At 72.4% G+C, this 55,843-nt stretch carries 50 protein-coding genes, 5 pseudogenes and 1 riboswitch (1 of these 56 cut by a window edge); of the genes and pseudogenes, 18 read left to right on the top strand and 37 right to left on the bottom strand.

The genetic code is table 11. The features are described 5' to 3' along the window. Positions 1 to 120: 120 nt before the first annotated feature. Positions 121 to 831 carry a TVP38/TMEM64 family protein gene (locus tag E6P78_RS22705; RefSeq protein ID WP_136205483.1) on the bottom strand — a complete coding sequence of 237 codons (711 nt, stop codon included), beginning with the start codon at positions 829 to 831 and terminating at the stop codon, positions 121 to 123. 388 nt (positions 832 to 1,219) lie between these two features. Between E6P78_RS22705 and tuf the strand changes: the two genes are divergently transcribed. After that, positions 1,220 to 2,401: an elongation factor Tu gene (gene tuf / locus E6P78_RS22710; protein ID WP_136205484.1), complete on the top strand. Its 1,182-nt coding sequence runs from the start codon at positions 1,220 to 1,222 to the stop codon at positions 2,399 to 2,401. A 96-nt stretch (positions 2,402 to 2,497) separates the two neighbouring features. Then, a complete protein-coding gene (locus E6P78_RS22715; protein ID WP_136205485.1) occupies positions 2,498 to 3,343 on the top strand; it encodes a fused MFS/spermidine synthase in 846 nt (281 codons plus the stop codon). Here E6P78_RS22715 and E6P78_RS22720 read toward each other — a convergent pair. Together E6P78_RS22720 and E6P78_RS22725 are read right to left on the bottom strand one after the other, a co-directional pair. Beyond that, positions 3,305 to 4,618: an MFS transporter gene (locus tag E6P78_RS22720; RefSeq protein ID WP_136205486.1), complete on the bottom strand. Its 1,314-nt coding sequence runs from the start codon at positions 4,616 to 4,618 to the stop codon at positions 3,305 to 3,307. The two genes, E6P78_RS22715 and E6P78_RS22720, sit on opposite strands and share 39 nt — an antisense overlap. 51 nt (positions 4,619 to 4,669) lie before the next feature. Continuing rightward, positions 4,670 to 5,743 carry a hypothetical protein gene (locus E6P78_RS22725; RefSeq protein ID WP_136205487.1) on the bottom strand — a complete coding sequence of 358 codons (1,074 nt, stop codon included), beginning with the start codon at positions 5,741 to 5,743 and terminating at the stop codon, positions 4,670 to 4,672. 156 nt (positions 5,744 to 5,899) lie between these two features. Between E6P78_RS22725 and E6P78_RS22730 the strand changes: the two genes are divergently transcribed. Next, complete coding sequence (locus tag E6P78_RS22730; protein ID WP_136205553.1) at positions 5,900 to 6,337, top strand: DUF4442 domain-containing protein; 438 nt, start codon at positions 5,900 to 5,902, stop codon at positions 6,335 to 6,337. 150 nt (positions 6,338 to 6,487) lie between these two features. Next, a complete protein-coding gene (locus E6P78_RS22735) occupies positions 6,488 to 7,150 on the top strand; it encodes a DedA family protein (protein WP_136205488.1) in 663 nt (220 codons plus the stop codon). A gap of 15 nt (positions 7,151 to 7,165) precedes the next feature. Here E6P78_RS22735 and E6P78_RS22740 read toward each other — a convergent pair whose 3' ends face one another. Then, the gene (locus E6P78_RS22740; protein ID WP_136205489.1) at positions 7,166 to 7,705 is read right to left on the bottom strand and encodes a gamma carbonic anhydrase family protein; all 540 of its coding nucleotides are present in this window, start codon (positions 7,703 to 7,705) and stop codon (positions 7,166 to 7,168) included. Between the two features lie 167 nt (positions 7,706 to 7,872). On the opposite strand from E6P78_RS22740, the gene E6P78_RS22745 reads away from it, so the two are divergent. After that, complete coding sequence (locus E6P78_RS22745; RefSeq protein ID WP_136205490.1) at positions 7,873 to 8,610, top strand: acyltransferase; 738 nt, start codon at positions 7,873 to 7,875, stop codon at positions 8,608 to 8,610. A 15-nt stretch (positions 8,611 to 8,625) separates the two neighbouring features. Here the strand turns inward: E6P78_RS22745 and E6P78_RS22750 are convergent, their stop codons facing one another. Then, on the bottom strand, positions 8,626 to 9,489 hold the full coding sequence (locus E6P78_RS22750) for a DMT family transporter (RefSeq protein WP_136205491.1): 864 nt from the start codon (positions 9,487 to 9,489) through the stop codon (positions 8,626 to 8,628). Between the two features lie 93 nt (positions 9,490 to 9,582). Here E6P78_RS22750 and E6P78_RS22755 point away from each other — a divergent pair, with 93 nt between their 5' ends. Further along, a complete protein-coding gene (locus tag E6P78_RS22755; RefSeq protein ID WP_136205492.1) occupies positions 9,583 to 10,155 on the top strand; it encodes an XRE family transcriptional regulator in 573 nt (190 codons plus the stop codon). A 43-nt stretch (positions 10,156 to 10,198) separates the two neighbouring features. Then, positions 10,199 to 10,759, top strand: a complete 561-nt coding sequence (locus tag E6P78_RS22760; protein WP_136205493.1) for a YbaK/EbsC family protein — start codon at positions 10,199 to 10,201, stop codon at positions 10,757 to 10,759. A 6-nt stretch (positions 10,760 to 10,765) separates the two neighbouring features. Here E6P78_RS22760 and E6P78_RS22765 read toward each other — a convergent pair whose 3' ends face one another. Further along, positions 10,766 to 11,176, bottom strand: a complete 411-nt coding sequence (locus E6P78_RS22765) for a CoA-binding protein (protein WP_136205494.1) — start codon at positions 11,174 to 11,176, stop codon at positions 10,766 to 10,768. Between the two features lie 59 nt (positions 11,177 to 11,235). Between E6P78_RS22765 and E6P78_RS22770 the strand changes: the two genes are divergently transcribed. The 3 genes from E6P78_RS22770 (at position 11,236) to E6P78_RS22780 (ending at position 16,174) form a co-directional block, all read left to right on the top strand. Further along, positions 11,236 to 11,862, top strand: coding sequence for a YigZ family protein (locus E6P78_RS22770; RefSeq protein ID WP_136205495.1), 627 nt, complete (start codon positions 11,236 to 11,238; stop codon positions 11,860 to 11,862). Positions 11,863 to 11,960: 98 nt separating this feature from the next. Next, positions 11,961 to 13,127 (top strand): exonuclease SbcCD subunit D, encoded by a 1,167-nt coding sequence (locus E6P78_RS22775; RefSeq protein WP_136205496.1) that lies wholly within the window; start codon positions 11,961 to 11,963, stop codon positions 13,125 to 13,127. Continuing rightward, positions 13,124 to 16,174, top strand: coding sequence for an SMC family ATPase (locus tag E6P78_RS22780; protein ID WP_136205497.1), 3,051 nt, complete (start codon positions 13,124 to 13,126; stop codon positions 16,172 to 16,174). The genes E6P78_RS22775 and E6P78_RS22780 overlap by 4 nt, the downstream gene beginning before the upstream one ends. Here the strand turns inward: E6P78_RS22780 and E6P78_RS22785 are convergent. Beyond that, positions 16,164 to 16,610, bottom strand: coding sequence for an Lrp/AsnC family transcriptional regulator (locus tag E6P78_RS22785; RefSeq protein WP_136205498.1), 447 nt, complete (start codon positions 16,608 to 16,610; stop codon positions 16,164 to 16,166). The two genes, E6P78_RS22780 and E6P78_RS22785, sit on opposite strands and share 11 nt — an antisense overlap. A gap of 93 nt (positions 16,611 to 16,703) precedes the next feature. Between E6P78_RS22785 and E6P78_RS22790 the strand changes: the two genes are divergently transcribed. Further along, entirely contained in the window at positions 16,704 to 17,204 is a 501-nt protein-coding gene (locus E6P78_RS22790) for a rhodanese-like domain-containing protein (protein ID WP_136205499.1), read from the top strand. 45 nt (positions 17,205 to 17,249) lie between these two features. Here E6P78_RS22790 and E6P78_RS22795 read toward each other — a convergent pair whose 3' ends face one another. Both E6P78_RS22795 and E6P78_RS22800 read right to left on the bottom strand, forming a co-directional pair. Next, complete coding sequence (locus tag E6P78_RS22795; RefSeq protein ID WP_136205500.1) at positions 17,250 to 18,935, bottom strand: DUF885 domain-containing protein; 1,686 nt, start codon at positions 18,933 to 18,935, stop codon at positions 17,250 to 17,252. 38 nt (positions 18,936 to 18,973) lie between these two features. Beyond that, on the bottom strand, positions 18,974 to 19,468 hold the full coding sequence (locus E6P78_RS22800; protein WP_136205501.1) for an Lrp/AsnC family transcriptional regulator: 495 nt from the start codon (positions 19,466 to 19,468) through the stop codon (positions 18,974 to 18,976). 59 nt (positions 19,469 to 19,527) lie between these two features. On the opposite strand from E6P78_RS22800, the gene E6P78_RS22805 reads away from it, so the two are divergent. Beyond that, entirely contained in the window at positions 19,528 to 20,766 is a 1,239-nt protein-coding gene (locus E6P78_RS22805) for a PLP-dependent transferase (RefSeq protein WP_136205502.1), read from the top strand. Here E6P78_RS22805 and E6P78_RS22810 read toward each other — a convergent pair. From E6P78_RS22810 to E6P78_RS22825, 4 genes and pseudogenes are all read right to left on the bottom strand, one after another. Continuing rightward, positions 20,702 to 22,120 (bottom strand): GNAT family N-acetyltransferase, encoded by a 1,419-nt coding sequence (locus E6P78_RS22810; protein WP_206307887.1) that lies wholly within the window; start codon positions 22,118 to 22,120, stop codon positions 20,702 to 20,704. The two genes, E6P78_RS22805 and E6P78_RS22810, sit on opposite strands and share 65 nt — an antisense overlap. A 213-nt stretch (positions 22,121 to 22,333) precedes the next feature. After that, positions 22,334 to 22,623, bottom strand: a pseudogene (locus tag E6P78_RS22815) (hypothetical protein); the annotation flags it as partial. Beyond that, positions 22,624 to 22,908 (bottom strand): annotated as a pseudogene (locus tag E6P78_RS22820) (SWIM zinc finger family protein); the annotation flags it as partial. Between the two features lie 46 nt (positions 22,909 to 22,954). Beyond that, complete coding sequence (locus E6P78_RS22825) at positions 22,955 to 24,412, bottom strand: PLP-dependent aminotransferase family protein (RefSeq protein WP_240799329.1); 1,458 nt, start codon at positions 24,410 to 24,412, stop codon at positions 22,955 to 22,957. A 47-nt stretch (positions 24,413 to 24,459) separates the two neighbouring features. Between E6P78_RS22825 and E6P78_RS22830 the strand changes: the two are divergent. Further along, positions 24,460 to 25,308 (top strand): annotated as a pseudogene (locus E6P78_RS22830) (DMT family transporter); the annotation flags it as partial. A gap of 57 nt (positions 25,309 to 25,365) precedes the next feature. Here the strand turns inward: E6P78_RS22830 and E6P78_RS22835 are convergent. After that, a pseudogene (locus tag E6P78_RS22835) lies at positions 25,366 to 26,195 on the bottom strand (alpha/beta fold hydrolase). A gap of 503 nt (positions 26,196 to 26,698) precedes the next feature. Here E6P78_RS22835 and E6P78_RS22840 point away from each other — a divergent pair. Beyond that, positions 26,699 to 27,466 carry a GntR family transcriptional regulator gene (locus E6P78_RS22840; RefSeq protein ID WP_136205503.1) on the top strand — a complete coding sequence of 256 codons (768 nt, stop codon included), beginning with the start codon at positions 26,699 to 26,701 and terminating at the stop codon, positions 27,464 to 27,466. A 133-nt stretch (positions 27,467 to 27,599) separates the two neighbouring features. Here E6P78_RS22840 and E6P78_RS22845 read toward each other — a convergent pair whose 3' ends face one another. Together E6P78_RS22845 and E6P78_RS22850 are read right to left on the bottom strand one after the other, a co-directional pair. Further along, on the bottom strand, positions 27,600 to 28,757 hold the full coding sequence (locus tag E6P78_RS22845) for an ROK family protein (protein ID WP_136205504.1): 1,158 nt from the start codon (positions 28,755 to 28,757) through the stop codon (positions 27,600 to 27,602). 98 nt (positions 28,758 to 28,855) lie between these two features. After that, a pseudogene (locus E6P78_RS22850) lies at positions 28,856 to 29,143 on the bottom strand (LuxR C-terminal-related transcriptional regulator); the annotation flags it as partial. 789 nt (positions 29,144 to 29,932) lie between these two features. On the opposite strand from E6P78_RS22850, the gene E6P78_RS22860 reads away from it, so the two are divergent. After that, complete coding sequence (locus E6P78_RS22860; protein WP_136205505.1) at positions 29,933 to 30,373, top strand: hypothetical protein; 441 nt, start codon at positions 29,933 to 29,935, stop codon at positions 30,371 to 30,373. A gap of 9 nt (positions 30,374 to 30,382) precedes the next feature. Here the strand turns inward: E6P78_RS22860 and mug are convergent, their stop codons facing one another. The 10 genes from mug to bioB all read right to left on the bottom strand — a co-directional run bounded on the left by mug (position 30,383) and on the right by bioB (position 41,142). Next, a complete protein-coding gene (mug, locus tag E6P78_RS22865; RefSeq protein WP_136205506.1) occupies positions 30,383 to 30,931 on the bottom strand; it encodes a G/U mismatch-specific DNA glycosylase in 549 nt (182 codons plus the stop codon). 25 nt (positions 30,932 to 30,956) lie between these two features. Beyond that, positions 30,957 to 32,399: an adenylosuccinate lyase gene (gene purB / locus E6P78_RS22870; protein WP_206307885.1), complete on the bottom strand. Its 1,443-nt coding sequence runs from the start codon at positions 32,397 to 32,399 to the stop codon at positions 30,957 to 30,959. Between the two features lie 59 nt (positions 32,400 to 32,458). Continuing rightward, positions 32,459 to 33,328, bottom strand: a complete 870-nt coding sequence (locus E6P78_RS22875; protein WP_136205507.1) for an SGNH/GDSL hydrolase family protein — start codon at positions 33,326 to 33,328, stop codon at positions 32,459 to 32,461. An 83-nt stretch (positions 33,329 to 33,411) separates the two neighbouring features. Beyond that, a complete protein-coding gene (locus tag E6P78_RS22880) occupies positions 33,412 to 34,431 on the bottom strand; it encodes a hemolysin family protein (RefSeq protein WP_136205508.1) in 1,020 nt (339 codons plus the stop codon). Then, positions 34,428 to 35,765, bottom strand: a complete 1,338-nt coding sequence (locus tag E6P78_RS22885; RefSeq protein WP_136205509.1) for a hemolysin family protein — start codon at positions 35,763 to 35,765, stop codon at positions 34,428 to 34,430. Before E6P78_RS22885 ends, E6P78_RS22880 begins: the two co-directional genes overlap by 4 nt. A 170-nt stretch (positions 35,766 to 35,935) precedes the next feature. Then, positions 35,936 to 36,355, bottom strand: a complete 420-nt coding sequence (locus E6P78_RS22890; RefSeq protein WP_136205510.1) for a GNAT family N-acetyltransferase — start codon at positions 36,353 to 36,355, stop codon at positions 35,936 to 35,938. A 66-nt stretch (positions 36,356 to 36,421) separates the two neighbouring features. Then, positions 36,422 to 37,705, bottom strand: coding sequence for a cytochrome P450 (locus E6P78_RS22895; RefSeq protein ID WP_136205511.1), 1,284 nt, complete (start codon positions 37,703 to 37,705; stop codon positions 36,422 to 36,424). Positions 37,706 to 37,924: 219 nt separating this feature from the next. Further along, positions 37,925 to 38,614 (bottom strand): dethiobiotin synthase, encoded by a 690-nt coding sequence (gene bioD / locus E6P78_RS22900; protein WP_136205512.1) that lies wholly within the window; start codon positions 38,612 to 38,614, stop codon positions 37,925 to 37,927. A gap of 1 nt (position 38,615) precedes the next feature. Next, a complete protein-coding gene (locus E6P78_RS22905; protein ID WP_136205513.1) occupies positions 38,616 to 39,920 on the bottom strand; it encodes an adenosylmethionine--8-amino-7-oxononanoate transaminase in 1,305 nt (434 codons plus the stop codon). After that, entirely contained in the window at positions 39,913 to 41,142 is a 1,230-nt protein-coding gene (gene bioB / locus E6P78_RS22910) for a biotin synthase BioB (protein ID WP_136205514.1), read from the bottom strand. The genes E6P78_RS22905 and bioB overlap by 8 nt, the downstream gene beginning before the upstream one ends. A gap of 142 nt (positions 41,143 to 41,284) precedes the next feature. On the opposite strand from bioB, the gene E6P78_RS22915 reads away from it, so the two are divergent. After that, on the top strand, positions 41,285 to 42,427 hold the full coding sequence (locus E6P78_RS22915) for an 8-amino-7-oxononanoate synthase (RefSeq protein ID WP_136205515.1): 1,143 nt from the start codon (positions 41,285 to 41,287) through the stop codon (positions 42,425 to 42,427). A gap of 82 nt (positions 42,428 to 42,509) precedes the next feature. Here E6P78_RS22915 and E6P78_RS22920 read toward each other — a convergent pair whose 3' ends face one another. Together E6P78_RS22920 and E6P78_RS22925 are read right to left on the bottom strand one after the other, a co-directional pair. Then, positions 42,510 to 42,701 carry a DUF397 domain-containing protein gene (locus tag E6P78_RS22920; protein WP_136205516.1) on the bottom strand — a complete coding sequence of 64 codons (192 nt, stop codon included), beginning with the start codon at positions 42,699 to 42,701 and terminating at the stop codon, positions 42,510 to 42,512. 25 nt (positions 42,702 to 42,726) lie between these two features. Next, on the bottom strand, positions 42,727 to 43,587 hold the full coding sequence (locus E6P78_RS22925; RefSeq protein WP_136205517.1) for a helix-turn-helix transcriptional regulator: 861 nt from the start codon (positions 43,585 to 43,587) through the stop codon (positions 42,727 to 42,729). Between the two features lie 205 nt (positions 43,588 to 43,792). Between E6P78_RS22925 and E6P78_RS22930 the strand changes: the two genes are divergently transcribed. Further along, a complete protein-coding gene (locus tag E6P78_RS22930) occupies positions 43,793 to 44,224 on the top strand; it encodes an ATP-binding protein (protein ID WP_136205518.1) in 432 nt (143 codons plus the stop codon). 35 nt (positions 44,225 to 44,259) lie between these two features. On the opposite strand, the gene E6P78_RS22935 is transcribed toward E6P78_RS22930, so the two are convergent. The 3 genes from E6P78_RS22935 to E6P78_RS22945 all read right to left on the bottom strand — a co-directional run bounded on the left by E6P78_RS22935 (position 44,260) and on the right by E6P78_RS22945 (position 46,169). Next, complete coding sequence (locus tag E6P78_RS22935; RefSeq protein WP_136205519.1) at positions 44,260 to 44,733, bottom strand: C40 family peptidase; 474 nt, start codon at positions 44,731 to 44,733, stop codon at positions 44,260 to 44,262. A 3-nt stretch (positions 44,734 to 44,736) separates the two neighbouring features. Beyond that, a riboswitch (cyclic di-AMP (ydaO/yuaA leader) is annotated at positions 44,737 to 44,933 on the bottom strand. Positions 44,934 to 45,220: 287 nt separating this feature from the next. Continuing rightward, entirely contained in the window at positions 45,221 to 45,529 is a 309-nt protein-coding gene (locus E6P78_RS22940; protein ID WP_136205520.1) for a hypothetical protein, read from the bottom strand. 7 nt (positions 45,530 to 45,536) lie between these two features. After that, on the bottom strand, positions 45,537 to 46,169 hold the full coding sequence (locus tag E6P78_RS22945; RefSeq protein ID WP_136205521.1) for an ATP-dependent Clp protease proteolytic subunit: 633 nt from the start codon (positions 46,167 to 46,169) through the stop codon (positions 45,537 to 45,539). 96 nt (positions 46,170 to 46,265) lie between these two features. Between E6P78_RS22945 and E6P78_RS22950 the strand changes: the two genes are divergently transcribed. Then, on the top strand, positions 46,266 to 46,550 hold the full coding sequence (locus E6P78_RS22950; RefSeq protein WP_136205522.1) for a type II toxin-antitoxin system Phd/YefM family antitoxin: 285 nt from the start codon (positions 46,266 to 46,268) through the stop codon (positions 46,548 to 46,550). A gap of 70 nt (positions 46,551 to 46,620) precedes the next feature. Here E6P78_RS22950 and E6P78_RS22955 read toward each other — a convergent pair whose 3' ends face one another. The 6 genes from E6P78_RS22955 to E6P78_RS22980 form a co-directional block, all read right to left on the bottom strand. After that, entirely contained in the window at positions 46,621 to 47,670 is a 1,050-nt protein-coding gene (locus E6P78_RS22955; protein WP_136205523.1) for an NAD-dependent epimerase/dehydratase family protein, read from the bottom strand. Between the two features lie 63 nt (positions 47,671 to 47,733). Further along, on the bottom strand, positions 47,734 to 48,447 hold the full coding sequence (locus tag E6P78_RS22960) for a lysophospholipid acyltransferase family protein (protein ID WP_136205524.1): 714 nt from the start codon (positions 48,445 to 48,447) through the stop codon (positions 47,734 to 47,736). Between the two features lie 130 nt (positions 48,448 to 48,577). Then, on the bottom strand, positions 48,578 to 50,179 hold the full coding sequence (locus tag E6P78_RS22965; RefSeq protein ID WP_136205525.1) for a sigma-70 family RNA polymerase sigma factor: 1,602 nt from the start codon (positions 50,177 to 50,179) through the stop codon (positions 48,578 to 48,580). A 167-nt stretch (positions 50,180 to 50,346) separates the two neighbouring features. After that, positions 50,347 to 52,488: a glycoside hydrolase family 6 protein gene (locus tag E6P78_RS22970; protein ID WP_240799330.1), complete on the bottom strand. Its 2,142-nt coding sequence runs from the start codon at positions 52,486 to 52,488 to the stop codon at positions 50,347 to 50,349. Between the two features lie 139 nt (positions 52,489 to 52,627). After that, entirely contained in the window at positions 52,628 to 55,441 is a 2,814-nt protein-coding gene (locus E6P78_RS22975) for a glycoside hydrolase family 48 protein (RefSeq protein WP_206307886.1), read from the bottom strand. Between the two features lie 119 nt (positions 55,442 to 55,560). Beyond that, positions 55,561 to 55,843 carry the 3' portion of an endo-1,4-beta-xylanase gene (locus tag E6P78_RS22980; RefSeq protein ID WP_240799331.1) on the bottom strand. The gene runs 1,280 nt beyond the window's last position, so 283 of the gene's 1,563 nt are visible here — the last part of the coding sequence; its start codon lies off the right edge, out of view — the gene reads right to left on this strand; the stop codon is at positions 55,561 to 55,563.

Here is a 55,843-nt window from a genome sequence, read left to right on the forward strand (position 1 = left end):
ATCCACCTCGGCCTCACCCGAACCGACAACACCTGGCACCTCATCCCCGCCACCGCATAGCGAAAAGGGGCCGTCCGGCCTGCGGCCGGACAGCCCCCCAACAAGATTTTCAGCGGCCTTCTAGACGCCCAGGCGGTGGCGGCGGCGCCACGCGACCACCGCCGCACCGGCCCCCGTCACCACGATGAAGCCCATCGCCACGAGGAACGCGGGCGAGGTGGGCGAGGATGCCTCGCTGCCCGCCACGACGTACGCGGCCGTGTTCGGGATCGATCCCAGGCCGGTGGCCACCAGGAACGGCGGATAGCCCATGCGGGAGACGGCGGCACAGTAGTTGGCGGCGGCGAACGGCACCCCGGGGAAGAGGCGCAGCGCCAGCATCGAGCGGAAGCCGTGCCGGCTCAGCTGCCCGTCCGCCGCCCGCAGCCAGCGCCCGCGCACCAGGGTGCGCAGCGCTTCCTGGCCCAGCACCCGGCCCAGCATGAAGGAGACCCCCGCGCCCAGAACCGTGCCCGCCAGCGCGGCCGCGAGACCCGCCTGCGAGCCGAACAGCGCGCCCGCCGCGAGGTTGAGCAGCGGCCGCGGCACGAAGGCCACCGTGCAGACGCCGTACGCGAGTCCGAAGAGCACGACCGCCGCGGTGCCGCCGTTCAGCTGCGCGGGCCAGCCGGACGACAGCAGCCGTTGCGGCTCCAGGAGCAGCATCGTCGTCGCGGCGCCCAGCAGCACCGCGACGAGCAGCGAGAGCCGGGACCACGGCGAGAGCAGCACCCGCGTGCAGCGCACGGCGAGACCGGGGGCGGGGCGGGTGACGGTGACGGGGTCGAGCATTCGGGGAGAGTAACCGACACGGGCATGTGATCGCCGTAATGCTCCACCGGACACCGCGGTGGCCCGCTGAGTGGCCCCGCGCCCGAACCCCGCGCCCAATGCCCCTGGCCCCCGCCGTAATTCGCTCGACGGGCCGAGGGACCGTCGGAGATGATCGGGCCATGTTCCGGTACGCCTTCCTCGCAGCGCAGTCCGCAGTCGCGGACACGCCGAAGGCTGCCGTGAACACCGTGGCAGCAGCAGTCGCCGCAGCGTGCACCGCTGCCGCGGCGCCCCTCGGCGGCGCCCGAAGCTGACCCTCCCCCGACTGTCCGGCGGACCCCGCGAGGGGAGGGTCGGCCGGGCCCCGGGGTCCTCACGTCACGCTTCGCATCCCAAGGAATCAACCATGCCCAAGACGGCCTACGTGCGCACCAAGCCGCACCTCAACATCGGCACCATGGGTCACGTCGACCACGGCAAGACGACCCTGACCGCCGCCATCACCAAGGTCCTCAGCGACCGGGGCACCGGCACCTTCGTCCCCTTCGACCGCATCGACCGGGCGCCGGAGGAGGCGCAGCGCGGCATCACCATCAACATCGCGCACGTCGAGTACGAGACCGGCACCCGGCACTACGCCCACGTCGACATGCCGGGACACGCCGACTACATCAAGAACATGGTCACGGGCGCCGCCCAGCTCGACGGGGCGATCCTCGTCGTCTCCGCGCTCGACGGGATCATGCCGCAGACCGCCGAGCACGTGCTGCTCGCCCGCCAGGTGGGCGTCGACCACATCGTCGTCGCCCTGAACAAGGCGGACGCCGTCGCCGACGGCGAGGACGCGGTGCTGACCGACCTGGTCGAGCTGGAGGTGCGCGAGCTGCTGTCCGCGCACGGCTACGGCGGCGACACCGCGCCCGTCGTGCGGGTGTCGGGCCTGCGGGCGCTGGAGGGCGACCCGCGCTGGACCGGGGCGGTCGAGGCGCTGCTCGACGCCGTCGACACGTACGTACCGATGCCGGTGCGCTACACCGACGCGCCGTTCCTGCTGTCGGTGGAGAACGTTCTGACCATCACCGGCCGGGGCACGGTCGTCACCGGTGCCGTGGAGCGCGGCAGGGTCCGCGTCGGTGACCGGGTGTCGGTGCTCGGCGCGGACACCGAGACGGTCGTCACCGGCCTGGAGACCTTCGGCAAGCCGATGGAGTCCGCCGAGGCCGGCGACAACGTCGCGCTGCTCCTGCGCGGCGTCGAGCGCGACCGGGTGCGCCGCGGGCACGTCGTCGCGGCGCCGGGCAGCGTCACACCGAGCCGGCGCTTCACCGCGCAGGTGTACGTCCTGTCGGGGCACGAGGGCGGCCGTACCACCCCGGTCGCCACCGGGTACCGCCCGCAGTTCCACATCCGCACGGCCGACGTGGTCGGCGACGTGGACCTCGGCGAGGCGGCGGTCGCGCTGCCCGGTGAGACGGTCACCATGACCGTCGAGCTGGGCCGGGACGTCCCGCTGGAGCCGGGCCTCGGCTTCGCGATCCGCGAGGGCGGCCGCACGGTCGGCGCGGGCACCGTCACGGAGCTGCTCTGAGCCGTGCGGGCCTTGCGGGCCCGCCTCCCACCGAACCCGGGGGAGGCGGGCCCGCCGCCGTACGGACCGGCTGACCGCACCCCGCACAATGGGGGAGTGAACGAGTCGATACCCGTCATCCGCGACGTGGACCACGGCACCGCCCGTCTGCTCCCGGACGTGGACCGGGAGCGGGCCTGGCTGCTGACGGTCGACGGCGCGCCGCAGTCGTACGTCGACCTCGACGCGCCCGAGCACCTGGAATTCGAGTACGCGCGGCGCCTCGGCCACGTCGTGGACTGCGCGGCGGAGCCGGGCGAGCCGCTGGACGTCCTGCACCTGGGCGGCGGCGGCCTCACGCTGCCCCGCTATGTCGCGGCCACCAGGCCCGGCTCCCGGCAGGAGGTCGCGGACGCGGACCGCGGGCTGCTCGCCCTGGTCGCCGAGCACCTGCCGCTGCCGGACCGCAGCGGCATCACCGTGCACGCGGCGGACGCCCGCGCCCAGCTGGAGGAAACCGCCCCCGGCTCGGTGGACCTCCTGGTCGCGGACGTCTTCGGCGGCTCCCGGGTGCCCGCCCACCTCACCTCCGTCCCGTACGCGAGGGCGGCGGCGCGGGCGCTGCGCCCGGACGGGATCTACGCCGCCAACCTCGCCGACGGGCCGCCGTTCGGCTTCCTGCGCTCGCAGCTGGCCACCTTCGCGACCGTCTTCGACGAGCTGGCGCTGATCGCGGAGCCGGGCGTGCTGCGCGGCCGGCGCTTCGGCAACGTGGTGCTCGTCGCCTCCCGCTCCCCGTTCGACACGGCGGCCCTCACCCGCCGCTGCGCGGCCGACGCGTTCGCGGCGCGGGTGGAGTACGGCGACGCGCTGGCCGCGTTCGTCAAGGGCGCCCGGCCGGTCGGTGACGAGGACGCGGTCGCCTCACCCGAGCCGCCCGACGGCGCCTTCCGCATCGGCTGACGTGGGCGGCGCCACCGTCTGGGCGGCCACCTCGACGGACGCGGTCCGCCGGGTCAGGTTCCGTACGTCGGGCACGAACAGCACCGCTCCCGTGACCAGCACGACCAGCCCCGCGCACCCCCACAGCGCCTGGCCGCGCCCGACCATCGACTCGACGGGTCCGGCGAGCGCGGTGGCGACCGGCACCATGGCCACCGAGCCGAACCAGTCGTAGGCGGAGACGCGGGAGAGCTTCTCCTCCGGGATCTCCTGGTGCATGGCCGTCATCCAGGAGACGCCGAACACCTCGATGGCCGTGCCGCTGACGAACATCACCGCGCACAGCCCGGCGGCGGACAGCGGCACGGCGAGCCCGGCGGACGGCAGGGCGAGCGGGAAGACGCAGAGGGTTCCGGCCAGCAGCAGCCGGCGTGGCTTCCACCGCGTCATCAGCAGCGCCCCGGCCAGGTTGCCGACGCCGAACGCGGCGAGCGCGAAGCCCCAGGGCCGGGCGCCGCCCAGTTCGTCGCGGGCGACCAGCGGCCCGTAGACCGCCTCGGCGGCCCCGACGGCGGCGACCACCACGGAGAACTGGGCCACGATGGCCCAGAGCCACGGGCGGCCGGTGAACTCCTGCCAGCCGTCCCGCAGGTCCGCGAGCAGCCCGCCCCCGGGCTCCCGGGACGGGATGTGGCTGACGTCGAGGAAGGCGCGCAGCGCGCCGGCCACCGCGAAGGCGGCGGCGTCCACGGCGAGCACCCAGCCCGGGTCCATCGCCGCGATCATGGCGCCGCCGAGCGCCGCACCGCCGATGGCGGCGCCCTGGGTGGACATCCGGAACAGCGCGAAGGCGCGGCTCGCCTGCTCGCCGCTGACGCTCGACATCAGCATGCCCTCGGCCGCCGGGCTGAAGAAGGCCTGCCCGGTGCCGCACAGCGCGGTGAGCAGCATCATCTGCCACAGTCGCGGGTCGCCGGCCAGGACCAGCAGGGCGAAGAGGCCCTGCGAGACACAGTTGAGGGCGTTGGCCGCGACCATCACCCGGTGGCGCGGAAGCCGGTCCGCGATCGCCCCGCCGATCAGCAGGAATAGCACCAGCGGCACCGTCCTGGCCGCCGCCACGAGACCGACGTCGCCGCCGTCGCCGCCCGCCTGGAGAACCGCGAACGCCGCCGCGATCAGCGCGCCGTGGGTACCCAGGGCCGTGATGATCGAGGCGGCGGTCAGCAGCCGGTAGTTGCGGCCCGCCGGGGCGGGGCGGGCGGAGCGGGGTACGGGGGCGGCTGCGTCGGTCACTCAGGGACTATCGCGGCCGCGGCCCGGTTGTGCAAATGGGTTCCCGCGGGGTCAGGAATCGGTGTCGGTGATCTCCACCAGGCGCACCGTGCTGAGGATCTTCTGGATCGTCGCGTCCGGCAGCTCGTCCTTGACCCCGGCGGCGGCGTACAGCACCCAGGAGGAGAACGCGCCGGAGCTGTTCTTGAAGGTGAAGGCGTACGACTTGCCGTCGCTGTCGCACTTCTTCTTCTTGGTGACGTTGGGCGCGGTGGCGGTGACCAGGCTCCCCGTCAGCCCCGACTTGGTGGTGTACTGCTTGGCCTTGCTGATCTTGATGGTCTTCTTCGGCATGTGCTGCGCGTACGCGGCCCACGCCCAGGTGCCCGCCTCGTTCCGGGCGTTCACATCGGCGTCCTTGGCGCCCTGGGCGCCGCGCGTGCCGGTGCCGGCCAGGCTGTAGGTCTCGTCGGTGCCGTCCTTGTCGGAGTCGTCGACGCACCACTTGCTCTTCAGGTCCGCCGGCGCGGTGAACCCGATGAGCGGCGGCTTGTCCTCCTTCGATTCGTCCTCGAAGTAGGAGAACGTGGTCGGGGACAGGACCTCCCAGTCACCGGGCACGTCGAACTGGGTGCCCCACTTGGGGTTCGTCACGACCTTCCAGCCCGCGATGAGCGGCTTGGCGTCCTCGTCGCCGCGCGGGTTCGCCACGGGCGAGGAGGCGGAGGCGGACGGCTTCGCGGGCGCGGACGACTTCGTGTCGTCGGCGACGTTCTTGCCGTCCTTGTCGTCCCCGTCCTTGTTCAGTACGACGACACCGGTGACCGCGGCGGCCACCACGACCGCGGTCGCCGCGACGATGGCCACGACGGTCGTCTTCTTCTTGTCGTTGCCGGGCTGCGGTCCGCCGGGACCGGGTGCCGCGTACTGCGAAACGGTCGGCTGCTGGTACGGATTGGGCTGGCCGTAGTCCCCCGGTCCGCCCTGCTGCGGGTAGCCGTAACCGGGCTGCTGCTGCGGGCCCGTCTGCTGGTACCCAGGCTGCTGATAGGGATTCGGCTGCTGGTAACCCGGCTGCTGGTACGGGTTCTGGTTCTGGTCCTGCGGGTTCTGCTCGCCCCCGGGCGGCTGCTGTCCTGGCCACATGGCGAGTAACGATAGAGGTGCCCCGCCAGGCGTGCTACGCCCGCCCCCGTGTGCGAACGGTGAAGGTGAGGGGCGGGCGGGGCGGGGCGTCGGCCGACGAGGCATGGCCAAAGTGTTCTACTCATGAGTAACATCTCGCGCATGAGCGCTGAACAGATGACCGCGGGCGAGATGCTCGCCGCCACGGTCCCCATGGTCCGGACCCTCGACCTCGAATTCCTGGAGACCACCGCGGACCGCGCGGTGGTCCGCATGCCGGACCAGGCCGACTACCACAACCACGTCGGCGGGCCGCACGCCGGAGCCATGTTCACGCTGGCGGAGTCGGCGAGCGGCGCCATCGTCATCGCCGCCTTCGGAGACCAGCTGACCCGGGCCGTACCGCTCGCGGTGAGCGCCGAGATCGGCTACAAGAAGCTGGCCATGGGCGAGGTCACCGCCACCGCCACCCTCGGCCGCCCCGCAGCCGAGGTCGTCGCCGAACTCGACGCCGGCGAGCGCCCCGAGTTCCCGGTGGCCGTGCAGATCCAGCGCGCGGACGGTGCCGTGACCGGCGAGATGACCGTCGTCTGGACGCTGCGCCCGAACTCCTGACCTCGGGTAGGGACCGAAGGGCCGTCGTGCACCCGGAAGGGGCGGGGCGGCCCTTGGCGCTGTCCGGCCCGGCGACGCGCCGGGTAGGCTTCCCGGTGCGCCGATGAGCTGTCCGGCGGGCGAGACGACATCACTACGGAGGAACCGGCGTTGCACATCCAGGAGTGGCTGGAGACCGTTCCCGCGATCAGCGTGTACGTCCTGGTGGGCGTCGTCATCGGAGTGGAGAGTCTGGGCATCCCGCTGCCCGGCGAGATCGTCCTGATCAGCGCGGCGCTGCTGGCCGCCAGCCACGACGGCATCAACCCCTGGATTCTGGGTGCCTGCGCCACGGCGGGGGCCGTGGTCGGCGACTCCATCGGCTACGCCATCGGCCGCAAGGGCGGACGGCCGCTGCTGGCCTGGCTCGGCGGGAAGTTCCCCCGGCACTTCGGCGAGAGCCAGATCGCCCTGGCGGAGCGCTCGTTCCAGAAGTGGGGCATGTGGGCCGTCTTCTTCGGCCGCTTCGTCGCACTGCTGCGCATCTTCGCCGGTCCGCTGGCCGGTGTGCTGCACATGCCGTACTGGAAGTTCCTGATCGCCAACGTGCTGGGCGGGATCGCCTGGGCGGGCGGCACCACGGCCGTCATCTACTCCGTGGGCGTCGTCGCCGAGGCCTGGCTCAAGCGGTTCTCCTACCTGGGCCTGGCCATCGCGGTCCTGATCGGGCTCGCCTCGATGCTGGTCCTCAAGAACCGCGCCAAGAAGGCCGCCGCCGCGCACTCCTCGTCCGCCGCCGAGCCGGAAGCGGGAACGGTGCCGGTCGCCGACTGACCCGGCAGACGGTCCTCAGCCCTCGCGGCCTTCGCAGGCTTCGCGGTGGGCCTTGGCCAGCTCCACGTAACCGACCGCGTTGAAGCGGACGCCCTCCAGCTCCTCCTCGGTCAGCTGCCGCTTGACCTTCGCCGGTACGCCCGCCACCAGCGACCCCGGCGGGACGCGCATCCCCTGCGGGACGAGGGCCTGCGCCGCGACCAGCGAGCCCGCGCCGATATGGGCGCCGTTGAGGACGGTGGCCCCCATGCCGACCAGGACGTCGTCCTCGATGGTGCAGCCGTGCAGGACGGCGTTGTGCCCGACCGAGACCCGCTCGCCGACCGTCACGGTGAAGCCGGGGTCGACGTGGACGCTGCAGTTGTCCTGGATGTTGGAGTCCGCGCCGATGACGATGGGGCCGCAGTCCGCGCGCAGCACCGCCTGGTACCAGAGGCTGGAGCCCGCCGCCATGGTGATGTCACCGATCGCGACCGAGGTCGGCGCGGTGAACGCGTCCGGGTCGATGGACGGCTCCTTGCCGCCCATGGCCATGATCAACGCCTGTTCCGCCATCGCGCGTTCCTCCGTGCTCCGGTGCCGTGGGTCGCGGTGATCCGGTGGGAACCGGCCGTCCGCCGGGGAAACGGTATGCGACGTACGGGCGCGCCACCGGCCTGTTGGGGTGAAGATCACAGGCCGGTGGAGCCGACGGCCCGGGGGGTGCGGACTACCGTGTGCGCGTGCCCAAGAACAGAAACGCGTTCTCCTCCCTGACCGCCTGGCGGCGGCGCGCCCTGTCCGGGGCCGTCCACCGCTGCTGGCGCTGGGCGCGGGAGGCGGGCGCGGTCACCGCCGAGCACCCCGGCGGACTGCGGTTCGCCCGGATCGGCGAGGGCACCCGGCTGGCCTTCCCGCAGGGCACGGTCTTCGGGGAGCCGTGGATCGAGCTGGGCGACCACTGCGTCATCGGCGAACAGGTCACGCTGACCGCCGGGCTCATGCCCGACCTGGACCTTGGCCCCGAGCCGATCCTGACCCTGGGCGACGGGGTGGTGCTGGGGCGCGGCAGCCACATCGTCGCCGACACGACGGTGACCATCGGCTCGGACACGTACTGCGGGCCGTACGTCTACATCACCTCGACCAACCACAGCTACGACGACCCGCACGAGCCGGTCGGCAAGCAGTGGCCCCGGATGGAGCCGGTGTCCATCGGGCCGGGGTGCTGGATCGGGACCGGGGCGGTGATCCTGCCGGGGGCGCGGCTCGGGCGCAACGTGGTGGTGGCGGCCGGCGCGGTGGTCCGCGGCGAGGTGCCCGACCGTGCGGTGGTGGCCGGGGCCCCCGCCCGGGTCGTACGGAGCTGGCATCCGGAGGAGGGCTGGCAGCCGCCCCTGCGGACACCGGCCCCGGTGCCGATCCCCGCGGGCGTCACCCCGGAACAGCTGCTGGCCGTCGCGGAGCTCGAAGAGGGCTGACCGCCCGCCCCGCGCTCACCCGGTCGCGAGCAGCACCGTACCCACCAGTGCGAGGCCGGCGCCCGCCGCCTGCACCCCGCGCAGCCGTTCCCCGAGGAAGCCGCGCGCGGCCAGGGCCGTGACCACCGGGTAGAGCGAGGCCAGTACGGCGGCCACGGTGACCGGGCCGTGGTGGGCGGCCATCGAGTAGGTGCCGTTGGCCGCGACGTCCGCGAGGCCCACGAACGCCAGCGCGGGCAGCGCCGCCCGGACCGCCGACGCGCCTTCCTCGGGCAGCGCGCGGCCTCCGCGCCGCACCGAGACGTACAGCGCCCCGCCGCCCACCACGGTGTTGGTGACCCGCTGCACGAACAGCGCCAGGAACAGCCCGGTCACCGTGGTCGACGCCTCGGCGATCAACGACATCACGGCCCCGAAACCGAACGCCGCCACCAGCGTCAGCAGGATCGCGCGCCGCTGCACCGGCGCCCCGCGCAACTGGGGACCGCCCGCCATCACGATGCCCGCGACGGCGACCGCGACCCCGGCGAACTGGAGGAGCCCCGGGCGCTCCCCGGCGATCAGCCCCACGCTCACCGGGACGGCGACGCCGAGCGAACCGAGCGGGGAGACCACCCCCATCGGACCGAGAGCGAGCGCCTTGTAGAAGCAGAGCATCGCCACCGGCCCCACGACGCCCGCCGCGACCGCGTACCAGAGCTGCGCACCCGCCTCGCTCCAGCCGCCCGTGGCGATCACGATCACGCCCAGCACCGCCGCCGCCATGATCTGCGAGACGACGACCACGGTGAGCGCGGGGGTGCGCCGGGTCAGCAGGCCGCCCCCGAAGTCGGCCAGTCCCCACAGGAGGCTGGTGGCCAGGGCGAACAACGCTGTCATCGCGGACCTCGCAGTACAGTGCGGCGAACGGTTGGGTACACCACACCGTAGTGCAGGAAGCTCGACTACGTCATACAAAATATTGGACGGAATGTGACTGACCTCGATCAGCTGACCCAGTCCCTCGCGCGCAACCTCAAGCGCTGGCGCGGTGAGCGCGGCTTCACCCTGGACACGCTGGCCGCCCGCGCGGGAGTCAGCCGCGGCATGATCATCCAGATCGAGCAGGCCCGCACCAACCCGAGCGTCGGCACCACCGTCAAGCTCGCCGACGCGCTGGGCGTCAGCATCACCACACTGCTCGACTACGACCAGGACTCACCGGTCCGCCTGGTCCCCGCCGACCAGGCCGTACGCATGTGGTCCACCGAGGCGGGCAGCGCCACCACCCTGCTGGTCGGCACGGAGGCCCGGGGCCCTCTCGAACTCTGGTCCTGGCGGCTGATGCCCGGCGACGGCAGCCGCTCCGACCCGCACCCCGAAGGCACGGTCGAACTGCTCCACGTCACCACGGGCACCCTGACCCTCGTCGTCGCCGACACCCCGTACACCGTGTCCGCCGGCACCTCCGCCACCTTCGAGGCCCACCACGCGCACGCGTACCGCAACGAGGGCACCGAACCGGTCGAACTCACCATGGCCGTCAGCATTCCGCCCGTCAGATGAGACGCGGTCCAACCCTGCGGGCGGCGCTGTTAGCGTGACGCGCATGCGCGCACCCATCGGTTCCTTCGAGAACGCCTGCCCCGCCGTCGACCGTCAGGACCTGCTCACCGCCCCGGTGGCCGGGGCGGTGAGCACGGGCTGGGGAGGCATCCCCGCCGAGCAGATCATCCACGTGGACACCGACCCCGAGATCGCCGACACCGCGGTCTTCGTCGCACACCACGGCGCCGACCTGCTGAACCACTCGGCGAACTGCGTCGTCCTCTCGGGCAAGCGCGGCAGCGAGGTCACGCTCGCCGCCTGCCTCGTCCTGTCGCACTCCCGCGTCGATGTGAACGGCGTCGCGCGCAAGCACCTCGGCCTGCGCAAGGCGCGGTTCGCCTCGATGGACACGGCGGTCGGCGAGACCGGCATGGAGTACGGCGGCATCACCCCCATCGGGCTCCCGGCCGCCTGGCCCCTGCTCATCGACCCCGCGGTCGTGGACGAGGAGTGGGTCCTGATCGGCAGCGGCTCCCGCCGGGGCAAGCTCATCGTGCCGGGCAAGGCACTGGCCGCGCTGCCGGGCGCGGTGGTGGTCGAAGGGCTCGGCGTCCGCGTCTGAGCGGTCCTACCCCTTCAGCTTCGGGATCTCGATGGCCGGGCAGCGGTCCATGACCATGTCGAGCCCGGCCGCCCGGGTACGGGCCAAGGCATCCTCGTCGATCACACCCAGCTGGAACCAGACGGCCCGGGCACCGGCGGCGACCGCCTCGTCCGCCACCGCACCGGCCAGGTCGCTGTTGACGAAGACGTCCACCACATCCACCGGGAACGGAATGTCCGCCAACGAGGCGTACCCCTCCTCGCCGTGCACCCGCTCCGCCTTGGGGTGCACCGGCACCACCCGCTTGCCGAAGCGCTGAAGGACCTCGGCCACCCCGTAGGCGGCGCGCGAACGGTTGTCGGACAGCCCCACCACCGCCCAGGTGTCGCCGGTGTCTTCCAGAATCCTGCGGATCGTCTCCGTGTCTGCGTACATGCCCCGGACAACCGGCAGCCCGTCCGGGGCATTCCCGCAGGTACGCATAGGGTGGCGGGATGCAGGAGCAGTATCGGACCGTCGCCCGCGCGGGCGTGCACGAGAGCGAGATCAACCGCTCGCGCTTCATCTGCGCGCTCGCTCCCGCGGCCACCGAGGAGGAGGCGCAGGAGTTCGTCGCCCACGTCCGCCGGGAGCACCCGACCGCCACGCACAACTGCTACGCGTACGTGATCGGCGCCGACGCCTCGGTGCAGAAGGCCGGCGACGACGGCGAGCCCGGAGGCACCGCCGGCGTCCCCATGCTCCAGATGCTGACGCGCCGCGAGGTCTGCTACGCCGTCGCCGTCGTCACCCGCTACTACGGCGGGGTCAAGCTGGGCGCCGGCGGGCTGATCCGGGCCTACGGGGGAGTGGTCGGCGAAGCGCTCGACGCGCTCGGCACCCGTACCCGCAGGCGCTACCGCCTCGCCACCGTCACGGTCGGCCACCAGCGGGCCGGCCGGCTGGAGAACGAACTGCGGGCCACCGGAAGGACCGTGCGCGAGGTCCGCTACGGGGCCGACGTGGCCATCGACATCGGGCTGCCCGACGCCGAGGTCGAGGACTTCCGCCGCTGGCTGGCCGACGCGACGGCGGGCGAGGCGCACGTGGAACTGGGCGGCGAGGCGTACGGCGACGCCTGACGCGGCTGCCCGCCCGGCCGCCTCCCGGGTGATGGGAGACTGTGGGGCGTGAGGGCACAGGGGCGGAGGAAGCGAACCATGCGGGTCGGAGCCGGGTCTTGAGGATTTTGCACACATCGGACTGGCACCTGGGCCGGTCGTTCCACCGGGTTCCCCTGCTCGACGCGCAGGCCGCCTACCTCGACCACCTCGTGGCCACCGTGCACGAGCACGAGGTCGACGCCGTGCTCGTCGCGGGTGACGTGTACGACAGGGCGGTGCCCCCGCTGAGCGCCGTCCGGCTCTTCGACGACGCCCTGCACCGGCTCGCCGCCGCCGGAGTGCCGACGGTGATGATCTCCGGCAACCACGACTCGGCCCGCCGGCTCGGCGTCGGGGCCGGGCTCATCGGCCGGGCCGGCATCCACCTGCGGACCGACCCCGCGCACTGCGCCACCCCCGTCCTGCTCCCCGACGCGCACGGCGACGTGGCGTTCTACGGGCTCCCGTACCTGGAACCCGCCCTGGTCAAGGACGTGTTCAAGGCGGAGCGCGCCGGGCACGAGGCCGTGCTGAGCGCCGCCATGGACCGGGTACGCGCCGACCTCGCCGAGCGCCCGGACTCCACCCGGTCCGTGGTCCTCGCCCACGCCTTCGTCGCCGGCGGCGAGCCCAGCGACAGCGAACGCGACATCACCGTCGGCGGGGTCGCCGCGGTCCCCGCCGGAGTCTTCGACGGGGTGGACTACGCCGCGCTCGGCCATCTGCACGGCTGCCAGGCCGTCACGGACCGGGTCCGGTACTCCGGGTCCCCCCTCGCGTACTCCTTCTCCGAGGCCAACCACCGCAAGACCATGTGGCTCATCGACCTGGACGCCGAGGGCGCGGTCACCGGCGAACGGATCGACTGCCCGGTGCCCCGCTCCCTCGCCCGGCTCCGCGGCCGGCTCGACGACCTCCTGGACGACCCGGCGCTGGACCGGCACGAGGACGCGTGGGTGGAGGCGACGCTCACCGACTCCGTCCGCCCGGCCGACCCGATGGCCCGGCTCACCGAGCGCTTCCCCCACACCCTCAGCCTCGTCTTCGAACCGGAACGGGCACCCGACGACCCGGACACCTCGTACGCCGGGCGCCTGCGCGGACGCGACGACCAGAGCATCGCGGAGGACTTCGTGGCCCACGTCCGCGGCGGGTACGGCACCGACGAACGGGAGCGGGCGGTGCTGCGCGGCGCCTTCGACCACGTACGGGTCGAGGACGGCGTCCGCGAGGTGAACCGGTGAGACTCCACACCCTCCACATCACCGCGTTCGGCCCCTTCGGCGCGACCCAGGAGATCGACTTCGACGCGCTCTCGGCCGCCGGCCTCTTCCTGCTGCACGGACCGACCGGCGCCGGGAAGACCTCCGTCCTGGACGCCGTCTGCTACGCCCTGTACGGCGCGGTCCCCGGCGCCCGGCAGAGCCCCGGCACCTCGCTGCGCAGCGACCACGCCCCGGCGGACCTGCCGACCGAGGTCCGGCTCGAACTCACCGTCGGCGGCCGGCGCCTGGAGATCACCCGGCGCCCCGCCCAGCCCCGCCCCAAGAAGCGCGGCGGCGGCCACACCACGGAGAAGGCGCAGAGCTGGCTGCGCGCGTACGACCCCGAGGACGGGTGGCAGGCGCTCAGCCGCTCGCACCAGGAGATCGGGGAGGAGATCACCCAGCTCATCGGCATGAGCCGCGAGCAGTTCTGCCAGGTGGTGCTCCTGCCCCAGGGCGACTTCGCCCGCTTCCTGCGCGCCGACGCCGAGGCCCGCGGCCGGCTCCTCGGCAGGCTCTTCGACACCCGGCGCTTCGCGGCCGTCGAGGAACGCCTGGCCGAGCTGCGCCGGGCGGCCGAGGCACAGGTCAGGGCCGGTGACGACCAGATCCTCGCCCTCGCCCAGCGCATCGCCCAGGCGGCCGGGCCCGCCGCGCGCGAGTGCCCACCGCCCGACGCCCAGCCGGGCGAGCCCGGTCTCGCGGACGCGGTCCTCGGCTGGGCCGCGACCGCCCGCAGCAGCGCCCGCGAACGCCTCGACATCGCCGCATCGGTGCTGGCCACCGCGGAGAGCAGGCACGCCGCGGCCCGCCACGCCCTGGACGCCGAACGGGAACTGGCCGCGCTCCAGGAGCGGTACGCCGAGACCCGCCGCCGCGCCGCCGCGGTGGAGGCCGGCCGCGCCGCGCACGAGGAGGCGCGGGAACGGCTGGGGCGCGCCCGCAAGGCGGACCTCGTGGCACCCGCGCTGGAGCTGCGCGAGGAGGCGGAGCGCGCGTACCGGCGGGCGAACGAGGCCCGGGACCGCTCCCGGGGGCGGCTGCCCGGCACCCTGGCCGACGCGGGCGCCGAACAGCTGGCGGCCCTTGAACGCAGGCTCCGCGAGGAGCTGGGCGGCCTGGAATCCGCGCGTCGCGCCGAACACCGCAGCGCCGAGATCGACCGCGAACGCGCCGCCCTGGAGCGGCAGGCCGCGGCCGACGACGAACTGATCCGCGACACCGAGAACTGGCTCGCCGGCTGGGAGACCACCCGGCAGGACCTCCAGGCCCGCATCGACGCGGCACTGGAGGCCGCGACCCGTACCGAACTGCTGGCCCGCCGGCTCGATCCGGCCCGCCGCCGCCTGGACGCGGCCCGCCGCCGCGATGCCCTCGCGGCGCAGCTGACCGTCGCGCAGAGGCGGCTCGCCGAGGCACGCGAATGCGCGCTCGGCACCCGCGAGCACTGGCTCGACCTGCGCGAACGCCGGCTGCGCGGCATCGCCGCCGAACTCGCCGGGCAACTGGTCGCGGGCGAACCCTGCGCGGTCTGCGGTTCGGCGGACCACCCCGCTCCGGCCCGCACCGGCGCCGGACACGTCGACCAGGCGGCGGAGGAGGCGGCCGAGACCGCGCACCGCAGCGCCGAGCGGGCCAGGGCCGACGCGGAGCAGGCACTCGCGGTCGTCCGGGAGCGGCACGAGGCGGCCCGCGCCGAGGCCGCCGAGACGGCCGGCGCCGAGACCGCGACGGACGCGGGCGCCACCGGACCAACGGTCGCCGCGCTCGCCTCCCTCGTGGACACACTGACCGGCGAGCACGCCGAGGCGTACCGAACCGCCGCCGGGACGCACGCCGCGCGCGAGGCCCTGACGGCGGCCGACCGGGAGCAGCGCCGGCGCGCCGACGACCGGCAGCAGGCCGAGCGCCGCGCCGCCGCCCGTACCTCCCGGCGCGAGGGGCTGGACCGCGAACAGGCCGCCCTGAACGAGGTCATCGACCGGGCCCGCGCCGGGTACGCGAGCGTCGGAGAGCACGCCGCGGTCCTCCAGGAACGGGTCGCCCTCCTCGTGGACGCGGCCGGCACGGTGCGCGAGGAGGAGACCGCGGCGGCGCGGCTCAAGGAGGCCGACGACCGGCTCGCGGACGCCGCGTTCCGGGCCGGTTTCGACACCCCCCGGGCCGCCGCCCAGACCCTCCTGGACGACGCCGCGCAGCGCACGCTCCAGCACCGGATCGACGCCTGGCAGGCCGAGTCGGCCGCGGTCGCCGACCGGCTCGCCGAGACCGGTGCCCGCGCCGCCGCCGACCGGCCGCCGGCCGCTCCGCACGCGGCCCAGGAGGTCTGCGACCGGGCCGAGCGCGCACTGAGGGAGGCCGCGGCCGGCCTCGACGCGGCCCGGGAACGCTGCGCCGAACTCGACAGGCTCTCGCGCCGCGCGGCGCAGGAGGTGCGCGCGCTGGGGCCCGTACGCGAGGAGTACGAGCGGGTCGCCCGGCTCGCCGGTCTCACGGCGGGCACGTCGGCGGACAACGCGCGCAAGATGCGCCTGGAGTCGTACGTGCTGGCGGCCCGGCTGGAGCAGGTCGCGGCGGCGGCCACCGCCCGGTTGCAGCGCATGTCCTCCGGCCGCTACCAGCTGGTCCACTCCGACGCCCGTACCGGAGGCCGCAGGGCGGGGCTCGGGCTGCACGTCATCGACGCCTGGACCGGCCGCGAGCGCGACACGGCCACCCTCTCGGGCGGCGAGACCTTCTTCGCCTCGCTGGCCCTGGCACTGGGCCTCGCCGACGTGGTCACCGACGAGGCGGGCGGCGTACGGCTGGACACCCTCTTCATCGACGAGGGGTTCGGCAGCCTCGACGACCAGACCCTCGACGAAGTGCTCGACGTGCTCGACTCGCTGCGCGAACGGGACCGCAGCGTCGGCATCGTCAGCCATGTCGCGGACCTGCGCCGCCGCATCCCCGCCCAGCTCGAAGTGGTGAAGGAACGGCACGGATCGGCCGTGCGGCTCCGGGCCGCGGACGGGCTCAGCGACTGATCGGGCGCCCGGGCAGGGGCGAGGAGTAGACGACGCTGGTGGTGACGGAGCCGAGCGCGCCGATCTTCCCGGACACGGCCTCCAGATGCCGCATGGAGCGGGCCGTCACCTTGAGTACGAAGCAGTCGTCGCCGGTGACGTGGTGGGCCTCCACGATCTCCGGCGTGGCCTCCAGGAGGTCGTGGAACGGCTTGTAGTTGCCGTTCGGATACCGCAGCCGTACGAAGGCGAGGATCGGCAGCCCGAGCCGCTCCGGGTCGACCACGGCCGCGTATCCGCTGATGACCCCGGCCTCTTCCAGCCGGCGGACCCGCTCCGTCACGGCGCTCGACGACATGGCCACCGCCCGTGCCAGCTCCGCGAACGAGGCCCGGCCCTCGCGCTGGAGCACATCGAGGATGCGCCAGTCGGTGGCGTCCGGGGAATAGTCGCTCATGCGGACAGAGAACCGTGGAAACCCCGGCAGATCAAGGCGGATGCCGGGGATCGCGCCTTCCCGGCCGGGTCGGCCGACCGTAGATTTCCGGGCATGACCCACCAGCCCGGCGCCCTCCCCGGCGCCACCGCCACCCACCCCGTCCTGCGCGTACCGCCCGCGGCCCCCGCCGAGGCCGTCGCCCATTTCGGGGCCTCGCTCGCCTTCCACACCGACGTCTCGGACATCGCGGCGGCCCTCGACGCCGGCACGGACCCCGGCTTCGTCCTGCTGGACTCCCGCTCCACCGAGTCCTGGGAGCAGGGGCACATCCCCGGAGCGGTGCACCTGCCGACGGCGCTCGTCGCCGAACGGGCGCCCCGGCTCCTCGACCCGGCCGTGCCGGTGGTCACCTACTGCTGGGGGCCCGGCTGCAACGGCGCCGCCCGCGCCGCACTCGCCCTGGCCGGGCTCGGCTACCAGGTCAAGGAGATGCTCGGCGGCTTCGAGTACTGGGCGCGCGAGGGCTTCGCGTACGAGACCCGACAGGGCGGCGAGCGGCGCGCGGCCGATCCGCTCACCGCACCGGCCGGCGCGGACGCCTGCGGCTGCTGACGACGGCCGGCCCCGGACACCGCCCGGGAACCGGCCGCCGGCGGATCAGAGCTTCGACAGCTCGTCCACCAGGTCGTCCAGACCCAGCGGGCCCTGCGACAGGGCCGCCATGTGCCACGCTTTGAGGTCGAAGGCGTCGCCGTGCGCCGCCCGGGCGTTCTCCCGGCCCAGCAGCCAGGCGCGCTCGCCCAGCTTGTAGCCGATCGCCTGGCCCGGCATCGAGAGGTAGCGGGTCAGCTCGCTCTCCACGAAGTCGGCGGGCCGGCCGCTGTGGTTGCCGAAGAACTCCTGGGCCAGCTCCGGCGTCCACCGCTCACCGGGGTGGAACGGCGAATCGGCCGGGATCTCCAGGCCCAGGTGCATGCCGATGTCCACGATGACCCGGCAGGCGCGCATCATCTGCGCGTCCAGGTAGCCGAGCCGGCGCTCCGCGTCCGGCAGGAAGCCCAGCTCGTCCATCAGCCGCTCCGCGTACAGCGCCCAGCCCTCGGCGTTGGCGCTGACGATGCCGATGGACGCCTGGTAGCGCGAAAGGCTCTCCGCCACGTGCGCCCACTGGGCGAGCTGGAGGTGATGACCGGGCACGCCCTCGTGGTACCAGGTGGACACCAGGTCGTACACCGGGAACCGGGTCTCGCCCATGGTCGGCAGCCAGGTGCGCCCCGGCCGGGAGAAGTCCTCGGAGGGGCCCGTGTAGTACGGAGCGGCGGCGCCGCCGGGCGGGGCGATCCGGGACTCCACCCGGCGGACCCGCTCGGCCAGCTCGAAGTGCGTGCCGTCCAGGGCGTCGATGGCCTCGTCCATCAGCCCCTGCAGCCACGCCTGGACCTCGTCCACCCCCTCGATGTGCTCGCCGTGCACATCGAGATGGGCCAGCGCCTCCCACGGACCGGCACCGGGCAGCACCTTCTCGGCCTCGGTCCTCATCTCCGCGAGCAGCCGGTGGTACTCGGACCAGCCGTACGCGTACGCCTCGTCCAGGTCCAGGTCGGTGCCGTTGAAGTAGCGCGACCAGCGGGCATACCGCTCACGGCCCACGGTGTCCGGCTCGCCCTCGATCGCGGGGGCGTACACGTCGCGCATCCACTGCCGCAGCTCGTCCAAGGCCCCGGCCGCCTGGGCGGCGGCCTCGTCCAGCTCGGTGCGCAGGACGTCCGGGCCGGCGGCGGCGAAGTCCTGGAAGAAGCCCTTCGCACCGTCCCCGACCCACTCGTCGAGCTGGCCGATGAAGGTGGCGGTGGCGCGCGGACCGCCGTACAGCTTGCGCTCCAGACCGAGCGCCAGGGACTCCTGATAACCGGACAGCGCGGCCGGAACCGCCCGCAGGCGGTCCACGACAGCCGCCCAGTCCTCGTCCGTCTCCGTCGGCGTCACCGTGAACACCTCACGGAGCGAGTGGGCCGGGGAGTGCAGATTGGAAACGGCCCGCAGCGCCTCGTCGGCCTCGTGGACGGCGAGTTCGGCCGTCAGACGCTCGCGCAGCAGCCGGCCGCAGCGGCGCTCGGCATCGTCCGCGGCACCGGGCAGCCGCTCCGCGCGGTCGAGCCGCGCGAGGGTGTCCCTGGCCAGCGCGGCCAGTCGCTCCTGGCCGGCGGGCGAGAAGTCGGGAAGGCGGCGCGAGCTTGCCGCGACACCGAGGTAGGTGCCGGAGATCGGGTCGAGTTCGATGAATGCGTCGACGTAGGCGTCGGCGACCTGGCGCGGCAGTGCGCTGCTGGAAGAGTCTGACATGTGGACATCCTCGTACGGCGGGGGGCCTCCCGTCACCATCAATCGACAGGACGGACCTGACCGGCCGGCGGCAGCAGCGGACCGCACTCCCACTGCTGGAAGATCAGCCGCGTCTCCACCCGGGCGACCTCGCGGCGCGAGGTGAACTCGTCGAGCACCAGCCGTTGCAGATCCGCGGTGTCCGCCACGGCCACATGCACCAGATAGTCGTCGGGGCCCGTCAGATGGAACAGGGCACGGGACTCGGGCAGCGATCTGATCCGTTCGACGAACGGCCCGATGAGTTCGCGGCGGTGCGGACGCACCTGTACGGAGAGCAGCGCCTCGAGACCCCGGCCGAGCCGGGCCGGGTCCAGGCGCAGCTGGTGCCCGAGGATCACGCCCGTGCGGCGCAGCCGGGTCACCCGGTCCAGACAGGTCGAAGGGGCGACGCCGACCTCGGCCGCCAGCTCCCGGTACGTGGTCCGGGCGTCGTTCTGCAACAGCCGCAGAATGTGCAGATCCACCGTGTCGAGAGCGACCGATCCAGTCATTCGCCGAACGTAGCACGGCCCCTGTGCTGTAGATCCCGGTGAGTGTTCAGAGTACGGGCATGGACACCGAATCCGCGCTGCCGCCCTTGACGACGACCTCGTCCCGGGCGCTCGCCACCGAAGCCGTGCACGCCGGACGCGACGACCTCGCGGCCCTCGGCCTGCACGCCGCGCCGATCGACCTGTCGACCACCTACCCCTCGTACGACTCCAGGGCGGAGGCGGAGAGGATCGACACCTTCGCCACCACCGGGGCCCGCCTCGACGGGCCGCCCGTCTACGCACGGCTCGACAACCCGACGACCGCACGCTTCGAGACGGCCCTGGCCCGGCTCGAAGGGACCGCGAGCGCGGTGTCCTTCGCCAGCGGAATGGCCGCGCTGACCGCCGTGCTGCTGGCCCGCGCGAGCGCGGGGCTGCGCCATGTGGTGGCGGTGCGGCCCCTGTACGGGTGCAGCGACCACCTCCTGGGCGCCGGGCTCCTCGGCACCGAGGTGACCTGGACCGACCCGGCGGGCATCGCCGAGGCCATCCGGCCCGACACGGGCCTGGTGATCGTGGAGACGCCCGCCAACCCGACCCTCGCCGAGGTGGACATCAGAGCCGTCGCGCACTCCTGCGGCTCCGTGCCGCTGCTGGTCGACAACACCTTCGCCACCCCGGTCCTCCAGCGCCCCGTCGAACACGGCGCGCGGATCGTCCTGCACAGCGCGACGAAGTACCTGGGCGGTCACGGCGATGTGATGGGCGGGGTCGTCGCCTGCGACGAGGAGTTCGCCGCCGTGCTGCGCCAGGTCCGCTTCGCCACCGGCGGCGTCCTGCACCCCACGGCCGGGTATCTGCTGCTGCGCGGCCTCGCCACCCTGCCGGTGCGGGTCCGGGCCGCCTCCGCGAGCGCCGCCGAACTCGCCCGCAGGCTCTCCGCCGACCCGCGGATCGCCCGCGTGCACTACCCCGAACTGGGCGGCGCGATGGTCTCCTTCGAGGTCTACGGAGACCCGCACCAGGTGATCGCCCGGGTACGGCTGATCACACCCGCCGTCAGCCTCGGCAGCGTCGACACCCTCATCCAGCACCCGGCCTCCATCAGCCACCGCATCGTGGACGAAGGAGACCGGCAGACTTCCGGCGTCGGCGACCGGCTGCTGCGCATGTCGGTCGGTCTGGAGGACGTCGAGGACCTGTGGGCCGACCTCTGTCAGGCGCTGAGCGGCGACGAGCCCGCGGCGGATGTCAGCGCTCGGCCTGTTCGTACGGCGGCAGGGAGCGTGCCGGGGTCACGCCAAGACGTGCGGTGATGACGAGGGTGCCTTCCTCGATCTGGTAGTCGAGCGGCAGCGAGAGCGCACGCATGGCGGCGACCATGCCGGTGTTCGACGCCTGGGTGACGGCGTAGACGCTCTCGCAGCCGGCCTCGACGGCGAGCGCCGCGAGCCGGGCGAGCAGCTCGGAGCCGATGCCGCGGCGCTGCCAGCCGTCCTCGACGAGCAGGGCGACCTCGGTCTCGTCGCCGTCCCAGAGCAGATGGCCGAGGGCGACCAGCCGGCCGGAGGCCGTCTGCACGGCCAGGGTGCGGCCGAAGCGCGGGCTCAGCAGGTGATCGAGGTAGCGGTCGGCGTCGCGGACCGGGCCGTGGTAGCGCAGCCGCAGGGTCTGCTCGGAGCAGCGCCCGTGCATGGCGACGGCCGCTCCGAGGTCGGCGCGGTCCGCCCGGCGCACGGTGATCTCGTTGCCCTCGGGCAGGGTGAGCACCTGCTCGCCGCGCGGGACCCGGGGGCCGAGCCGGGCGTCGAGCTCCACCAGCGCACGCGCCCGCGCGAACTCCGTGGGCGTGAACGGGAGATAGGGGCGCTCGACCGTAATGACACCGCCGGACGGATCGCGCAGCCGCATCGTCGTCTCCGCCAGCACGCCTTCCACCGGGGCGGTCTCGCCGGTGGCGCGTCCGGTGACCGACACGGCGGGCAGCGAGTGGATGGAGCACCGCCCGAGCAGCTGACGCAGGGCGAGCGGCAGTTCGGCGGCGTCCAGGGCGGTACGGGTGGCGAGGCCGAGCACCCGCGTGGGGCCGTCGACCAGGTCGTGGGCATCGGCCCGTTCGGTCCAGGTGGAACTGCCCCCGGCGGCGGAGATCGCCCGGGTCAGCTGCTGGGCCGGCAACGAGGCGGGCACCCGCAGCAGGAACTCGTCGACGGTGCCCTGCGCCAGCGGGTGCGTCTGGAGCGTCAGGATGTCGATCCCGTGCCGGGCCAGCACGGTGCACAGCGCGGCCAGGCTGCCCGGCGCGTCCCGCACCGTGGTCCGCATCCGCCACAGCACCATCTCGCCGTGGGCGTTGGCGGCGTCCGTACTTGCCGGGCCCGTGCCCGTGTTCGTGCCCGTGCCTGTGTCCGGGTTCGTGTCCGCGGTAGCGTCTGCGATCGACGTTTCGGACGGGGGCGCGTGGCTGTGACGCCGTGCCCACCAGGTGTGGAACCCGGCGGTAGCGGCCAGCGCCACGGCGGAGGCGATGAGCAGATACGGCCCGTCCGGCTGGTGCCCGATCAGGTTGGCGATCGCGTCGGCGACGGCCACCGCGGTGAACAGGGCGGCGAGTTCGATCAGGTCCCGCCGCCAGTGGTGGGGGCGGCGGGCACTCTTCGCGGATGTCACGTCAGTCATGGCATCCACTGTGACCGCACCGTGTTGCCTGATCGCGAACGCTTTGTGACCGATGGGTTAAGTGCCCATTCAGCTGCCTATCGTCGGTTTCGGATCGGTTGGCCAGGTGATTTCGAAGGACCGGCGGGTGTGGGGCGCGGCGTGCGGGGTGTCGGCTGCGGCCTGGGCGGGCCATGGTGGGCCGGGGCCGGGGCCACCTGCCCGTCAGGCGCTTCCCGGCGCGCAGGTGGTGCGCCAGGCGTACCACCTGCGCTTCCCGCCGCGCGCGGCGGTCGCGGCGAGGCCCGGGACCGGGCCGGTCTTCGGCGGGCCACAGCGTTCCGCGCACTCCGCCGCCACGGCGAGCAGATCGCTCAGGCCCCGGGGGCCCGTGCGCGGGCCAGCAACGCGGGCAGCACCGGCACCAGCACGGACAGCACGGTCCGGTACGCGCCGGTGCCGGCTGCCGTACGAGCCGCGTCCGCCAACCGCCCCGGCTTCACCGCCTCGCGTTCGAACGACTCGAAGCGCAGCCGGTCGCCGTTGCCCGTCACCACCGGGTCCAGCGAGGACAGCGGGGCCCGCTGGTAGTAACGGGCGGCGGCGACATCCGCCACACAGAGGAGCCCGCGCGCCCCGATCCGCGGCGAGGCGAGGAAGCCCGCGAAGAACCGGGGATGCGGCTCGAAGCCACGCGGCGTGGAGCCGCCCGCGGTCTCTAGGCCGAGCAACTGCCCGCCCCGCCAGGACGCCAGGGCGGACGGACGTGAGTAGGCCAGAGCCCGCACGGTTCGGGTCAGGGAAAAACGGTAGGACCCACCACTGACAATCGGCCTTTGCCGCAGGTCAACACGGGTTCTTTCGGGGTCCGGCCAGCGCGCGCACCCCGCGGACGATGTCCGCCGGCGCCAGGTGGGCGTAGCCGAGCACGAGGCGTACGCAACCGTCCGCGGGCCGCTGCGTCCCGTAGTCGCGCAACAGGCGTACGGCGACCCCGTCATCGGCCGCGCGGGCGACGAACTCCTCCTCCGGACCCCAGCGTTCCGGCAGCCGGGCGATGATGTGCAGACCCGCCGCGATGCCACTCACCTCGGTGCCGGGGAAGTGCTCGGCCAGCGCCCGCGTCAGCACGTCGCGCCGCTCGCGGTAGGCGCGCTGGCAACGCCTCAGCTGGCGGTCGTAGCCCCCGCCCGTCACGAAATCGGCGAGTACCGCCTGATCGAGGGACGGATTGCCGAGGTCCATCGTCCGCTTCCGGTCGACGAGCTCGTCGGTCATCGAGGCCGGCGCGATCAGCCAGCCCAGCCGCAGGCCGGGCGCCAGCGACTTGCTCACCGAGCCCGTGTAGGCGACGTGTTCGGGGTCGAGCCCCTGAAGGGCGCCGACGGGTGCGCGGTCGTAGCGGAAGTCACCGTCGTAGTCGTCCTCCACCACCAGCCCGTCCGTCTCGCGCGCCCACTCCAGGAGACGGCTGCGACGGGCGGCGGAGTACGCCACTCCGGTCGGGAACTGATGGGCCGGGGTCGTGACCACGGCGCGCACGCCGGAGCGCACCAACGGCTCCACGGCCAGGCCCTCGTCGTCGAGCGGCACCGGGGCCGTCGCCATACCGGCGGAGGCGAAGAGCGCCGTGTGCTCGGGGCTCCCGGGGTCCTCCACACCGACCGTGCGCATGCCGCGCCCGTGCAGGACGAACCCGAGCAGCGTCGTCGCCTGCGCCACCCCGGAACAGACCACCAGCCGTTCGGGATCGGCGACCACCCCGCGCCGCCGCGTCAGCAGCGCGGCAAGGGCGATGCGCAGCTCCGGCAGGCCGCGCGGGTCCGGATAGCCGAGTGCGCGGTGCGGCAGCCGGCCGAGCACCGAGCGGTGGGCGGCCGCCCAGGCGCTGCGCGGGAAGAGGGAGAGATCCGGCGTGCCCGGCCGGAAGTCGACGCGAACACCACGGGCGCGCGGGGCGAGATCCCGCGCACCGCCCGCCGCCGCCCGCGCGGACCCGCTCACCCAGGTCCCGGCCCCACGCCCGCTGCGCAGATAGCTTTCGGCGGTCAGCTGTTCGTACGCCTCGGTCACCAGGCCGCGCGAGACACCCAGATCGGCGGCCAGCTCACGGGTGGACGGCAGCCGCGTCCCCGGTGCCAGGCGGCCGGAACGGACCGCCTCGCGCAGGGCCGACTGGAGCGCCCGGCCACGGCCACGGGCCGGAGCGGATGCCACCGGCAACAGCAACTCCCAGGCCGTGGAGACCGGTTCCCGGCCTTGGTCGTCGGCCTTTGAGCGCGCATTGGTCCCCGAAGACGTCATGAAAGTGGACCTTAAACCGGGCCGCCCGGCTCCCTAGCGTCGGTGCCATGAACGTGACCTATGTGCGCGGGGCTCTCTCGGCCGCCGTCGCCTGCCTCCTCGTCGGCGCCTCCTTCACCGCCAACAGCGTCCTTGGCGACTACCCGTACGCGGGAGGCCAGGCACTGCGCTACGGCCTCGCGGCGCTGCTTCTCCTGCCCCTGCTCCGCCGGGAGGGGGAACCGAGGCCCGTCGCCACGCTGCGCGGGCTCTCCGGCCGCCAGTGGGGGCGGCTGGCGCTGCTCGCCGCCGTCGGCATGGTCGGCTTCAACCTCGCCGTCCTGGCCGCCGAACGCTCCGCGGAACCAGCCGTTCCGGGCGTCTTCGTCGGCTGCGCGCCGATTCTCGTGGCGGTGCTCGTGCCTCTGCTCGACGGCCGCCGTCCCACTCGTGCCGTGCTGTACGCGGCTGCCCTGGTCGCAGCGGGTGCCTTTACGGTCCAGGGCTGGGGGCGTACGGACCTGGCGGGCATCCTGTGCTCCGTGGGCGCGCTCGCCGGTGAGGTGGGCTTCGCCGTCCTCGCCGTGCCGGTGCTGCGCCCGCTGGGCCCGAAGCTGCTGTCCGCGACGGTCTGCGTCATCGCCGCGGCCGAGTCGGCGGCCCTGGGCCTGGTGCTGGACGGCGGCGGCTTCCTGCGGGTGCCGACCGGGGCCGAGGCGGCGGCGCTGGTCTGGCAGGCGGCCGTGGTGACGGTCATCGGCTTCGTCTGCTGGTACATGGGGATGCAGCGCATCGGCGCCGAGCGCGCCACGCTCTTCTCCGGCCTCATCCCGGTCTCCGCCGCACTCACCGCCCCGCTGGTGGGAACCGGTTCTTACGGTGTCGCTCAGGCCGCCGGTTCCTGCCTGGTCGGGCTCGGTGTGGCGATCGGGTCGAGAGTGCTGGGACGGCGCGGCGGGGAGCGGGCGGCGGCTTCAGCGGCTGGTGTCGAGGATCACCCGGGCCACGAGAGCGGGGTCGTCGTTCATCGGGACGTGGCCGCAGCCGGGCAGACGGACGAGGCGGGCGCCGGGGATCTTGCGCTTCGCCCTGATTCCCTGGCGTCGCAGGAGGAGCCGGTCGCGGCCGCCCCAGGCGATGGTCACCGGTAGTCCGGGTATGTCGTCGGTGAACAGCACGTCGCGGCCGACGGCCAGGGTCTGGTGGAAGCCGGTCGCCTCGCGCAGCGCCAGGGTCTCGGAGACCGCCGCCTGCGGCGAACGGCGGCCGGGCCGCGCGTAGATGGTGCTGGTCAGCGCCGTGCGACCGGCCGCCGTGCGGGACAGCCGTTCGATCAGGGGCAGCGGCATCGACTCCGCGGCGAGCCGCATCGCGCGCAGCGTCCCGAACGCGTAGATCCGCTCGCGCTCGCTCCAGAACCCGGCGGGCGAGAGCGCGGTCACCGAGCGGGCGAGACCGCAACGCCCCAGCTCAAGCGCCAGCAGCCCGCCGAGCGAATTGCCCGCCACATGGGGGCGGTCCACGCCTAGCGTCTCGCAGAAGGCCCCGAGCAGCGACGCCACGGTCGCGAGATCGTACGGAACGCCGTCGGAAGCGCCGGTGAGGCGCCGAAGCCGGGCAGGTCGACGGCTGTCACATCCCGCTCCACGGCCAGGACCGACACCACCGGGTCCCATGCCTGACGGTGGTGGCCGATGCCGTGGAGTAGCAGCAACGGCTCCCCGGAACCGGTCCGTTCGTACGCCACGGACACGGTCCGGGGCCCTCGGGCTGACTCGACGCTGAACGAGACCGTGCTGGCCATGGCGGTGCTCCCGGAAGTTGCGGTCGCGACACGGAAACCGTGCCTGCAAGCGGCTTAGACATCGCGTCAACAACAATTACCGTCAGGTAGCTTCCAGTTCAAGGGGGCTGCACGCGGCGAGCCCGCGACCGTGGACCGGCTGCCGATGGGCCCACCGCTCGTCCGCCCCCGCGGCCCGCTCCTGGCCGCGCCGCCGCCCGGCCATCCGTGACGCATACCGGCCTCTGGCCTCTTTCGGCCGATTCAGTCGTTTCCGGCCAGTCGTGACGGAACTGCCCGGTATCCCCTCGCACCGGCTCCGACGTGGGGCTTTGTGCTACGCGCGGTGCGCCGGTCCGCGAACGTCCTGTGAACGCTCTGCGGCAGACCCCCCTATTCACAGCGTCACAGGCGAGGATTGGTCTTGACCAAGGGGGTGTGCCGTCCTAAGGTCTCAACGTTAAGACAGGAACCTTTAATAAATAACGTCGCGGAAAAGCCGCTGGGCGATTGCGGAGGACAGGGTGGGGACCACGCAGCTGGAAACGGTGCAGGAGCCGAAGTACTGGCACCTCAAGACCGTGCTCAGTGAGGCACTCGACTCGGACTTCGCGGTGGGGGAGATCCTTCCCAACGAGCGCGAGCTCGCCGCCCGGTTCGGCGTCGCCCGGGCCACGCTCCGGCAGGCCCTGGAGCAGCTCGAACTCGAAGGCAGACTGCACCGCCGCCGCGGCGTCGGCACCACGGTCGCCCCGCCGCGCGTGGGTGTCGCGGTCTCGACCGGCCGGCACGACTGGACCGGCGGCGAGGCCGGCGAGGCCTGGCAGTCGGTGGACTGCGAGAGCGCTCCAGCCCCGGCCGCGATCGCCGCGACGCTGAACGTGGACGGCGAGGAGCCCCTGCACATCGTGCGCCGCATCCGGCTGAGCCACGGCCAGGTGGTCGCGGCGGAGCTGCTGTACGTGCCGTCGTCCTCCGTACCGGAGCTGTCCGGCATAGACGCCCCGTCCGGCGCGGCCAGGGCCCGCAACGTCGTGCGCGAACTGCACCGGCTCGGTCTCGACGGCCAGGACCGCTCCGTCGAGCTGGGTTCCGCCCGCGCCGACGACGCCAAGGAGCTCGACCGGCTCCCCGGCGCCCCCGTCCTCGTGGTCACCACCCGCTACCTCGCCGCGGGCGGCACCGCGGCCGTGTCGGTCGCCACGTACCGCGCGGACACCTGCCGGCTCACCTTCGGCGACTCCGGCGACCTGGAGATCAGCCACTCCGCAGAGGAGCGCGTGGCCTCCTGACGGGGGCCGCCGCCGGTCCGGCCGCCACGACTGAGCCGACCCCGATCCGGCCGCCATGACTGGGCCGCCGGTCCGGCCATCAGTCAGCCCCGGAACACGCACCGCGCAGTACGCACCACCCGGCCCGTCGCACTCAGCGGCGGGCCGTGACCGTTCCCTCCACGGCGAAGAGCTCTTCCTCGACGTGGTCGAGCGCGAGCCGCAGCGCACCGGTCGCCACCGCCGCCTCGCCGAGGAGCGAGAGGGCCACCCGAGGGGGCCGCAGACAGTAGCGGGCCAGCTCACCGCGGAGCGGGTCCAGGACCCCGTCCAGACCGGCGGCCCAGCCCCCGACCACCACCAGCTCGGGATCGAGCGCCAGCGCCAGCGCCGCCACGTCGTGGACCAGGCGCTGAATGAACCGCTCGACCGCGGCCTGCGCCTGCTCGTCCCCGTGCCGCGCCTTCGCGAACACCGCGGCGACTGCGTGCTCGTCCAGCGGGTCCAGCGGGGTGTCCGTCGTCGACAGCAGGTGCTCCGGCGTCACGTCACGGCCGAGCAGGTGCAGCGCGCCGATCTCCCCGGCCGCGCCGCCGAACCCCCGGTGCAGCCGCCCCCCGATCAGGGAGCCCGCTCCGGGGCTCAGCCCCGCCAGCACGAACACGATGTCGTCGGACTCCGTGGCCGCGCCCTTCCAGTGCTCGGCGACGGCGGCCGCGTTGGCGTCGTTCTCCACGAGTACGGGGCAGCGGAAGGAACGCCTCAGCCGCTCGCCCAGGGCCAGGCCCGTCCAGTCCGGCAGCGCGGTGCCCAGCCGGACGGTGCCGTCGGCCTCCACGATGCCCGGACTGCCCACCCCCACCGCCCGCAGGCTGCTGCGGGCCACACCGGTGCGTCGCAGGACATCGGCGACCACCGCCCGTACCCGGTCGAGGCGGTCGTCGGCACCGGCCGTCTCCGACACCTCCCGGGAACCGGCGCCGATGATCCGCCCGTCCAGCCCCGACAGCAGGGCGGACACACGGTGCGGACCGATCTCGATGCCCAGCAGGTGCCCGGCCTCGGCCCGGAACCGGAACCGCCGGGCCGGACGCCCCTGGCGGCGTGCCTCGGCCCCGTCGGGAGCGGACTCGACCACCAGCCCCGCCTCGAAGAGCCCTTCCACGACGCCCTCGACCGTAGGACGGGACAGCCCGGTGATCCGGGTCAGGTCCGTGAGGGTCGAGGAGGACGCGCCCCGGAGGGCATGCAGTACCACCGCGGAATTGATCCGACGCAACAGCGACGGGTCCCCACCGGTCAGCCGGCCCACGGTGTGTCCTCCCAGCTCGTGCGCATGTCAGGCGGATCGTACTCGCTGCTCAGGGGTAGGGCGACCGTGGGCGGCGATGCCGTTCGGAAAGGCCGCGATCAGCCGGGAGAGACGAACCCGGACTCGTAGGCGGCGATCACCGCCTGCGTGCGGTCACGCGCGCCCAACTTCGCCGGCACGGCGCTGACATGAGTCTTCACCGTCTCCATCCCCACCACGAGCTTGTCGGCGATCTCGGCGTTGGTCGGGCCCCGGGCCATCAACCGGAGCGCGGCGGCCTCACGCTCGGTGAGCGAAGCCCGCTTCAACACCTCGCGCGCCTTGTTCGTGCCGTATTCGGCCGCGAGCTGCCGGACCGCCGCCGACAGAAGGATGCGATACCCCTCCCACGACACCGGTCCCGGCACCAGGTCCGGCGGCCCGGTCACCTCCTCGTCGACCTTCGCGCCGCACCCCCGCGCCGGACCCGCCTGCACCACGGCCACGGTGATCATCTCCCCGCGGCTCACCACCACGGCTGACAACATCACGACGGGAACGGGCGCCAGGACGGTAGCCCACCAACAGCGAACAGGGATCACTGATCTGTCGGGCAACGGGTGACAGCGCTCGAAACCCAGCCGCCCGCCCGCCCGGCCGGTGGCGTGGCGGTCTTCGCCCTCATGGACATCGATGCGGACGTGTGGAACGAGCAGATGGCCAAGGGCTACGACGAGTCATCCCGCGCACATGTAAGCGCCCGAAGTGCTGGTCCCTACGGTTTCGTTCATCGAGTCCCGAGCCGGGACCGGTACCCGGCTCGGGAGTTCGCGGTCGGGCCCCGGGGGCCGCTTCGTCATCGAGGGGTCCGTACCCGAACCGCAGCGCCTGCCGCCTGGCGAGACCGCGCGGCCCTTGCACTCCTCTCACCGCCATGTCTGGCCCTGCGAACTCGACTTGATGGCGCAGCTCGTCGGCCTGGCCCCGTCCGAGCGGTGGGTGGACTGGAAGGAAGAGCCCTTCACCTCGGCCGGCAGGTCGCACATTTCCGGGTGGCAGAAACCGCTCCACGGCCCCGTCTCCCGTTGATGGGCGGGCCCTTGCACACCCCTCGCGCCAAGGAACGAGGTGGCTGAAACCATCTCAAAGTGCGGAGCGAAGCTCCGATTGTCAGTGGGGAGAGGTTTACTGACGGCATGACCACCGCACATCACCTCCGCCTCATCGACGGGATGCGCGCCCGAGAGTTTCCCGCGGAACGCGTCCGGTCGGGTTCGGGAGTCAGCGGGCCCGGCTTCCACACGGCGTTCCTGCACGCGGACGACGACGCCTGGGAAGACGACGAAGCCGGCCGGCTGGAGCGCCGCGCTCAGTGTCTCGCGGACCACGAAGCGCTGGTCACGCTGCTCGGCAGCCGCTGGGGTGAGCCGCAGACGATCAGCCTGTGGAGTGCCCTGGAGCGGATGATGTCCGGCGAGGAGATACCCGACCCGTGGGCCGACACCGTGGCGGGGTGCGAGTACCTGCGGCTGTGGCGCACGGAGGAGGGGCGCTGGGTCGCGCTGGCGCTCTACGTGGAGGACGAGGGCTCCGGGTGCGAGCTGAGCGTGGTCGTGACGGAGATCGACCCGCCCTGACGGCCCGGACTACGCGGTGCCGTCCTCGTCCACGGCCGTCCGCAGGCGTTTGTACTCCTCGGCCATGGTCTGAGCGGTCCAGTGGGCGTTGAGGCCGCTGGGGTTGGGCAGTGCCCATACGCGGGCCCCGCCGATCGTCCGCTCCTGGGGGCCGATGAGGGCCCGGCGGTCGCCGAATGCCGTGCGGTAGGCGGTGATGCCGACCACGGCCAGCCACCGTGGCCGCAGCCGCTCGATCTTGGAGGTCAGGATCTGTCCTCCGGCCCGGAATTCCTCGGCGGACAGTTCGTCGGCCCGGGCCGTGGCCCTGGCGACGACGTTGGTGATGCCCAGCCCGTACTGGAGCAGCTCGGCCTGGTCGGCGGGGCGCAACTGCCGGGGTGTGAAACCCGAGAGGTGGAGCACGGGCCAGAAGCGGTTTCCGGGGAAGGCGAAGTGGTGGCCCGTGGCGCCTGTCGTCAGGCTCGGGTTGATCCCGCAGAACAGCACGCGCAGACCGCCCGCGACCACGTCGGGAACAACGCGGTCACGGGCGGCCTGAAGCTCCTCGGGCGTCATCGGCCGGAAGGCAGGGTCGCCGCGGTCAGAGGATCGAGCCAGGGGTGTATCCGGCGGCCTCCGGGTGCTGCTTGGTGATCTCCTCGATCCGGGAGACGAGCGCGGTCACCTGGTCGCCCGCCGCACCGGTGAAGGAGAGCTTGTCCGCCATCAACTCGTCCAGCTGGGAGCGGTCCAGCGGGATGCGCCCGTCGGCCGCGAGCTTGTCCAGCAGCTCGTTGCGCTCCGTGCCCTGCTCACGCATGGCGAGGGCGGAGGCGACGGCGTTCTCCTTGATGGCCTCGTGGGCGACCTCGCGGCCGACGCCCGCACGCACCGCGCCCATCAGGACCTTGGTCGTGGCGAGGAAGGGGAGGTAGCGGTCCAGCTCGCGGGCCACGACGGCGGGGAAGGCGCCGAATTCGTCGAGCACCGTCAGGAACGTCTCGACCAGCCCGTCGAACGCGAAGAACGCGTCCGGCAGGGCCACTCGGCGGACCACCGAGCAGGAGACGTCGCCCTCGTTCCACTGGTCGCCCGCCAGCTCTCCGGTCATCGACGCGTAGCCGCGCAGGATCACCATGAGGCCGTTGACGCGCTCGCAGGAGCGGGTGTTCATCTTGTGGGGCATCGCGGACGAGCCGACCTGGCCCGGCTTGAAGCCCTCGGTCACCAGCTCGTGGCCGGCCATCAGCCGGATGGTCTTCGCCACCGAGGAGGGCGCCGCCGCCAGCTGGACCAGGGCGGTCACCACGTCGTAGTCGAGCGAGCGGGGGTAGACCTGACCGACCGAGGTGAACGCCTGCGCGAAGCCGAGGTGCCCGGCGATGCGCTGTTCGAGCTCGGCCAGCTTCCCGGCGTCGCCGCCCAGCAGGTCGAGCATGTCCTGCGCCGTGCCGACGGGGCCCTTGATACCGCGCAGCGGGTAGCGCTCCAGCAGGTCGTCGAGCCGGCCGTAGGCCACCAGCAGCTCGTCGGCCGCGGTCGCGAAGCGCTTGCCGAGGGTCGTGGCCTGGGCGGCGACGTTGTGGGAGCGTCCGGCCACGACCAGCTCGCGGTACTCGGCCGCCAGCTTGCCGAGCCGGGCCAGGACGGCCACCGTACGGTCGCGCATCAGCTCCAGGGAAAGCCGGATCTGGAGCTGCTCGACGTTCTCGGTGAGGTCGCGGGAGGTCATGCCCTTGTGGACGTGCTCATGGCCGGCGAGGGCGTTGAACTCCTCGATCCGGGCCTTCACGTCGTGCCGGGTGACCTTCTCGCGCTCGGCGATCGAGGCCAGGTCGACCTGGTCGAGGACGCGCTCGTAATCGGCGAGGGCGGCGTCGGGCACCTCGATCCCGAGGTCCTTCTGGGCGCGCAGCACCGCCAGCCACAGCTGACGTTCCAGCTTCACCTTCTGCTCGGGGGACCAGAGGACGGCCAGCTCCGTGGAGGCGTAGCGGCCGGCCAGGACATTGGGGATGCGAGGCTTCGCAGACACAGCAGTCACGTGTCCAGATTCTACTGGCGGTTCGTGCAGCTCAGCGCCGCGGTCCGGTTTGTGGATTGCTACGAACGCGGCGGGTCCGACGCATGCTGCTCGCCGGTGTCCACACGGCGCCAGGAAGCCAACGGAGCCGAGGCGCCGTCCTCCTCGGGAGTGACCCAGAAGGCCCGGCCCAGCTCCGCGCTGAACTGGGCGCCCGTCCGGCCGTCGCCCGACGAGCGTCCCGTCAGACGCCTCCCGATCCACGGCAGCAGGTGCCGGCGGGCGAAGCGAACATCGTCCACGCGCCGGGTCGCCCAGCGCGGCGGCACCGCGGCGGGCAGTACGGCCTGCCAGTCGCTCTCCGGCGGCAGCCCCAGCGCCTGCCAGACCGCCTCGGCCACCCTGCGGTGCCCCTCCGCGGTCAGATGCAGCCGGTCGACGTCCCACAGGCGGGGGTCACCCAGCGACGGCGCACCGTAGAGATCGACCACTGCCGCGTCGTGCCGGGCGGCCAGCTCGTCGACCAGGGCGAAAAGCTCCTCCATGCGCGGCCGGAACCGCTCCATCACCGGGCCGTTGCGGCCGGGGCTGCGCATCAGCACCAGCTTCTTGCACGAAGGCGCCAGGCGCTCCACCGCCTCCTCCAGCCGCCCGCGCACCATGCCCATGTCGCACTTGGGGCGCAGGGTGTCGTTGAGGCCGCCGACCAGCGTCACCACATCGGCCTGCATGGCCGCCGCCACGTCCACCTGCTCGTCCACGATCTGGCCGATGAGCTTGCCGCGCACCGCGAGATTGGCGTACCGGAAGCCGGGCGTGCGGGCGGCGAGCCGGGAGGCGAGCACATCGGCCCAGCCCCGGTACGAACCGTCGGGCAGCAGGTCCGACATGCCTTCGGTGAACGAGTCGCCGACCGCGACAAGACTGGTGTAGGTGGCATTGATTTCCATGGCGACGCGATCGTATCGCGGTGGCCGTCCGGCCCTGCCGCGGGAGCGGTGGCTCCGGGCGCGGGGCCCGGAGCCACCGGGGATCAGCGGGTCTGGGGGCGGCCCACCAGTTCCCGCAGGACGTCCTCCATCGTCACCATGCCCGCCAGCCGGCCGTCCTCGTCGAGCACCGCCGCCAGGTGCGTACGGCTGCGCCGCATCGCGGTCAGCGCGTCGTCGAGCGGAGTGGCCGCCCTGACCCGGGCGATCGGCCGCATCGAGCTGACCGGGAACGGCATGTCACGCGGGATGACATCGAGGGCGTCCTTCACGTGGAGGTATCCGAGGATGCGCTGCTCGGCGTCCATCACGGGGAAGCGCGAGAACCCCGTCTCGTACGAGAGCCGCTCCAGCTCCTCGGGTGTCGCCCCGACCCGGATGTACATCACCCGGTCCACCGGCAGCACCACGTCCCGTACCGGCCGTCGGCCCAGTTCCAGCGCATGGTGCAGCCGCTCGGCCGCCCGGTCGTCGATCAGACCGGTGTCGCCGGCGTCCTTCACCAGCCGGGCCAGCTCGTCGTCCGAGAAGGTGGCCGACACCTCGTCCTTCGTCTCCACCCGCAGGATCTTCAGCAGCGCGTTGGCGAAGGCGTTGATCGCGAAGATCACCGGGCGCAGCGTCCGGGCCAGCGTCACCAGCGGCGGCCCGAGCAGCAGGGCGGTCCGTACCGGCTCGGCCAGCGCGATGTTCTTGGGCACCATTTCGCCCAGCAGCATGTGCAGATAGGTCGCCACCGACAGCGCGATCACGAACGAGATCGGATGGACCAGCCCGTGCGCCACCCCCACCGCGTCGAAGACGGGCTCCAGCAGATGCGCGATGGCGGGCTCGGCGACGATACCGAGCACCAGCGTGCACAGGGTGATGCCGAGCTGCGCCGCCGCGAGCAGCGCCGAGACGTGTTCGAGGCCCCAGATGACGCTGCGCGCCCGCCGGTCCCCCTCTTCGGCCTGCGGCTCGATCTGGCTGCGGCGTACGGAGATGAGGGCGAATTCCGCGCCGACGAAGAAGGCGTTCACGACGAGTGTCAGCAGACCGATGAAGAGCTGTACGACGGTCATCGCTCACCCTCCGACGACTCGTGGGAGCCGGTCACCGGTGCGTGCAGCAGCGCCCGCGCGGCGCGGCGCCCGGAGGCGTCCACCACGTCGAGCCGCCAGCCGGCCAGCTCGATGGAGTCGCCCACGACGGGGATGCGGCCCACCTCCGTCGCGATCAGGCCGGCGAGGGTCTCGTAGGGGCCGTCCGGCACTCTCAGCCCGATCCTCTTCAGCTGGTCGGTGCGGGCGGCGCCGTCGGCCGACCACAGGACGCGTCCGTCGGCGTCCTCACCGGCCGGCGCCAGGTCCGGCGTCTCGTGCGGGTCGTGCTCGTCCCGCACCTCCCCGACGACCTCCTCGACGATGTCCTCCAGCGTGACGACGCCCGCCGTGCCGCCGTACTCGTCGATGACGACCGCCATGGCGAGCTTGCCGGACAGCCGGTCGAGCAGCCGGTCCACGGTCAGGGTCTCCGGTACGAGCACCGGTTCGCGCAGCATCTCGGAGACCCGTTTGCGGGGCCGCTGCTCGGCGGGGATCGCCAGGACGTCCTTGATGTGGGCGACGCCGACCACGGTGTCGAGGCTGCCCCGGTACACGGGGAAGCGGGAAAGCCCGGTGGCCCGTGTCGCGTTGGCGACGTCCTCGGCGGTCGCGTCGACCTCCAGCGCGGTGACCTGGACCCGTGGGGTCATCACGTTCTCCGCGGTGAGTTCCGGCAGGTTGAGGGTACGGACGAACAGCTCGGCGGTGTCCGCCTCCAGGGCGCCCTGCTTGGCGGAGTGCCTGGCCAGCGCCACCAGCTCCTGCGGACTGCGCGCGGTCGCCAGCTCTTCGGCGGGTTCGAACCCGAAACGGCGCACGATCCGGTTGGCCGTGTTGTTGAGATGGCTGATGAAGGGCCGGAACACCGCCGTGAAGGCCCGCTGCGGGGTGGCGACGGTCTTCGCCACCGCGAGCGGTGAGGAGATGGCCCAGTTCTTGGGGACCAGCTCACCGACCACCATCAGGAACACGGTGGACAGGGCCGTACCGATGACGAGCGCCACGGACGACGCGACACCCGGCGACAGGCCGACGGCCTCGACCGGTCCCCGGATCAGCTTCGCGATGGACGGTTCGGAGAGCATGCCGACGACCAGGTTGGTGACCGTGATGCCGAGCTGGGCCCCGGACAGCTGGAAGGTGAGGCTGCGGGCGGCCTTCATGGCGCTCGCCGCACCGCGCTCGCCCTGTTCGACCGCTCTCTCCAGCTGCCCGCGCTCGACCGTGGTCAGGGAGAACTCCGCCGCGACGAAGGCGCCACAGGCGAGGGAGAGCAGTACCGCAACGAACAGCAGAAGCACTTCGGTCATCGGTTCACCTCCGTCCCATGATCGGGCAGGGACTGGCTGACCGCGCGCGGTCGGCGGGTTCGGCTACTGGGAGGCTCGCCCATGGGCGGAGGCTCACACCTTTCGTCAGGGTCGGGAACGTTGAGCACCCATGGTAAAGGATCGGCAAAGTCGAGGTGTGTGACCGCCTCCTACAGCGGCTTCACCCAACGCCGCCAGTGGTCCTCGCGGTGGTAGCCGGCCGCCTGCCAGGCGTGGTGCGCGCGTTCGTTCTCCTCCAGCACCATGGCGTCCACCCGTCGGCCGCCCAGCGCGGCGAACCGCTGCTCCGCCGCGTCCAGCAGGGCGGTGGCGATGCCCTGGCGGCGGTGATCCGGGTGCACGGCCAGCCGGTAGGCGGAGCACCGCCAGCCGTCGAACCCGGCGATGACCGTCCCCACCAGCGTGCCGTCGCGCTCCGCGAGCAGCAGCGCCTCGGGATCGCGGGAGATGAGGCGGGCCACCCCGTCGTGGTCGTCACTGATGCTCGTCCCCTCCGCCGCCGTACGCCAGAACCGCAGGACGGCATCGATGTCCGGCAGGGCGGCGTGGCGGATGCAGAGATCACTCATGGGGCGAGCCAATCAGAGGGCGGTCCCCCCGTGCGAGCGGATTCCCCACCGCCCGCGGGGGAAACCTCAGCGCAGGTGCACCGGCAGCGAGTCGATGCCGTAGACGATCGACAGCTTGCGGAAGGTGAGGTTGTGCGGCGGGACGGCGAGCCGCATGGCGGGGAACCGTCTGGCCAGGGCCGGGTAGACGGAGCGCAGCTCCATCCGGGCCAGTTCGGCGCCTATGCAGCGGTGGATGCCGTGCCCGAAGGCGAGATGGCCGGCCGGAGTGACCCGGTCCACGTCGAAGCCCCCGTCGTCCGTGACGTAGGCGGGGTCCCGGTTCGCGCCGCTCAGCGAGCACAGCACCATGTCGCCGCGCGGAATGACCACCCCGGCGATCTCGATGTCCTCGCGGGCGAACCGGGGGAAGGCGATCTGTACGGCGGAGACGTAGCGCAGCACCTCCTCCACGAACGGCGCCGTCACACTGTCGTCCGCCCGCAGCCGCCCCAGGACGTCCGGGTTCCGCAGCAGTACGAGGGAGCCGAGCGCGATCGTGCTCGCCGTGGTCTCGAACCCGCCGGTGAGCACACCGTCGGCGAGGCCCGCGAGTTCCTCGTCGTCGACGCTGTCCCCGTGCTCCCGCACGATCATGCCGAGCAGACCGTCGCCGGGGTTGCGGCGCTGCGCCCTGACGACACCGCGGAAGTAGTCGAGCGAGGCGGACATGGCCCCGAAGGGCGCCGTCGTACCCGCGAACAGGTCGAAGCGGTCCATCGCCAGCTGCTGGAAGTCGGCCCGGTCCTCGTAGGGCACCCCGAGCAGTTCGCAGATGGTCAGGGAGGGAACGGGCAGCGCGAACGCGTGCACCAGGTCGACCGGTCCCGGCGCCGCCGCCATCGCGTCCAGGCGTTCCCCGACGATGGCGTCGATCCGGGGCGCCAGGCGGCGCAGCCGGCGCATCGTGAACTCGGGGGTCAGGATGCGGCGCAGCCGCGTGTGCACCGGCGGATCGCTGAAACCCAGCCCGCCGGGGCTGTGTTCGGCGACTATGCCCGCGTTGCCCGCCAGGTGGGCGAAGTCGGTGCTGAAGCCCTCCGCGGAGCCGAGCACGGCCTTCGACTCCTCGTAGCCGGTGACCACCCATGCGTCCATGCCGAAGGGCAGCGCCACTCTGGAGACCGGCGCGCTCGCCCGTACGTCGGCCAGCCCCCGCACCGGGTCGAGGCCGTCCCTGCGCAGCGGCATCAGCAGTTGCTCGGGAAGCAGCTTCATCGTGGAGGACCCGAGCCCGTGCTTCTGAATCCTGGCCAGGTAGCTGCGTCCGAGCCTGGCGGTGAGGCGGGAACGGAACGTCGTCGTACTCAATGTCACTCCATGAGTCGTCGCGAGATCTGGTCGGTGGGCGCGTGCGGCGCCAGGACGTGGCCGACTGCGGTGACTTCGGCTACCTGACCAGGAATTATGACCACTTGTTCGAGCAATGGAGTGACAGGGTGCGGAATACGTCACCGATGGGTCGGCGGGGCGGGGGGCGTACGGGCCCCGGCGGCTGCCGACGCCGCGGCCGGACCGCCCCGCCCGGCCTCAGCCCCGCGCCCGGTGCCCACCCAGCGGCGGTGCCAGCCAACTCGACGCCCGGGCCCGGAAGTCCGCAGGCGCGAGCGACCCAGCCCCCTCGGGCACGACACCCAGCAGCGGCGCGCCCGCGGCCACCGGCAGATCCGTCACATTGCAGCGCGCCGCCAGATCGGGGTCGGCCGGCATGCTGCCGATCACCACCCCGAGGCAGTCGAGCCCGCGGGCCCGCAGCGCCTCCGAGGTCAGGGCCGTGGAGTTCAGCGTGCCCAGCCCGGCCGGGGCCACCACCAGGACCGGAGCCGCCAGCAGCCGGGCCGCGTCCGCCAGGGTCGCGCCCCCGTCGTCGAACCGTACGAGCAGCCCGCCCGCCCCCTCGACCAGCACCAGGTCGTGATCGACGGCCAGCTTCTCGGCCGCCTCGGCGATCTCGTACGGCCCCACCGGCGTCATCCCGGCCCGCCGGGCGGCCGTCGCGGGCGCCAACGGCTCCGGGAAGCGGGCCAGTTCGACCGCCGTCACATGGGCGCCCGCCAGCCGTGCCACCTCGGCGGCATCGCCCGGCTCGCCCGGCTCCAGACCCGTCTGGGCCGGCTTGAGCACCGCCACCCGACGGCCCGCAGCCGCCGCCGCGACGGCCGCCGTCACGATCGTCTTGCCGATCTCCGTACCCGTACCCGTCACCACCAGAACGCTCACGTCAGCCCTCCCGCGCCGCCGCGCACACGGCGCGGCAGATCCGTGCCACATCATCGTCACCGGTCACATACGGCGGCATGGTGTACACGAGGTCGCGGAACGGCCGCAGCCACACCCCTTCGCGCACCGCCGCCCGCGTCGCCGCCGCCATGTCCACCTCGTGGTCGAGCTGTACGACACCGATGGCGCCGAGCACCCGCACGTCGCGGACCGAAGGCAGTTCCCGGGCCGCCGCCAGCCCCTCGTCCAGTCCGGCCTCGATCCGCTTGATCTCCTGCTCCCAGTCCTGGCCGAGCAGCAGGTCGATGGAGGCGCAGGCCACCGCCGAGGCGAGCGGATTGCCCATGAACGTCGGACCGTGGGCCAGCACCGGCACCTCGCCGCGCGAGATCCCCTCGGCCACCTCGCCGGTGCACAGCGTCGCCGCCATCGTCAGATAGCCGCCGGTCAGCGCCTTGCCCACGCACATCACATCGGGCGAGACCCCGGCATGGCCGGCGGCGAACAGCTTCCCCGTACGGCCGAAGCCCGTCGCGATCTCGTCGAACACGAGCAGGACGCCGTACGCGTCGCACGCCTCGCGCAGCACGCGCAGATACGCGGGGGAGTGGAAGCGCATCCCGCCCGCCCCCTGGACCACCGGCTCCACGATCACCGCGGCCAGCTCGTCGGCGTGCCGCTCGATCAGCTCGCGCAGATGCGCCGCGTACGCGGGATCGGGCTCCGCGTCGTAACCGGCCGGTGGCTCGTCGGCGAAGACCTGGCGGGGCAGCGCACCCGACCACAGCTCGTGCATCCCGCCCTCGGGGTCGCACACCGACATCGGCTGCCAGGTGTCCCCGTGGTAGCCGCCGCGCCAGGTCAGCAGCCGCTTCTTGGCCGGCCGCCCGGCCGAGCGCCAGTACTGCAGGCACATCTTCACGGCCACCTCGACCGACACGGAACCCGAGTCGGCGAGGAAGACGTGTCGCAGCGGCTCCGGGGTGATCTCCACCAGCCGGGCCGCCAGCCGGACGGCGGGCTCGTGCGTGAGCCCGCCGAACATCACATGGCTCATCCGGTCCAGCTGGCCGCGCGCCGCCTCGTTCAGCACCGGGTGGTTGTACCCGTGCACGGCGGACCACCACGACGACATCCCGTCGACCAACTCGTGCTGCCCGTGAGCCGGTTCGGCGAGGCGGAGCCGGACCCCGGACGCGGACTCCACGACCAGCGGCTCCTGCCGGCCCGGCATCGGCCCGTACGGATGCCAGACGTGCGCCCGGTCCAGGTCCCGGAGCGTGGCGGGGGGGAGCGGCTCAGGCATTGGGAGCGAGGTCCGTACCCGCGCCGCGGCGGCGGACCGCCACCAGGTCCGTGCGGGCGCCCGGCACCTGCGCGTCCTGCGTCTCCTGTGCGGCGGCGGGCGCGGTCTCCGCTTCCGGGGCCTCGCCGCAGGGCGCGCAGCCGCCGGAGTGCGAACCGCAGCCCTCCGCCTCCGGGGCGCAGCCGCCGGAGTGGGAGCCGCAGCCGGCGGCCGCGTCCGCACGGTGGCGGGGGAGCGTGGTCGTACCCGCGCCCTCGACCTCGAAACCGGCGTCCGCGATCATGTCCAGGTCGGCCTGACCGGCCTGGCCCTCACTGGTCAGATAGTCACCCAGGAAGATCGAGTTCACCAGGTGCAGGGCGAGCGGCTGCATCGAGCGCAGATGCACCTCGCGCCCGCCCGCGAGCCGTACCTCCACGTCCGGGCAGACGAACCGCACCATCGCCAGGATGCGCAGACAGCGCTGCGGCGTCAGGTTCCACTCCTTGGCGAGCGGGGTCCCCTCGAACGGGATCAGGAAGTTGACCGGAACAGAGTCCGGGTCCAGCTCGCGCAGGGAGAAGACGACGTCGACCAGATCGGCGTCGCTCTCGCCCATGCCCGCGATCAGACCCGAGCACGCGGAGAGGCCGGCGGCCTGCGCCTGGTGCACCGTGTCCACCCGGTCGGCGTAGGTGTGGGTGGTCGTGATCTCCCCGTACGTCCCCTCGGACGTGTTGAGGTTGTGGTTGTACGCGTCGGCGCCCGCCGACCGCAGCCGGTCGGCCTGGCCGTCGGAGAGCAGACCGAGGCAGGCGCACACCTCGACGCCCTCGTTCTGCTCCTTGATGGCCTCGATCGTCTGCGAGACCCGGTCGACGTCACGGTCCGTCGGGCCCCGGCCGCTGGCCACCAGGCAGACGCGCTTGGCGCCGCCGGCCACCCCGGCGGCGGCCGCCTTCGACGCCTCGTCGGGCTTCAGCCAGGTGTACTTGAGGATCTCGGCCTTGGAGCCGAGCCGCTGCGAACAGTACGAGCAGTCCTCGGGGCACAGCCCGGACTTCAGATTGACCAGATAGTTCAGCTTCACCCGCCGCCCGAACCACTGACGGCGCACCTTGCCGGCCGCGGCCACCACATCGAGCAGTTCCTCGTCAGGGGTCGCCAGTACGGCGAGCGCTTCTTCACGGGTCGGCAGCTCGCGCCGCAGCCCCTTGTCCACCAGCGTGTTCAGGAGGTCCATGGCGTTGATCCTTACGTACGGCACCTCCCGGAGCCAAGGAGGATTCGGACAACAGAGTTCACGGAGGGTGTGTGCATTGCCACACCGTGGCCTGCCGTGCCCGCGGTTAGGGTCTGTGAGCTGCCTACAAAAGGGACCGCCCATGTCCGCCACCCCGTTCGACTGGATCGACGACGAGGCGCGCCGGCGCGCGGACGCCGGGCTCGTGAGAAGGCTGCGGCCCCGGGACGCCGACGCGGAACTCCTGGATCTCGCGAGCAACGACTACCTCGGCCTGACCCGGCACCCCGAGGTGACCGGCGCCGCGGCCGGCGCGGCGCGCCACTGGGGCGGGGGAGCCACCGGCTCCCGTCTCGTCACGGGTTCGACCGCGCTCCACGCGGAACTGGAAGGCGAACTCGCCGCCTTCTGCGGGTTCGAGGCGGCTCTCGTGCTCTCCTCCGGTTACGCCGCCAACCTCGCGGCTCTCACCGCGCTCGCCGGACGCGGCTCCCTCATCGCCTCGGACGCGGGCAACCACGCCTCCATCGTCGACGGCTGCCGGCTCTCCCGGGCCGAGACCACCGTCGTCCCGCACGCCGACCCCGAGGCCGTCCGCAAGGCGCTGCACGGCCATCCGGGCCGGAAGCTCGCCGTCACCGACTCGGTCTTCTCCGTCGACGGCGACGCCGCGCCGCTGGCCGCACTGGCCGACGCCTGCCGCGCGGAACACGCCGCACTCCTCGTGGACGACGCGCACGGTCTCGGAGTCCTCGGGGAGGGCGGGCGCGGCGCGCCCGCCGCCACCGGTCTCGCGGGCGGCGACGACATCGTCGCCACGCTCACCCTCTCCAAGTCCCTGGGCAGTCAGGGCGGCGCGGTCCTCGGCCCCGCCCGGGTCATCGACCACCTGGTCAACACCGCCCGCACGTTCATCTTCGACACCGGGCTCGCCCCCGCCGCCGTCGGCGCGGCGCTCGGCGCGCTGCGGCTGCTGCGCCGCGAACCGGAACGCGCCCTCAGGGCGCGTACGGTCGCCACCGCGCTGTACGAGGGACTGGCCTCGGCCGGTCTGAGTGCCGTGCGCCCCGACGCGGCCGTGGTCTCGGTACGCGCGCCCTCGCCCGACGCCGCCGTCCGCTGGGCCGCCGACTGCCGGGAGGCCGGCATGGCGGTCGGCTGCTTCCGGCCGCCGTCCGTCCCCGACGGCATCTCCCGGCTGCGGCTGACCGCCCGCGCCGACCTGACGGACGAGCAGATCGCGTGGGCGGTGGCGACCGTTCGGCGGACCGCTCCCCAGGCGTGAGGCTTCGTCTGCCCCAGGCGTGAGGTGCCGTCTGCCCCAGGCGTGAGGTGCCGTCCGCCTCAGGCGTGAGGCGTCGCCCGCCTCAGCGTTTCAGGCCGGCGACGAAGGAGATCCAGGCTGTGGTGGAGAACTCCAGGGGCGGCCTGGACACATCCTTGGAGTCGCGCACGGCCAGCCGCCTGTCCAACGGGGCGGTCTCCACGCAGTTGTTCATACCCGTGCTGCGGCTGCTGCGCCGCCACCGTAACGCGTGCTGTGCGAGGCAATCCGACATGACGCCCCCCTCGGGCAGTCCGGGGTCACCGATCGCCGCGGTCGATCGCGGAGATCAGGTCCAACGAGTGCTCCGGCGACAGCGCGTGCGTCTGCAGGTTCCGGAAGGCCGAGCTGTACGCCGCAAGGTCTTCTTTCCGTTCCAGATAGAGGCTACTCGTCAAGTGGTCAAGAACGACCACGTCAAGGTCGGAAGCGGTCGGAAAGGAAAAGATAACGAAAGGGCTGGTTAGGCTCACGTAGCCGCCGACCGAGAACGGGAGTAACTGGAGTTGCACATGGGGTAGTTGTGCCACCCGTGCGAGATGGCGCAACTGCTCGTGCATCACCCGCCGACCGCCCACCTCCCGCCGCAGCACCGCCTCGTCCAGCACCGCGCTCAGCCGCAGCGGAGGATCGCTGCGCAGCACCCCCTGCCGGGTCAGCCGCACCTCCACCAGCGAGTCCACCTGACCGGCCGGAAGCCCGCCCAGGGAGTCCCGGGTCACCGCGCGGGCGTAGTCGGCCGTCTGCAACAGGCCGGGCACCACCGAGGTCTCCAGCGTGCGCGCCGTCCGCGCCTGCGACTCCAGGCTGATGAAGTCGCGGTACTGCGGAGGGATGAGACCGCGGTACGCATGCCACCAGCCGGCGCCGCCCCCGCCCGCCGAACCGGCGAGCGCGCCCAGGAGCTCGCGCAGCTTCGGATCGTCCATGCCGTACGCGTCCAGCAGCCGGTTCACGTCGTCCGGCCGCACCCCGCTGACACCTGTCTCGATCCGGCTTACCTTCGACTGGTGCCAGCCGAGCAGCCCCGCGGCCTCCCGGCTCGTGAGACCCGACGCGTGGCGCAGACTCCGCAGCTCCTCCCCGAGCTTGCGGCGCCGCACCGCAGGACCGTGCTGCATCTGATGGCTCCCTCCCGCTGCCTGCCGAGGGGACAGTGTGGCGCCCTCGCGGGCCCGGGCGGGAAGAGTTCACCGGTTCGAGCGACAGATATATGCATATCTTGGTGGATCGCCGTCGCAGGGGGCGGCATCGGTGGCAATCTGGCGCGAAGCACAACCGGACCGTTCGCCGGCCCGGTACCGGGTGGGAAAGGGACGGCTCGCCATGGCAGACCATCAAGAAGCACGTGTCACTCTGCCGAGCGAGCCGGTCTCGGTCGCCGCGGCCCGCAGGTACGTGGCCCGGGTTCTGGCCGAATGGGGCCTGCCCGACGACACGGAAACGGCCGAGACCGTACGGCTCATCGTCTCGGAGCTCGCCACCAACGCCGTCCTGCACACGTTCGGCCTCTCGCCCACGTTCACCGTGGAGCTGCGGCTGGAGCGCGAGGAGCAGCTGCGCCTCGGCGTGACGGACAGCCATCCACGCCGGCCCCAGCGGCTGCCCGCCGCGGTCCAGCAGGACAACGGGCGCGGCATGGTCATCATCCGCTCCCTGGCCAAGGAGTACGGCGGCCGGCTGACCGTCACGCCCACGCCCGACGGCGGCAAGACCGTCTGGGTCGAGCTGCCGTGGCACGCCCCTGTCCAGCCCTGAGGTACGAAACGTCCGTGCTCGGCGTGGGCCGCGCGTCAGCCGACCCGGCCGTAGTAGACGCTCTTGGTCCAGATCTTCTCCAGCCGGACCACGGCGCCGGTCTTCGGCGAGTGCCAGATCTTCCCGCTGCCGGCGTAGATCCCCACGTGGTAGACGCTGCTGCCGGAGTGGAAGAAGACCAGGTCGCCGCGTTGCCGCTTGGAGGCGGAGATGTGGCGGGTCTTGTTGTACTGCTGCTGGGCCGTGCGGGGGAGCTGCTTGCCGGCCTTCTTGAACGAGTAGAGCGTCAACCCCGAACAGTCGAAGCGGCTGGGGCCGGTGGCACCCCACCGGTAGGGCGCCCCCTTCTTCGACGCGGCGATGTTCAGGGCCTTCATCGAATGGCTGGCGGCCTGCGCCTCGGGGGCGGCGCCAGGGACGAACAGTGTGCCGCCCACGGCGGCAAGAGTCATGACCGAGGCCGTTGTGGCCCGGGCGAGCAGAGACGGGACATGAACCTGCGCACTCATGCGCAACCCTTCGTCAGCCGCCTGTGAAGGATGACCTGTCGGGTTCGGGCTGGCGAAGTTGCCCGGCCGCACACGGCGGCTTCACCCCGAGGGACCTCCGGAAATCCGGCCGTCCCGTAGTGCTCGGGTCCTCCACTCCTGCCGATCCACTCCTGTCGACCAGGCATCCGGACGGCGGCAGGACTCGGCGTCCGCCCGGACCGCCCCGCCGCGGTGGCGGGGGCTTGTCGTCCCAGGGATCTTGACTCACCGAGTGCCGGATTTCCGAGGCGAAACGGCCATATGTGAAGATCCTCACGGATGGGCCGTTCAGGTGGACAGGCGTGCTTCGGCCGGTCCGCGCACCCCTTGCGGCCATGGCAGTACCAGCGGCGTCGCGAAAGATCCGGCCCCTCACGCATCGGGAAAACGCAAGTCGAGCGGTCGCTCGTGCGAGGGAACACCTACGCCGAACGAGCGAGGAAATTCGGTTCGCCCGTCGGGCGTGTCAACTCGGTGGACCGGGCGGCAGGGTGACCCGTGCCGCCCGCCGCTCCCCGTCCAGCACCCGCAGCGCCCGCGTCAACGTGGCCGTGTGGATGTGCGTTTCGCCGCGCCGGTGCATCACCGCGAGTGCGTCCCGCAGGGCCGCCGCGTGCGAGGCCAGCGCCTGTGCGGCACGCAGGGCCGCGTAGGTGTCGTCGCCGCGGGCCGGGTTGATCCGGCCCACCTGGTCGACCACGTGCAGGTAACGGTCGATGAACTCGCACTCGGCCCGCGTCAGGGCGGGCAGCGGGGAGAACTCCGCTGGCGGCATGGCCGGTTCACCGCCCGGTGTGCGCAGGTGCCGGGACGCGGTTGCGCACGATGTGGTCGACCAGACCGTAGGCCAGGGCGCCCTCCGCGTCGAGGATGAGGTCGCGCTCGGTGTCCCGGGCGACCTCTTCGGCGGTGCGCCCCGTGTGACGGGCCAGCATGCCGGCCATCGTCTCGCGCATCCGGGCCAGTTCCCGCGCCTCGATCTCCAGGTCGGACGGCTGCCCCTGGACGGGTTCGGCCAAGCCCGGCTGGCTCACCACCACCCGGGCGCCGGGCAGCATGTGCCGCCGCCCCGGGGTGCCCGCGGCGAGCAGCACGGCCGCGCCGGCGCTCGCCCGCCCGAGGCAGAAGGTCTCCACCTCGCAGTTCAGGAAGGCCATCGTGTCGTAGAGCGTGGTCATCGCGCCGAACGAGCCGCCCGGCGAGTTGATGTACAGCGAGACGGGCCGGTCGGGCGCGTCGTGCTCCAGGTGCATCAGCTGCGCGACCAGGTCGTTGGCCGCCGTGTCGTCCAGCGCGGTGCCGAGGAAGACGACGCGCTCGGCCAGCAGCTTGGAGTACGGATCGAGGGTCCGGGACCCCTGGGAGGTGCGCTCGGTGAACTCGGGCAGGACATAACGGGCGGCGGGACGGTGCAAGGCGGGGCCTTTCCTCCGGTTGCGCGGACCCCATGGGGTGCCCGCGCACGCTGCCGTAAAAAATGTACAGAACGTACAGAAGGTTATGATGGGAGCATGGCCTACGAGATTCCGGTGACGCAAGCCCGTGCTGAACTCGCCGAACTGATCAACCGAGTCGTCTACGGCGGCGAGCGCGTGGTCGTGACGCGGCACGGGAAACCGCTCGTCGCCCTCGTATCGGCCGCTGACCTGGAACGACTTGAGAAGGACGAGGTGGCGGAGCAGGGACAGGTGGTCAGCTCGGTCTCCTCGATCGGCTCCACCGCGTCCGCTCCCGGCGAACGGCACCGTTTCGGCATCGCCGCCGAACACCGCGGGCACTGCGGCCCGGACGCCTGACGGCCCGCAGACCGCCGCACCCCGCCTCCGGCGGACGGCGCCCCGCTGCGCCGCCCGCCGACGGACCGGATCAGGCCGTCCGGGCGTGCTCCTCCAGCCAGGCGTCCTCCGCCGCGTAGTCGAAAAGACCCGTGCCGTACGACCGCGCCATCGCGGGATAGGCGTCCTGCCAGTCACGCCCCGCCAACTGCGCGGTGATCCACGCGACGGTCTCCGGCAGCGACTCGGCGTACCCCGTCACCGGCCGGTACCCGAGCTCCCGTTCGGCGGCCGTCATGTCGTAGACGATGGGGTGCGGCGCGCTCCAGGGCGTCGAACCGACGCCTTGGTCCGAGGGGGCGCCCGGCATCAGCACCGTCTCTGTGCTCCGGCCCACCACCGCGTCCACGGCCTCGCCGATTTCCGCGACCGTCGGCGCATGCGGATCGGCGGCGTTCAGCACCCGGGAGCCGGGCTTGAGCGCGGCCAGCCGGATCAATTCGGCCACGTTGGCCGCGTGCACGGGATGGAAGCGTGACCTCCCCCCGTACGCCAGCACGCGCCGGGTCCGGCCGTCCAGGGCCCGCTTGACGAAGTACAGCTCGCGCGGCGAGCGGCAGTGCGGGCCGTGGACCGCGCCGGCCCGCAACAGCGTGACGGGCAGCGTGCCGCCCGCCGCGAGGAGATCGTGCTCCGGACGGATCTTGCGGGTCGCGTACGTGTCCTCGCCCGGTGCGACGGTGGCCTGCGACTCGGGAATCGGCACCGGGTAGCGGGGCGATCCGTCCGGCTCCGCCTGGGTGTCGAAACTGTGGCCGCGCTCGTCCTCGTACACCGCGCCGCTGGAGACGACCACCGCCGAACCGATCCGGTCCGCGAGTCCGGTCAGCTGCCGGGCGTGCTGCCGCCCGTACGCCACCATGTCGACGAGGACGTCGCATCCCGGTCCGAGCGCCGCCGCGAGCGCGCCGTCCCCGTCACGGTCCAGCGCGACCGTCCGGACCTCTTCGCCCCATCCCTCGTCACGGCCCCCGCCGCGCGAGGCCGCCGTCACCTCCCAGCCGTCCGTCACGAGCGAGCGCACAGCGGCCCGCCCGATCTGTCCCGTCGCGCCCAGCACCCATGCGTGTCCTTTGCTCATGCACCGAAGCTAGGGCGCGTCCGAGGCCCCGGCCAGGAGGGTTCACCGATCGCGAATCCGCCCTCAGCGTCGCGGTTTCAGGAACCTGCCCGGCTGCCGCGCCTGGGCGGCCTCCTTGACCTTGACCGCGTACTCGTCGACGTACTCCTGGCCGGAGAGGCCGAGGATCGCGTACATGATCTCGTCGGTGACCGCCCGGATCGCCGCCTTCTCGTTCTCCAGGCCGGCGTAGCGCGAGAAGTCCAGCGGTTCGCCGAAGCGGATGGTGACCTGCTTGATGCGGGGGAGGACCTTGCCGGGCGGCTGGATCTCGAAGGTGCCGACCATGGCGCAGGGCACCACCGGCACCCGGGCCCGGATGGCCATGACCGCCACCCCGACCTTGCCCTTGTACAGCCGGCCGTCGTGCGAGCGCGTCCCCTCCGGATAGATGCCCAGCAACTCGCCCCGGCCCAGCACCCCGAGCCCTTCGCGGATCGCCGCCTGCCCCGCCTCCTTGCCCGACCGGTCCACCGGGATCTGCCCGGCACTGCGGAAGAACGCGGCGATCAGCCGGCCCTTCACGCCGGGACCGGTGAAGTACTCCGCCTTGGCGAGGAAGGTGATGCGCCGCTTGATGATCGCGGGCATCAGGAAGTGGTCGGAGAACGACAGGTGGTTGCCGGCGACGATCGCGGCGCCGTCGTCCGGAATGTGCTCCACGCCCTCGATGACCGGCCGGAACAGCAGCCGCAGCACCGGCCCGAGGACGACGTGCTTGAGGACGTAGTAGAACACGGTCTCTCCCCGGTCTGCTGGATCAGCGGGTCAGCGAAGCGACATCCGGACGATCGGCTCCCCTGCGGCGGCCGATCGTAGCCCGATGAGAGACGTGTACCCCGCGCTCACACCCGAAAGCCGGGGCCCCTCACAGCCCCGCGCCGAAGTCCTGAGTCCAGACGATGCCGCCGGCGCTTTCCTGTACGCCCACACCCAGCTCCTTGAACGAGCAGTTCAGGATGTTCGCGCGGTGGCCGGGGCTGTTCATCCAGGAGTTCATCACGTCGGCGGGCGTGCGCTGCCCCTTGGCGATGTTCTCCCCGTACGTGCTCCACCGGTAGCCGGCGGCGGTGATCCGGTCTCCCGGGCCCGAGCCGTCCTGCGAGGTGTGCGAGAAGTAGTCCTGCGCGGCCATGTCCGCGGAATGCCGCTGCGCGGCGGCCGCCAGCTGCGCGTTGCCGCTCACCGGCGCACAGCCTTCCTTGGCGCGTTCGGTGTTGACCAGCGCCAGGACCTGCTGCGCGTCGGATGACGGGCTCGGTGCGGGCTGGGCCGGGGCCGGCCGGGTGGTGTGCGGGGACGGGGCCGCCGAGGGGGGTCCGCTCGCGGTGGCCGTCTTCTTCGGCTTCGGCTTCGCCTTCGTCTTCGTGGCGGTGGGGCTCGCGCTCGTGCTCCTGCTGGGGGACGGCGAAGCGGAGGCGGACGGCGACAGCGAGGGGGACGGGCCGGACGAGGCCGCCGTGGGAAAGGCGTCGGCCGAAGGGGCGGACGCCACACGCGTCGCGTCGTCGCTGTCGCCCGTCGACAGGTGTACGGCCGCGCCCCCGGTGCCCAGGGTGGCCACCGCGATCACCGAGGCCACCACGGCGTTGCGCCGGCTCCGCCGCGTCTGGTCGCGCCGGAGCTGGGCCCTGCCCGCCCGGCCCGGCACCGTCAGGGGCGTGGCGGACGCCACCTCGACCGGCCGCGCCGTGTGGCCGGCGCCCGCCACCGCGAGCGGCACCAGCGCCAGCCCGACGAGCAGTCCCTCGGCCGGCACCAGGCCGGAGCCGAACCCCGAACAGACCGTGCAGCCGCGGGCGTGCCGCGCGATGCGTTTGCGCCACAGCGGCGACGGGTTCCCGTCCCACCCGGTGAGCATGTCCTCCAGCAGCACGCACCGGGGCTGCGCGGCCAGCGCGCCCACCACCACCCGGGCGGTGTCCAGCTGCGCCTTCATCCGCTGCACGCGCACGGCGGTGTGTTCGGGGGAGAGGTTCATCGCCGCCGCCACCTCGGCCCGGGACAGCTCCCCGGCCGCCTCCAGCCACCACAGCGAGAGCAGTGCCCGGTCGTCCTCGTCCACCCAGCGGGTCGCCTCGGCGACCTGCCGGCGCTGCCCGGACAGACCGAGCCGCAATATGGTCACGTCGACGAAGTCGGCGCCGGGGTCGGCGGCGTCACGGCCGGTGTCCAGGGGCTCGGCGGGTATGGGCGCCGTCTGCCGCTGCCGCCAGTGCCCGCGTATCTCGTTCATCGCGATGGCCACCAGCCAGGAGCGGAAGCGCTCCGGCGTCCGCAGGCCGGGCAGCGCGCGCAGCATGCGCAGGACGGTCTCCTGCACGACGTCGTCCACGTCCGCGTGGCCGTTCAGCGCACGCCCGACGATGTTGTACAGCAGCGGCAGATAGGACGCGACGAGCTGGTCCTTGGCCCCGGCGTCCCCGGCCTGCGCCGCCTTGATCAACGCCTTTTCGCGGTCCTTGCCCATGCTGTGCTCACTCTTCCCGAGTCCTGTTCCGGCTTCTCGCACACCTGGGAGATGCGGCCCGGCGGGGACCATAACAAAAACCGGTCGATCACTTGTACGCAACGAGGTCCGGCCCCGCCACGTGGGCGGCGGGGCCGGACGAAGTCACCGGATCATCCGGCGGGTGTTCAGGGCGCGGTGCCCCAGGAGAGCGCTCCGGCGACGTACACGCCGACCTTCGACGCGTCGGTGAAGCTGGTGGCGGTCGAGTGGCTGTAGTCGTCCGCCTCGTTGAAGTTGGACCAGTCGTTCTTGTTCAGCCGCAGCTGCATCTCACCGGTCGAGGCGCCGGCCGCGAGGCTGCCGCTGCCGAAGGAGACCTCCAGGTAGTGGCTGGCACCGGCCTGCGAACCGCCCGACTTCACTCCGAGCGTCAGGTTCCCGCAGCCGATGACCGCGTAGTCGCACGCGGTGCCGAACGTGGTGGAACCGGACTCCGGGGTGAACCAGTAGCGCAGCTTCACCGTGGACAGGTCGACCGCGGTGCTGCCGGTGTTGACCAGTTGGAGACTCATCCGGATCTGGTTGTCGGTCGCGGAGGAGTCGTTGTTCTTGTACTGGACCTTCAGGGCGCCCGTTCCCGTACCGCCACCCGCGGAGGTGGTGGCCGAGAGGGCCGATGAGGCCGCCGAGACGTTGCCGGCCGCGTCCTTCGCCTTGACGGTGTAGCTGTAGGCGGTCGAGGCCGACAGACCCGTGTCCGTGTAAGAGGTCGTGGTGGAGGTGCCCACCTGGACCCCGTTGCGGTACACGTTGTAGCCCGTCACGCCGGTGTCGTCACTCGACGCCGTCCAGGACAGCGAGACGCTGCTGCTGGTCTTCGCCGTCGCGGTCAGACCGGTCGGCGCGGTCGGCGCCTGGGTGTCGTCGTCGCTGCCGTTGTCGCCACCGCCGTTGTCGCCGCCGCCGTTGTTGCCGAGCGCCGGGTAGGCGTTGCGCAGCAGCTCCTGGAACTGCGCGGAGAACCAGTGGCCCGCGACCGGCGAGTTGGGCAGCGCGCCGCTCATGCTGTTGCCGTTGCGGCCGTTACCGGTGTACGTGGGGTCGCACATCCGGTCGAAGCCCTTGCCCTCGTCGTTGTCCTCGGGCTGGCTGCTGCCGTCCGACTCCCCCGGGGGCTTGGCCCACACGTAGGCGTCGATCCCCGGCTCCGGGGCGGTGGTGGGCCGCTCACCGATGCCCGCACCGCTCTGGTTGCACCAGTTGCCGGCGTGGATGCGCCGGTCGACCCGGCCGCCGTCCACATAGGCGTCCACGCTGGTCAGCGGGCCCGCGGAGGTGGGCCGCTCGGAGCCGCCCCAGCCGTTGCGGGCCGTGTCGATCAGCATGCCGATGTTGGAGTTGAAGCCCTCGCTCACCAGCATGGTGCGCAGCGCCTGGGCGAACGACAGCTCATCGGCGTAGTAGTTCCAGTCGACCCACTTGGACTGGCGCACGGTGGTGCCGTTCACCGAGTCGGTGATCTTGAAGTTCGGCTCCTTGAGGGCCGAGTAGTTGGCCGTGTTCACGATGAAGCCGGTGACGTCGTTCACCGTGGCGCCCTCGGACGTGGCCGCCTTCTTGAACTCGGTCGCGGCCGGGCCCATGTTGGTGTCCCAGCCCAGCCAGCCGTGGTGGGCGGCGTCGACGTAGTTGTAGACGTTGGGAATGGCACCCAGGGTGTGCAGGGCGTACCCGACACCCTTCTCGTAGTTGCCGTTCGCCTTCATCGTCGCGCAGGCGTCGGTCGAACCCTCGGTGCCGCCCGCGTTGGTGACGATGTTGGGCAGCGAGTCGGGCTCGATGATGGTGACGATGCGCAGGCCGGCGTACGCCGGGTCGGCGAGGATCTCGGAAATCGGGTCGATGTAGTCGGTCTTGTACCGGCCGAGCTCCGTGGGACCGAGCTCACCGTTGGACGCCAGCGCGGCACAGTCGCGCCCCGGCAGGTCGTAGATGACGACCTGGAACAGGTTCGCGCCCTGGGCGAGAGCGGTGTCCAGGTGCTCGCGCAGGCTCATCGCCTCCGACGAGCCGCCGATGGCGGCGATGCGGTCCATCCAGACGAAGGCCGGCGTGTCGGCGATGGCGGCGCCGCCCGGTTCGGCCGCCGCCTTGGCGGACCAGTCGGGGTTCACATAGGCCTTGGCGCCCACGTAGGGGTTGTCGACCCGGGCCGCCGCGTCGGCGGTGGTGGGGATGGCCACCGCCAGGGCTGCGCCCATGGCCAGGGCGGAGACTGCGGCCAGCCTTCTGCGCAGCCCGTGCTTGATCGTGCCTCTGGTACTCATTGCGGCTCTGTGCTCCTCTCGTACGTCTGCGGAGAATCCCCGCAGACGGGTTCATGGGGGTGCTGCCCGATGTCGGGCACAGCGGGGTGAGTGATTGACCCGCCATCGGGAGTGGTGGGGTGACCGGTGGTTCAGCCGGTCACGGCTCGACGCCCCAGGCCAGGGCGCCGGCGACGTAGGCGCCGACCTTCGGGGAGTCCGCGTACGTGGTGTTGGTGGCCCGGCTGTAGTCGTCGCTCTCGTCGAAGTTGGACCAGTCGCTCTTGTTCAGCCGCAACTGGAGCTCACCCGTGGAGGCGCCGGCGGCCAGGGTGCCCGCCCCGCCGGTGAAGCCGACCTCCAGGTAGCGGTCGGCGCCGGCCTTCGGACTGGGGACGGCGACCACCGTGTGCGTGATGTTGGACGAGCCGAGCGCGGCGTAGTCGCAGTACGTACCGAACGTGCTCGGGCCGCCGTCGGCGGTGAACCAGTACCGCGCCTTCACCGTCGTCAGGTCGACCGGAGCGCTGCCGGTGTTCACCACCTGCAGGCCCAGCCGGACCTGGTTGTCGGTCGCGGAGGAGTCGTTGTTCTTGTACTGGACCTTCACCGCGCCGGTCCCGGCCGAGCCGCCCGTCTTCGTGGTGGCGAGTACCGCGTCGGACAGCGCCGAGGTGTTGCCGCCGGCGTCCCGCGCCGCTACCGCGTAGGTGTACTCGGTGCCCGCGGCGAGCCCGGTGTCGGTGAACGTCAGGCCGGTCGTGTTGCCGGCAAGCACACCGTTGCGATACACGTCGTAGCCGGTCACCGCGACGTTGTCGGTGGCGGCCGACCAGGAGAGCGACAGGCTCTCCTTGGTGGTCGCGGTCACCGTGAGGCCCGCCGGGGACGTCGGGGGCTCGGTGTCGCCGCCCGGCTCACCACCGCCGCCCTCCACCAGCAGTTCCGCGTAGATCGCGAAGGCGAGCGCGAGCGCCGCCTGCGCCCAGAAGCGGTGGTAGGTGAAGGTGGGTGCGTCGCCGCCGTCGAGGTAGGCCTGCACCTTCGGCCAGTCCGGGTCGTCCTTGTACCAGCTACGGATGCTGATGAAGGTCGCACCGGGCCGGACCGGGTCGCCGTTGGGCATGGTGCCCGACCAGCCGGAGGGGATGTACACCTCGTCGTCGAACCGGTTGTAGTCCAGCCGGGTCTCCGGGACCGAGATGCCCTTGTCCGTGGTGTTCAGCGCCATCGCGTCGAGCAGCGCCTTCGCCAGCGCAGCCGCGTCCTCGTCACCCGACTTGGCGGCGTAGTAGGTGAGCGTCTTGACGTACGCGGCGCCCACACCGACGTCGTTGGCGTAGTCCACGACCGAGACGTGCAGACCGGCGTTGTCACCGGGCGAGGCCGCGTTCCAGGTGTCCGGCCGGCCCGTCCAGTTCAGGGTGGAGGGGAAGCGGAAGCTGCCGTCGGCGCCCACCGTCGTCTCGCTCGACGCCCAGGCGACCCACTTGGACAGCACCGCCTCGGCGGTCGCGTTGCCGGTGACGTAGTAGTACGCGGCGACCCGCTCCATGCCCCAGGCCTGGAAACCGAACCAGTTGTTGCTGGCGGGGTCGTGGTACACCGGCTGCCAGTCGTACGCCATCCCGTAGAAGGTCGGCGTCCCGGCCGGCGGCCGGCCGTAGCTGCCCTCCCAGCTGTTGGTGCAGCCGCCCGCGAGGGCGCCCTCGCTGGACTGGAGCCAGGTCAGGAACTCCAACTGCCGGGTCAGGCTCTTGGACCAGTCCGACTTGGCGGTCGCGGACTTCGGGGTGAGCGAGGGCACGTTGGACAGCGCCCACGCGGCCAGCGGGTTCTGGTAGCCCTGGTGGGACGCGCCGTCACCGATGCGCCACGCCCAGCCGCCGCCGCTGCCCGCCGCGGCCCCGCCCCAGGCGTAGTACCACGACAGCAGGTAGTGCTGGGAGTCCCGGCCCGATGCGGCGGGGCAGGAGTTCGGGTCGGTGCAGTCGCCGATCCGCTTGAAGTACTTGTCGAACATGGCGTACCGGAGGTAGTCGCCCATCTTGGCGGCCTTCGCCACCGAGGCCGCGACCTGGCTCTCCTTGCCCTGTTCCGAGGCCCAGCGGTACGCCCAGTAGGCAGCCTGCACCGCGCGGGCGTCGGCGTCCGGCGCGTTGGTGTACTTCCACTGCTTGGCGTAGCTGGAGTCCCCGACGAACAGGTCGAGATATCCGTTGGGGCCGCCGTACTCGAAGAGGTCGGTGGTCGGCTGCGGGACGGTCTCCCACACCGACTCCTGCGCACCGCGCTGGTAGGTGTTGATGAAGGAGGCGCCGGCGCCCGGCCCGGACTCGCCTCCGGTGCCCGGCTTGTTGCCGTAGCCGTAGACGTTGTCCAGGTCCATCAGCCAGTGCATGCCGTAGATGTCCATCGTCCCGTAGGACGAGGCGAGTTCGGAGGAAATGGGGTCGGCGCCCACCGGGACCGTGCCGTCCAGGGCGGAGGGGTAGCCGTCGGGCAGCGGGTGCTCCGGCGCGTAGGTCGCGGGTGCCGAGGGGCTGTACGAATCGCTGGTGGACTGGTCCGCGTGCTGCGGGATGATGGTCTTCTCCGCCACCGCCCAGGCCGCGTTGAAGGGGGCCCAGTCACCCGTCACCCGCCCGTACGCCGCCTCCAGCCACATCCAGAAGCTGACGGCCTCGGACGTCGTCTGGTGGCCGTGGTCGGGCGCCTCGACCATCAGGGTCTCGACCGAGTGGTAGGGGAGACCGTCGGGGCTGAAGTAGCCGTTGGCAGCCGCCTTGATCTTGCCGTACTGGGTGAGGAAGGCCTGCGTGTACGGGTCGTCGGACGCGGCCGCGGCCGTGGCACGGGCGCCGGTGCCGGCCTGCGCCGAGGCGGGCTTGGCGAAGGCCGTGCCCTGCGTCAGGCCCAGGGCCAGCGCGCTGCCGCCCAGGGCGCTGCTGAACGTTCTCCGTGATATCGACACAAATCCTCCAGTGGCGGGTGTCGTCGGGGAGGGGAGGAGATGAAGCGGTGGGGACGGGGGTGCGGGGAAGCGGGGAACGCAAGGGGGAGTGGAGAGGGAGAGGGGCCGTGTGCCCGGGATCAGGGCTCGATGCCCCAGACCAGGTCTCCGCCGGCGTACACGGTGATCTTCGAGGCGTCCGCGTACGAGGTGCCGGTGCCGTGGCTGTAGTCGTCCGACTCGTCGAAGTTCGACCAGTCCGTCTTGCTCAGGCGCAGCTGGATCTCGCCGGTCGAAGCGCCCGGGGCCAGGCTGCCGCTCGCGAAGCCCACTTCGAGGTAGTGGTCGGCCCCGGCCTTGGGGGTGCTCGCCGCGACCACCCGGTTGGTGACCGTGGAGCAGTCCAGGGGCGACCAGTCGCAC

This window comes from Streptomyces sp. A0958, assembly GCF_004795035.1.
Taxonomy (GTDB): Bacteria; Actinomycetota; Actinomycetes; order Streptomycetales; family Streptomycetaceae; genus Streptomyces.

What these genes read in the sequence shown, in the direction of transcription:
- E6P78_RS22705 (WP_136205483.1), bottom strand. Translation starts at nt 831, where the DNA reads ATGCTCGACCCCGTCACCGTCACCCGCCCCGCCCCCGGTCTCGCCGTG.
- tuf (WP_136205484.1), top strand. Translation starts at nt 1,220, where the DNA reads ATGCCCAAGACGGCCTACGTGCGCACCAAGCCGCACCTCAACATCGGC.
- E6P78_RS22725 (WP_136205487.1), bottom strand. Translation starts at nt 5,743, where the DNA reads ATGTGGCCAGGACAGCAGCCGCCCGGGGGCGAGCAGAACCCGCAGGAC.
- E6P78_RS22730 (WP_136205553.1), top strand. Translation starts at nt 5,900, where the DNA reads ATGACCGCGGGCGAGATGCTCGCCGCCACGGTCCCCATGGTCCGGACC.
- E6P78_RS22740 (WP_136205489.1), bottom strand. Translation starts at nt 7,705, where the DNA reads ATGGCGGAACAGGCGTTGATCATGGCCATGGGCGGCAAGGAGCCGTCC.
- E6P78_RS22750 (WP_136205491.1), bottom strand. Translation starts at nt 9,489, where the DNA reads ATGACAGCGTTGTTCGCCCTGGCCACCAGCCTCCTGTGGGGACTGGCC.
- E6P78_RS22760 (WP_136205493.1), top strand. Translation starts at nt 10,199, where the DNA reads ATGCGCGCACCCATCGGTTCCTTCGAGAACGCCTGCCCCGCCGTCGAC.
- E6P78_RS22765 (WP_136205494.1), bottom strand. Translation starts at nt 11,176, where the DNA reads ATGTACGCAGACACGGAGACGATCCGCAGGATTCTGGAAGACACCGGC.
- E6P78_RS22770 (WP_136205495.1), top strand. Translation starts at nt 11,236, where the DNA reads ATGCAGGAGCAGTATCGGACCGTCGCCCGCGCGGGCGTGCACGAGAGC.
- E6P78_RS22785 (WP_136205498.1), bottom strand. Translation starts at nt 16,610, where the DNA reads ATGAGCGACTATTCCCCGGACGCCACCGACTGGCGCATCCTCGATGTG.
- E6P78_RS22790 (WP_136205499.1), top strand. Translation starts at nt 16,704, where the DNA reads ATGACCCACCAGCCCGGCGCCCTCCCCGGCGCCACCGCCACCCACCCC.
- E6P78_RS22795 (WP_136205500.1), bottom strand. Translation starts at nt 18,935, where the DNA reads ATGTCAGACTCTTCCAGCAGCGCACTGCCGCGCCAGGTCGCCGACGCC.
- E6P78_RS22800 (WP_136205501.1), bottom strand. Translation starts at nt 19,468, where the DNA reads ATGACTGGATCGGTCGCTCTCGACACGGTGGATCTGCACATTCTGCGG.
- E6P78_RS22805 (WP_136205502.1), top strand. Translation starts at nt 19,528, where the DNA reads ATGGACACCGAATCCGCGCTGCCGCCCTTGACGACGACCTCGTCCCGG.
- E6P78_RS22825 (WP_240799329.1), bottom strand. Translation starts at nt 24,412, where the DNA reads ATGACGTCTTCGGGGACCAATGCGCGCTCAAAGGCCGACGACCAAGGC.
- E6P78_RS22860 (WP_136205505.1), top strand. Translation starts at nt 29,933, where the DNA reads ATGACCACCGCACATCACCTCCGCCTCATCGACGGGATGCGCGCCCGA.
- mug (WP_136205506.1), bottom strand. Translation starts at nt 30,931, where the DNA reads ATGACGCCCGAGGAGCTTCAGGCCGCCCGTGACCGCGTTGTTCCCGAC.
- E6P78_RS22875 (WP_136205507.1), bottom strand. Translation starts at nt 33,328, where the DNA reads ATGGAAATCAATGCCACCTACACCAGTCTTGTCGCGGTCGGCGACTCG.
- E6P78_RS22880 (WP_136205508.1), bottom strand. Translation starts at nt 34,431, where the DNA reads ATGACCGTCGTACAGCTCTTCATCGGTCTGCTGACACTCGTCGTGAAC.
- E6P78_RS22885 (WP_136205509.1), bottom strand. Translation starts at nt 35,765, where the DNA reads ATGACCGAAGTGCTTCTGCTGTTCGTTGCGGTACTGCTCTCCCTCGCC.
- E6P78_RS22890 (WP_136205510.1), bottom strand. Translation starts at nt 36,355, where the DNA reads ATGAGTGATCTCTGCATCCGCCACGCCGCCCTGCCGGACATCGATGCC.
- E6P78_RS22905 (WP_136205513.1), bottom strand. Translation starts at nt 39,920, where the DNA reads ATGCCTGAGCCGCTCCCCCCCGCCACGCTCCGGGACCTGGACCGGGCG.
- bioB (WP_136205514.1), bottom strand. Translation starts at nt 41,142, where the DNA reads ATGGACCTCCTGAACACGCTGGTGGACAAGGGGCTGCGGCGCGAGCTG.
- E6P78_RS22915 (WP_136205515.1), top strand. Translation starts at nt 41,285, where the DNA reads ATGTCCGCCACCCCGTTCGACTGGATCGACGACGAGGCGCGCCGGCGC.
- E6P78_RS22920 (WP_136205516.1), bottom strand. Translation starts at nt 42,701, where the DNA reads ATGTCGGATTGCCTCGCACAGCACGCGTTACGGTGGCGGCGCAGCAGC.
- E6P78_RS22925 (WP_136205517.1), bottom strand. Translation starts at nt 43,587, where the DNA reads ATGCAGCACGGTCCTGCGGTGCGGCGCCGCAAGCTCGGGGAGGAGCTG.
- E6P78_RS22930 (WP_136205518.1), top strand. Translation starts at nt 43,793, where the DNA reads ATGGCAGACCATCAAGAAGCACGTGTCACTCTGCCGAGCGAGCCGGTC.
- E6P78_RS22935 (WP_136205519.1), bottom strand. Translation starts at nt 44,733, where the DNA reads ATGAGTGCGCAGGTTCATGTCCCGTCTCTGCTCGCCCGGGCCACAACG.
- E6P78_RS22940 (WP_136205520.1), bottom strand. Translation starts at nt 45,529, where the DNA reads ATGCCGCCAGCGGAGTTCTCCCCGCTGCCCGCCCTGACGCGGGCCGAG.
- E6P78_RS22950 (WP_136205522.1), top strand. Translation starts at nt 46,266, where the DNA reads ATGGCCTACGAGATTCCGGTGACGCAAGCCCGTGCTGAACTCGCCGAA.
- E6P78_RS22955 (WP_136205523.1), bottom strand. Translation starts at nt 47,670, where the DNA reads ATGAGCAAAGGACACGCATGGGTGCTGGGCGCGACGGGACAGATCGGG.
- E6P78_RS22965 (WP_136205525.1), bottom strand. Translation starts at nt 50,179, where the DNA reads ATGGGCAAGGACCGCGAAAAGGCGTTGATCAAGGCGGCGCAGGCCGGG.
- E6P78_RS22970 (WP_240799330.1), bottom strand. Translation starts at nt 52,488, where the DNA reads ATGAGTACCAGAGGCACGATCAAGCACGGGCTGCGCAGAAGGCTGGCC.